Source organism: Actinosynnema sp. CS-041913 (genome assembly GCF_050942485.1).
In the GTDB taxonomy this organism is placed as follows: Bacteria; Actinomycetota; Actinomycetes; order Mycobacteriales; family Pseudonocardiaceae; genus Actinosynnema.
The window spans coordinates 2,582,220-2,639,631 of sequence record NZ_CP192037.1; the positions used below are offsets into that span (position 1 = coordinate 2,582,220).

48 protein-coding genes (2 of these 48 only partly in view) are annotated in these 57,412 nt (G+C 71.6%); 22 read left to right on the forward strand and 26 right to left on the reverse strand.

What is annotated here, in order from left to right; genetic code table 11:
• The 3 genes from ACQPZF_RS12495 to ACQPZF_RS12505 form a co-directional block, all read right to left on the reverse strand.
• On the reverse strand, positions 1-429 hold the 5' portion of the coding sequence (locus ACQPZF_RS12495; protein ID WP_433271475.1) for an MOSC domain-containing protein. 312 nt of this gene lie to the left of the window's left edge; only the first 429 of its 741 coding nucleotides appear in the window; it begins with the start codon at positions 427-429; its stop codon lies off the left edge, out of view.
• A gap of 125 nt (positions 430-554) precedes the next feature.
• Positions 555-1,646 carry a Leu/Phe/Val dehydrogenase gene (locus ACQPZF_RS12500; RefSeq protein WP_433271477.1) on the reverse strand — a complete coding sequence of 364 codons (1,092 nt, stop codon included), beginning with the start codon at positions 1,644-1,646 and terminating at the stop codon, positions 555-557.
• A complete protein-coding gene (locus ACQPZF_RS12505; RefSeq protein WP_433271480.1) occupies positions 1,643-3,166 on the reverse strand; it encodes a PHA/PHB synthase family protein in 1,524 nt (507 codons plus the stop codon). The genes ACQPZF_RS12500 and ACQPZF_RS12505 overlap by 4 nt, the downstream gene beginning before the upstream one ends.
• Before the next feature lie 450 nt (positions 3,167-3,616).
• On the opposite strand from ACQPZF_RS12505, the gene ACQPZF_RS12510 reads away from it, so the two are divergent.
• Positions 3,617-5,341, forward strand: a complete 1,725-nt coding sequence (locus ACQPZF_RS12510) for a long-chain-fatty-acid--CoA ligase (protein ID WP_433271482.1) — start codon at positions 3,617-3,619, stop codon at positions 5,339-5,341.
• 16 nt (positions 5,342-5,357) lie between these two features.
• Here the strand turns inward: ACQPZF_RS12510 and ACQPZF_RS12515 are convergent, their stop codons facing one another.
• Positions 5,358-5,702: a transposase gene (locus ACQPZF_RS12515; RefSeq protein WP_433271484.1), complete on the reverse strand. Its 345-nt coding sequence runs from the start codon at positions 5,700-5,702 to the stop codon at positions 5,358-5,360.
• Positions 5,703-6,018: 316 nt separating this feature from the next.
• Between ACQPZF_RS12515 and ACQPZF_RS12520 the strand changes: the two genes are divergently transcribed.
• Positions 6,019-7,779, forward strand: coding sequence for an alpha-keto acid decarboxylase family protein (locus ACQPZF_RS12520; RefSeq protein WP_433271486.1), 1,761 nt, complete (start codon positions 6,019-6,021; stop codon positions 7,777-7,779).
• A gap of 67 nt (positions 7,780-7,846) precedes the next feature.
• Here ACQPZF_RS12520 and ACQPZF_RS12525 read toward each other — a convergent pair whose 3' ends face one another.
• Positions 7,847-9,235, reverse strand: a complete 1,389-nt coding sequence (locus ACQPZF_RS12525; protein ID WP_433271488.1) for a hypothetical protein — start codon at positions 9,233-9,235, stop codon at positions 7,847-7,849.
• A gap of 589 nt (positions 9,236-9,824) precedes the next feature.
• Between ACQPZF_RS12525 and ACQPZF_RS12530 the strand changes: the two genes are divergently transcribed.
• Together ACQPZF_RS12530 and ACQPZF_RS12535 are read left to right on the forward strand one after the other, a co-directional pair.
• On the forward strand, positions 9,825-10,724 hold the full coding sequence (locus ACQPZF_RS12530; protein ID WP_433271490.1) for an alpha/beta fold hydrolase: 900 nt from the start codon (positions 9,825-9,827) through the stop codon (positions 10,722-10,724).
• Positions 10,721-12,382: an FAD-binding dehydrogenase gene (locus ACQPZF_RS12535; RefSeq protein WP_433271492.1), complete on the forward strand. Its 1,662-nt coding sequence runs from the start codon at positions 10,721-10,723 to the stop codon at positions 12,380-12,382. The genes ACQPZF_RS12530 and ACQPZF_RS12535 overlap by 4 nt, the downstream gene beginning before the upstream one ends.
• 178 nt (positions 12,383-12,560) lie before the next feature.
• Here the strand turns inward: ACQPZF_RS12535 and ACQPZF_RS12540 are convergent, their stop codons facing one another.
• A complete protein-coding gene (locus tag ACQPZF_RS12540) occupies positions 12,561-13,130 on the reverse strand; it encodes a DUF664 domain-containing protein (RefSeq protein ID WP_433271493.1) in 570 nt (189 codons plus the stop codon).
• 382 nt (positions 13,131-13,512) lie between these two features.
• Between ACQPZF_RS12540 and ACQPZF_RS12545 the strand changes: the two genes are divergently transcribed.
• From ACQPZF_RS12545 to ACQPZF_RS12560, 4 genes are read left to right on the forward strand one after another with little or no spacing between them, the layout of a single operon-like run.
• On the forward strand, positions 13,513-13,908 hold the full coding sequence (locus ACQPZF_RS12545; RefSeq protein WP_433271495.1) for a cupin domain-containing protein: 396 nt from the start codon (positions 13,513-13,515) through the stop codon (positions 13,906-13,908).
• Positions 13,905-14,441: a GTP cyclohydrolase I gene (gene folE, locus ACQPZF_RS12550; RefSeq protein ID WP_433271497.1), complete on the forward strand. Its 537-nt coding sequence runs from the start codon at positions 13,905-13,907 to the stop codon at positions 14,439-14,441. The genes ACQPZF_RS12545 and folE overlap by 4 nt, the downstream gene beginning before the upstream one ends.
• A 10-nt stretch (positions 14,442-14,451) precedes the next feature.
• A complete protein-coding gene (locus ACQPZF_RS12555; protein ID WP_433271499.1) occupies positions 14,452-15,063 on the forward strand; it encodes an NUDIX hydrolase in 612 nt (203 codons plus the stop codon).
• Positions 15,064-15,095: 32 nt separating this feature from the next.
• Complete coding sequence (locus tag ACQPZF_RS12560; protein WP_433271501.1) at positions 15,096-16,631, forward strand: MFS transporter; 1,536 nt, start codon at positions 15,096-15,098, stop codon at positions 16,629-16,631.
• Between the two features lie 9 nt (positions 16,632-16,640).
• On the opposite strand, the gene abc-f is transcribed toward ACQPZF_RS12560, so the two are convergent.
• The 3 genes from abc-f to ACQPZF_RS12575 all read right to left on the reverse strand — a co-directional run bounded on the left by abc-f (position 16,641) and on the right by ACQPZF_RS12575 (position 19,633).
• Positions 16,641-18,269 carry a ribosomal protection-like ABC-F family protein gene (gene abc-f, locus ACQPZF_RS12565; RefSeq protein ID WP_433271503.1) on the reverse strand — a complete coding sequence of 543 codons (1,629 nt, stop codon included), beginning with the start codon at positions 18,267-18,269 and terminating at the stop codon, positions 16,641-16,643.
• 246 nt (positions 18,270-18,515) lie between these two features.
• Positions 18,516-19,127 carry a hypothetical protein gene (locus ACQPZF_RS12570; RefSeq protein WP_433271505.1) on the reverse strand — a complete coding sequence of 204 codons (612 nt, stop codon included), beginning with the start codon at positions 19,125-19,127 and terminating at the stop codon, positions 18,516-18,518.
• 5 nt (positions 19,128-19,132) lie between these two features.
• Entirely contained in the window at positions 19,133-19,633 is a 501-nt protein-coding gene (locus tag ACQPZF_RS12575; RefSeq protein WP_433271507.1) for an RNA polymerase sigma factor, read from the reverse strand.
• Between the two features lie 178 nt (positions 19,634-19,811).
• Between ACQPZF_RS12575 and ACQPZF_RS12580 the strand changes: the two genes are divergently transcribed.
• A complete protein-coding gene (locus ACQPZF_RS12580) occupies positions 19,812-21,104 on the forward strand; it encodes an APC family permease (protein WP_433271509.1) in 1,293 nt (430 codons plus the stop codon).
• 10 nt (positions 21,105-21,114) lie between these two features.
• On the opposite strand, the gene ACQPZF_RS12585 is transcribed toward ACQPZF_RS12580, so the two are convergent.
• Positions 21,115-21,699 (reverse strand): TetR/AcrR family transcriptional regulator, encoded by a 585-nt coding sequence (locus ACQPZF_RS12585; RefSeq protein WP_433271511.1) that lies wholly within the window; start codon positions 21,697-21,699, stop codon positions 21,115-21,117.
• Positions 21,700-21,776: 77 nt separating this feature from the next.
• Here ACQPZF_RS12585 and ACQPZF_RS12590 point away from each other — a divergent pair, with 77 nt between their 5' ends.
• Complete coding sequence (locus ACQPZF_RS12590) at positions 21,777-22,190, forward strand: DUF6463 family protein (protein ID WP_433271513.1); 414 nt, start codon at positions 21,777-21,779, stop codon at positions 22,188-22,190.
• A gap of 143 nt (positions 22,191-22,333) precedes the next feature.
• On the opposite strand, the gene ACQPZF_RS12595 is transcribed toward ACQPZF_RS12590, so the two are convergent.
• From ACQPZF_RS12595 to ACQPZF_RS12605, 3 genes are all read right to left on the reverse strand, one after another.
• Entirely contained in the window at positions 22,334-24,727 is a 2,394-nt protein-coding gene (locus ACQPZF_RS12595) for an ATP-binding cassette domain-containing protein (protein WP_433271514.1), read from the reverse strand.
• Between the two features lie 134 nt (positions 24,728-24,861).
• Positions 24,862-25,293, reverse strand: coding sequence for a VOC family protein (locus ACQPZF_RS12600; protein WP_433271516.1), 432 nt, complete (start codon positions 25,291-25,293; stop codon positions 24,862-24,864).
• 88 nt (positions 25,294-25,381) lie between these two features.
• Positions 25,382-26,110 carry a TetR/AcrR family transcriptional regulator gene (locus ACQPZF_RS12605; protein WP_433271518.1) on the reverse strand — a complete coding sequence of 243 codons (729 nt, stop codon included), beginning with the start codon at positions 26,108-26,110 and terminating at the stop codon, positions 25,382-25,384.
• Between the two features lie 103 nt (positions 26,111-26,213).
• Between ACQPZF_RS12605 and ACQPZF_RS12610 the strand changes: the two genes are divergently transcribed.
• Complete coding sequence (locus ACQPZF_RS12610; protein ID WP_433271520.1) at positions 26,214-27,689, forward strand: MFS transporter; 1,476 nt, start codon at positions 26,214-26,216, stop codon at positions 27,687-27,689.
• Positions 27,690-27,866: 177 nt separating this feature from the next.
• Complete coding sequence (locus ACQPZF_RS12615) at positions 27,867-28,520, forward strand: hypothetical protein (RefSeq protein ID WP_433271521.1); 654 nt, start codon at positions 27,867-27,869, stop codon at positions 28,518-28,520.
• A 117-nt stretch (positions 28,521-28,637) separates the two neighbouring features.
• Here the strand turns inward: ACQPZF_RS12615 and ACQPZF_RS12620 are convergent, their stop codons facing one another.
• Positions 28,638-29,672, reverse strand: a complete 1,035-nt coding sequence (locus tag ACQPZF_RS12620) for a glycosyltransferase (protein ID WP_433271523.1) — start codon at positions 29,670-29,672, stop codon at positions 28,638-28,640.
• Positions 29,673-30,183: 511 nt separating this feature from the next.
• Between ACQPZF_RS12620 and ACQPZF_RS12625 the strand changes: the two genes are divergently transcribed.
• From ACQPZF_RS12625 to ACQPZF_RS12640, 4 genes are all read left to right on the forward strand, one after another.
• Positions 30,184-31,812: an amidohydrolase gene (locus ACQPZF_RS12625; RefSeq protein WP_433271525.1), complete on the forward strand. Its 1,629-nt coding sequence runs from the start codon at positions 30,184-30,186 to the stop codon at positions 31,810-31,812.
• A 606-nt stretch (positions 31,813-32,418) separates the two neighbouring features.
• Entirely contained in the window at positions 32,419-34,116 is a 1,698-nt protein-coding gene (gene ilvD / locus ACQPZF_RS12630) for a dihydroxy-acid dehydratase (RefSeq protein ID WP_433271527.1), read from the forward strand.
• 229 nt (positions 34,117-34,345) lie between these two features.
• On the forward strand, positions 34,346-35,032 hold the full coding sequence (locus tag ACQPZF_RS12635; RefSeq protein WP_433271529.1) for a hypothetical protein: 687 nt from the start codon (positions 34,346-34,348) through the stop codon (positions 35,030-35,032).
• 53 nt (positions 35,033-35,085) lie between these two features.
• Positions 35,086-35,643 (forward strand): GNAT family N-acetyltransferase, encoded by a 558-nt coding sequence (locus ACQPZF_RS12640; protein ID WP_433271531.1) that lies wholly within the window; start codon positions 35,086-35,088, stop codon positions 35,641-35,643.
• A gap of 143 nt (positions 35,644-35,786) precedes the next feature.
• Here the strand turns inward: ACQPZF_RS12640 and ACQPZF_RS12645 are convergent, their stop codons facing one another.
• The 4 genes from ACQPZF_RS12645 to ACQPZF_RS12660 all read right to left on the reverse strand — a co-directional run bounded on the left by ACQPZF_RS12645 (position 35,787) and on the right by ACQPZF_RS12660 (position 39,418).
• Positions 35,787-36,290, reverse strand: a complete 504-nt coding sequence (locus tag ACQPZF_RS12645) for a hypothetical protein (protein ID WP_433271533.1) — start codon at positions 36,288-36,290, stop codon at positions 35,787-35,789.
• 20 nt (positions 36,291-36,310) lie between these two features.
• Positions 36,311-38,347 (reverse strand): eCIS core domain-containing protein, encoded by a 2,037-nt coding sequence (locus ACQPZF_RS12650; protein WP_433271536.1) that lies wholly within the window; start codon positions 38,345-38,347, stop codon positions 36,311-36,313.
• A gap of 237 nt (positions 38,348-38,584) precedes the next feature.
• Positions 38,585-39,169, reverse strand: coding sequence for a nitroreductase family protein (locus ACQPZF_RS12655; protein WP_433271538.1), 585 nt, complete (start codon positions 39,167-39,169; stop codon positions 38,585-38,587).
• 102 nt (positions 39,170-39,271) lie between these two features.
• The gene (locus ACQPZF_RS12660) at positions 39,272-39,418 is read right to left on the reverse strand and encodes a hypothetical protein (protein WP_433271540.1); all 147 of its coding nucleotides are present in this window, start codon (positions 39,416-39,418) and stop codon (positions 39,272-39,274) included.
• 252 nt (positions 39,419-39,670) lie between these two features.
• Here ACQPZF_RS12660 and ACQPZF_RS12665 point away from each other — a divergent pair, with 252 nt between their 5' ends.
• The gene (locus ACQPZF_RS12665; RefSeq protein WP_433271542.1) at positions 39,671-40,309 is read left to right on the forward strand and encodes a TetR/AcrR family transcriptional regulator; all 639 of its coding nucleotides are present in this window, start codon (positions 39,671-39,673) and stop codon (positions 40,307-40,309) included.
• Here the strand turns inward: ACQPZF_RS12665 and ACQPZF_RS12670 are convergent.
• The gene (locus ACQPZF_RS12670) at positions 40,306-43,545 is read right to left on the reverse strand and encodes a GH92 family glycosyl hydrolase (RefSeq protein ID WP_433271544.1); all 3,240 of its coding nucleotides are present in this window, start codon (positions 43,543-43,545) and stop codon (positions 40,306-40,308) included. The genes ACQPZF_RS12665 and ACQPZF_RS12670 overlap by 4 nt on opposite strands.
• A gap of 264 nt (positions 43,546-43,809) precedes the next feature.
• Between ACQPZF_RS12670 and ACQPZF_RS12675 the strand changes: the two genes are divergently transcribed.
• The gene (locus ACQPZF_RS12675; protein WP_433271546.1) at positions 43,810-44,337 is read left to right on the forward strand and encodes a hypothetical protein; all 528 of its coding nucleotides are present in this window, start codon (positions 43,810-43,812) and stop codon (positions 44,335-44,337) included.
• Between the two features lie 115 nt (positions 44,338-44,452).
• On the opposite strand, the gene ACQPZF_RS12680 is transcribed toward ACQPZF_RS12675, so the two are convergent.
• Entirely contained in the window at positions 44,453-45,877 is a 1,425-nt protein-coding gene (locus ACQPZF_RS12680; RefSeq protein ID WP_433271549.1) for an MFS transporter, read from the reverse strand.
• Between the two features lie 159 nt (positions 45,878-46,036).
• Between ACQPZF_RS12680 and ACQPZF_RS12685 the strand changes: the two genes are divergently transcribed.
• Positions 46,037-46,492: a winged helix-turn-helix transcriptional regulator gene (locus tag ACQPZF_RS12685; RefSeq protein WP_433271551.1), complete on the forward strand. Its 456-nt coding sequence runs from the start codon at positions 46,037-46,039 to the stop codon at positions 46,490-46,492.
• Between the two features lie 329 nt (positions 46,493-46,821).
• Positions 46,822-48,159: an aminotransferase class V-fold PLP-dependent enzyme gene (locus ACQPZF_RS12690; RefSeq protein WP_433271553.1), complete on the forward strand. Its 1,338-nt coding sequence runs from the start codon at positions 46,822-46,824 to the stop codon at positions 48,157-48,159.
• Positions 48,160-48,234: 75 nt separating this feature from the next.
• Here ACQPZF_RS12690 and ACQPZF_RS12695 read toward each other — a convergent pair whose 3' ends face one another.
• From ACQPZF_RS12695 to ACQPZF_RS12720, 6 genes are all read right to left on the reverse strand, one after another.
• The gene (locus tag ACQPZF_RS12695; RefSeq protein ID WP_433271555.1) at positions 48,235-49,449 is read right to left on the reverse strand and encodes a multidrug effflux MFS transporter; all 1,215 of its coding nucleotides are present in this window, start codon (positions 49,447-49,449) and stop codon (positions 48,235-48,237) included.
• On the reverse strand, positions 49,446-50,429 hold the full coding sequence (locus ACQPZF_RS12700; protein ID WP_433271556.1) for an alpha/beta hydrolase: 984 nt from the start codon (positions 50,427-50,429) through the stop codon (positions 49,446-49,448). The genes ACQPZF_RS12695 and ACQPZF_RS12700 overlap by 4 nt, the downstream gene beginning before the upstream one ends.
• Entirely contained in the window at positions 50,426-51,403 is a 978-nt protein-coding gene (locus ACQPZF_RS12705) for an alpha/beta hydrolase (protein ID WP_433271558.1), read from the reverse strand. The genes ACQPZF_RS12700 and ACQPZF_RS12705 overlap by 4 nt, the downstream gene beginning before the upstream one ends.
• 29 nt (positions 51,404-51,432) lie before the next feature.
• Complete coding sequence (locus tag ACQPZF_RS12710; RefSeq protein WP_433271561.1) at positions 51,433-52,389, reverse strand: aldo/keto reductase; 957 nt, start codon at positions 52,387-52,389, stop codon at positions 51,433-51,435.
• Between the two features lie 44 nt (positions 52,390-52,433).
• Positions 52,434-53,543, reverse strand: a complete 1,110-nt coding sequence (locus tag ACQPZF_RS12715; protein WP_433271563.1) for a zinc-binding dehydrogenase — start codon at positions 53,541-53,543, stop codon at positions 52,434-52,436.
• 215 nt (positions 53,544-53,758) lie between these two features.
• A complete protein-coding gene (locus tag ACQPZF_RS12720) occupies positions 53,759-54,481 on the reverse strand; it encodes an SDR family NAD(P)-dependent oxidoreductase (RefSeq protein WP_433271565.1) in 723 nt (240 codons plus the stop codon).
• 342 nt (positions 54,482-54,823) lie between these two features.
• On the opposite strand from ACQPZF_RS12720, the gene ACQPZF_RS12725 reads away from it, so the two are divergent.
• Together ACQPZF_RS12725 and ACQPZF_RS12730 are read left to right on the forward strand one after the other, a co-directional pair.
• Positions 54,824-55,801 carry a methyltransferase family protein gene (locus ACQPZF_RS12725; protein ID WP_433271567.1) on the forward strand — a complete coding sequence of 326 codons (978 nt, stop codon included), beginning with the start codon at positions 54,824-54,826 and terminating at the stop codon, positions 55,799-55,801.
• 234 nt (positions 55,802-56,035) lie between these two features.
• A protein-coding gene (locus tag ACQPZF_RS12730; RefSeq protein WP_433271569.1) for an ABC transporter substrate-binding protein crosses the window boundary here: on the forward strand, positions 56,036-57,412 show its 5' portion. The gene runs 159 nt beyond the window's last position; only the first 1,377 of its 1,536 coding nucleotides appear in the window; it begins with the start codon at positions 56,036-56,038; the stop codon falls past the right edge of the window.

Below are 57,412 nucleotides of genomic sequence, written 5' to 3' on the forward strand. Positions count from 1 at the left end.
GGTCCTGCCGCTGCGCTGGGTCAGGACGGCCATGTCCGCGATGCCGTGGTGGGCGGCGAGTCGGTAGCAGGGCCGGCGCGGCTGGGTCACCTGGAGCACGGCGGTGCCGACGGCGAAGACCGATCCCAGCACGACATCGCTCTCCAGGACCCCCGAGGTGGTGAGGTTCTCGCCGAACGCCGGCGGGACGACGTCGCCGAGTCGCGGGGCCCACGCCCGGTAGTGCTCGCCCGGGTAGACGAGGACCGCTTTGTCCGGTCCGCCATGGCGTTTCCGGTCGCCCTGCTCGTCGCCCGCCAAGCCGAGCCGGGTGATCTCGACCGGCCCGTCGACGGGGGACTTCCTGATCCCTGACGCCACAACGCGCCCGTGCCACGACAGTGGTCCCACCGCGCCGACGGACACGATCAGCACTCGTCCGGCGTTCATCGGTGGACCTGCCGGTCCAGGCCGGCCGGGCCGCTGGCACCGGTCACGTGCTCGGTCATGCCACCCGCCTTGCGCGTAGGACTCCTGAACAAGTCATCCTACGTGCCGATGGGCCATCGGCTCGCTTACGACCGCCGCTCCCCGGCCGCGGCGGCGATGCGCTGTTCGGCGATCCGGTCCGCGGCCTCGCCCGGCAGGAGGCCGCCCGACTCGGCGTGCTCCAGGACCGCCCGTGTGGTGTCGAAGATCCGATCCACCTCGGCGGTGACCTGGCTCGGCGAGCGCCCTCGTAGGTCTCCGGTGGCGTGGATCGCGCCGCCCGCGTTGACGACGTAGTCCGGGACATAGAGGATCCCGCGGTCCGCGAGCTGTTGTTCCACGTCCGGATGGGACAGTTGGTTGTTGGCGGCGCCGCACACGATCTCCGCGGTGAGCACGGGCACGACGGCTTCGTCCAGCGCGCCGCCCAGCGCACACGGCGCATAGATGTCCAGGCCCGGCAACCGGATCAGGGACTCGGTGTCGTCCACCACGGCGACCTGGCGGAACTTCTCCACGACCCGGCGCACCGGCTCCTCCAGCAGATCGGTGACCACCACCCGCGCGCCTTCGTGGACGAGGCGTTCCACCAGCAGGTGGCCGACTTTGCCCACCCCGGCGACACCGACCGTGCGGCCCCGGAGCGACGGTGCGCCCCAGCGGTGCCCGGCCGCCGCCCGCATGCCGTGGACCAGGCCGAGGGCGGTGGAACTCGACGGATCCCCCGTTCCGCCGGTCTTCCGGGAACGGGTCACGATCCACCGGCACACGCGGCCTACCACGTCCATGTCCGACACGTCGGTGCCCAGGTCGCAGCCCGTGATGAACCGGCCGCCGAGAGAGGCCACGAAGCGGCCGAAGGCCAGCAGCAGTTCCTCGGACTTGAGCCGCGCGGGATCTCCGATGATGACCGACTTGCCGCCGCCGAAGTCGAGTCCGGCCATCGCGTTCTTGTACGACATGCCGCGCGACAGGTTCAGCGCGTCCGTGACGGCTTCGTCGTCGCCGGGGTACGTGCGGAAGCGGGTGCCTCCCAGGCCCGGCCCGAGCGCGGTGGAGTGGACGGCGATGACGGCCTTCAGTCCCGAAGCCGGATCCTGGCACAGCACGACCTGCTCGTGCTCGAAGGAATCCGGGCCGAATGCGGCGAGCGGCGTCCTGAAGTCGACCGAACTCATGGTGCTTCTCCTTGGGGGGAAGGGGTTTTCCGTGACCGCACGTAGTTCCCCGGCGCGCGGGCGCCGGCGGGGTGGCGGGCGCTGCCCGCCTCGCGGCAGGGGACCGGCGGACCCGAGCGGGGTGCGAGCCACCGCGACCACGCCGTCCACCAGGACTCGTGCCGCAGGTCGGAGTGGGCCGACCAGTCCAGGTGGTCGGCGGGCAGCCCGCCCGGTCCGGTCCGATAGGCCGCCTTGGGACGGGGTGGGCTGATGATGGCGCCCACGTGCCCCGAGGGCACCAGGTGGAACGCGACGTCGCCGCCGAGCAGCCGGGCGCTCCGGTACACCGTTTCCCAGGGGATGATGTGGTCTCGGGAACCGGCCACCACGAACGCGTCCTGGGTGACGGCGGAGAGGTCGATGGGTCTCCCGCCGAGCCGCAACCGACCGCGGGCCAGCGTGTTGTCCACCGCGATGTCGAGGGTCTGTCCGAAGAGGACCTTCGGCACCTGTATCCCGTCCTCGCTCCACGCCCAGATGTCGAAGGGCTTCGGCCGCTCGCCCAGCAGCCAGCCGGCGACGAGGGGATGGAAGATGGTGTCCCTGGCTCGCAGCAGGTCGAAGAGGAGGCCGATCCTCCCGCCGTCGACCAGGCCCTCCCGGTTCGACAGGCCGCGGGTCAGCAGTGCGATCTCCTTGGCCGACGGTGGTTCGCCGCTGTCCGGGGACGCGTAGTCGAGGGCGGACATCAGCAGCGTCAGCGACGCCGCCCCGCCCTCGCCGCCCGCCGCGAGCCAGGCGGCCGTGGACGCGGCGAGCATCCCGCCGGCGCACACCCCCACCAGGTGGGACCGCGGCGAGCCGGTGATCTCCCGCACGACTTCCAAGGCGCGCAGCGGAGCCTGCGCGAAGTACTCGTCCAGTCCCAGGCCGGTCTGGTGGGGTCCGGGGTCGCACAGGCTGATGGCGAACACCGTGAAGCCCTCGCGGACCGCCCATTCGGCGAGACTCCGGCCCGGCGCCAAGTCGTAGATGTAGTACTTGTTGACCCACGCGGGGATGAGCAGCAGGGGAACCTGGTGCACCTCGGCGGTCTGCGGGTCGTACTGGAGCACTTCCATCAGGTCGTTCCGGTACACGACCCGGCCCGGCGTGGCCGCCAGGTTGTCGCCCAGGCGATAGGAGCCGGGCGCCATCTTGGCGGGGCGTCCCCGGCGGTGCTCCAGGTCGTCCAGGAAGTTGGCCGCTCCGCGGACCAGGCTCCTGCCGCGGGTGGCCACGGCACGGCGCAGCGCGGCGGGGTTCCCCAGGAGGAAGTTCGTGGGGGACAGGGCTTCGGTGAGGACCTGGGCGAAGAACTGGACCTGGCGGCGGCGTCGGGCCGCGAGGAACGGCGCGTCGGCGCCGGCCAGGACCAGCCGACGCCACGTCAGGTAGCTCCGGAGCAGCAGCCGGTACCCGGCGGAATTCCAGGCGGGGTCGCCGAATCGCGGGTCGTCGGGGTCGGAGGCATGGGGTTCGTCGCCGCGCGGGCTCACCGGTCGCAACTCCTTGTCCGGCCGACCGTTCGGCCTGTGACCGAAACGTAGGAGGCGCGCGCACTGCACCGGTAGGCGCGCGTGGAGTCCGTGACGTCGTTTCGTCGCCCGGGTGTGCGGAGGGCGCGCGACAGTGGCGTGAGAAGCGTTCGGGGTCTCGGCTGTGCCACCGATCGCGCCAACACGGCGCTGTCTCACGTGGGCCGCCGAGAACCTCGTCGTGTCGGTTCCGGCCGCTACCCGAGACGTAGTTCCGGCGCTCGCGTTCGGAGCGGAAACCGAAGGCTGGCACGCTTTTTCGGGTCGGCCTCGGCGGACCGCGCGAACGCCAGGCGAGACAGCTCCGCAAGGCGACAGGCGACGTGTGCGCCGCATACCTTCGGCGGTACGGATCCGCGGGCGCCCGACGATCCGGCCACCCGGCAACGACACCCGACCCGAAGGATCGTCATGCACAGCACCATGCCGGACATCCCGCTCACCATCGCCCGCATCCTGCGCCACGGATCCACGGTCCACAGCGCCTCCACGGTGTCCACCTGGCACGGAAATGGCTACGACCGGACGAAGTACGCGGAGGTGGGCGAACGCGCCGCCCGGCTGGCGCACGCGCTGCGCACTCGGCTGGGCGTGCGCACGGGTACCCGACCGCAGAGCGGGCAGAGCGTCATCGGCACCTTCATGCGCAACAACGCGCGTCACCTGGAACTGCTCCTGGCGGTGCCCGCGATGGGAGCCGTCGTGCACACCCTCAACCCGCGCATGTCGGTCCAGCAGCTCGCCTACATCGTGCGGCACGCCGGTGACGAAGTGATCGTCGTGGACGCGGGCCTGACCGGAATCCTCGCCCCGGTGCTGCCCCGGCTACCCGACACCGTGCGGCACATCGTCGTCGCCGGTCCCGGTGGCCGTGCCGAGTTGGCTGGATTCGCCGGCGAGGTGCACGACTACGAGGAACTGCTCGCCGGCCGCCCGGCCGACTACCCCTGGGAGGAGGAGATGGACGAGCACACCGCCGCGGCGATCTGCTACACGTCCGGAACCACCGGGAACCCCAAGGGGGTCGTCTACAGCCACCGGTCGATGTACCTGCACTGCCTGCAGGTCGCGGCGCCGAACCGCTACGACCTCACCCTCCGCGAGGTCGTCTTCCCCATCGCGCCACTGTTCCACGTCAACGGCTGGAGCACCCCCTACGCCGCGTTCGCCACCGGCGCGGACCTGCTGCTGGCCGACCGGCACCTCGACCCCGCCTCCCTCGCCCGCATCATCGAGACCGGTCGGCCGACCTTCGGCGCCGCGGTGCCCACCGTCTGGATCTCGTTGCTGGAGGAACTGGACGCCCGCCCCCGGGACACGTCGAGCCTGCGCCGGGGGCTCGTGGGCGGATCCGCCTGCCCGCCCGCCCTGATGGCCGCCTACCGCGACCGGCACGCCGTGGAACTCCTGCACGCCTGGGGGATGACGGAGACCTCGTCGCTGGTGACCACGGGGTTGCCGCCGCGCGGGGTGAGCGCCGAGGAGGAGTGGGCCTACCGCCTCAGCCAGGGCCAGTTCCCGGTGTCGTCCCGGTTCCGGCTCGTGGGCCCGGACGGCGCGGTCGTGCCGAACGACGGTGTGACCACCGGCGAACTCCAGGTGTGCGGGCCCTGCGTGACGAGCGCCTACCACGGTGGCGTCGACGCGCCTCGGGAAACGCCGGCGGAGAGCTTCACCCCGGACGGCTGGCTGCGGACCGGCGATGTCGGGAAGGTGTCCCCGGACGGTTTCCTGACGCTCACCGACCGGGCCAAGGACGTCATCAGGTCCGGCGGCGAGTTCATTTCCAGCGTGGCGCTGGAGAACGCCCTGACCGAGCATCCCGCGGTGGTCGAGGCGGTCGTGGTCGCCGTGCCCGACGACCGCTGGGGTGAGCGGCCACTGGCCGCCGTGTCACTGCGCGCGGGCAGCGGCGTGGACTTGGGAGAGCTGCGCGATTTCCTGGGCCGGCACATCGACTCCTGGATGGTGCCCGAACGGTGGACGATCATGAGTTCGGTGCCGAAGAACTCGGTCGGCAAGTACGACAAGCGGCACATCCAGCACCAGTACGCGCAGGGCCGGCTCGACGTCGTCCACCTCGGCAAGCGTCCCGGCGGTGGCACCACCAGGCAGGCGCAGCCCATCGGCATCTGACGCGGCTCGGCCCGCGTCACCGTCCCGCTGAGCCGAAGTGGGCGCCCCCGCGGACGATCGCGGCGTCGACGACCGCCGCCGCCCACTCCCGGTCGTCGCCGACGTCGCGGTTCTCCGACAGCGCCTGCCGCAGCCGCGGCCACAACCCGCTCCTCGTCCACGCGGCGAAGCGGCGGTGCGCGGTCGCCGGTGAGACACCGAAGGAAGACGGCAGGTGACGCCAGGCGCAGTCACTCGTCAGCACGAACACGACGGCCGCGAAGACGTCGCGGTGGTCGAGCGGAACGCTGCCGCCACCCTGCGGCCGGGGGGTGAATCGCGGGACCAGCGGTGCGACCAGCGTCCACAGAGGATCAGGCACCAGACGTCGTGACAGGTTCCCTCCCATGACGGGAAAGCATGGCACCGGGCCCGGTCCCCGCAATGCGCTCCCGCCGGGTTTTCGGGGCGTGCCCGCCGACTCGCGCGCACCTCACCGCCACCCGGCGAGCGGGCGCGCGCAACGGGTGGCCCGCACGACCCCGACGCCACTGGCGCACGCCTGCCGCCGGCGGTCGGGCGGCGCCTACGTTGGATCAGCCGGAGATCGCGTCGGCTCCGCACAGGCACGGGGGATCCCGCGCGAGGAAGGAAGGCCCAGCATGACAACGAGCCCATCGGAAACGAGCAGCACGGTCATGGACCACGTCCTGAACCGCCTGAGCGCACTGGGGGTGCGGCACCTGTTCGGGATGGCCGCGGACTACAACCTCGCGGTGCTCGACCGCGTGGTCGCCCACCCGCGGGTGGAGTGGATCGGGATGGCGAGCGAACTCGGCGCGTCGTACGCCGCCGACGGCTACGGGCGCGCCAACGGCTTCGGCGCGCTGCTGACCACGTTCGGGGTGGGTGAGCTGAGCGCGATCAACGGAGTGGCGGGCGGCTACGCCGAGCGCGTCCCGCTGCTCCACATCGCCGTCGGTCCCACGCAGGCCACCGAGCGGGCCGGCGCCGTGGTCCACCACACGGTGGGGGACGGGGACTTCGACCGGTTCGCCCGAGCGCACCGGCAGGTGGTGTGCGCCGACGCCGTTCTGCGGTCCGGCGACGCCGTGCCGGAGATCGACCGGGTGCTGACGACCTGTCTGCGCGAGAGCCGGCCCGGCTACCTGCGGCTGCCGCGCGATGTCGCGCTGGAACCCGCCGCGCCGCGCGGGCCGCTGGACGTGCCGGACCCGAAGGCGGCCGACGAGGACAGCCTGGAGGCCTTCCGCGCGGCGGCCCGGACCCGGCTCGCCGCGGCGCGCGACATCGCGGTCCTGGTGGACTTCCTGGTGGACCGGTTCCGGGCCCGTGCGGAACTGTCCGCCCTGCTGGCCGCCGGTTCCTTCCGGCACGCCGTCCTGGCGACGGGCAAGACCGTGGTCGACGAGAGCAACCCCGGGTTCCTCGGGACGTACGCGGGGGCCATGAGCGAGGCGACGGTCCGCGCCGCCATCGACCGGGCCGATCTGCTGATCCGCGCGGGCGTGCTGCTCAGCGACATGACCACCGGCAAGTTCACGCACGAGTTCGACCCGGAGAAGGGCATCGACCTCGGACCCGCGGTCGCCAAGGTGGACGGCGCGGCCTTCCCCGGCGTGCCGCTGGCCGCGGCGCTGGACGTGCTGACGGAACTGGTCCGCGAACGCGCTCCGGACCGGGCGCCCACCACCGAGCCCGCACACCGTGAAATCCGGTTCGCGCACCGCAGGACCGAGCCCGCACCCCGGGGACTGGCCGCGCTGGTGCACCTGGCCGCGGACTCCTCGGCCAAGCTCAAGGAGTCCGCCACCGCCCTCGGCCGGAAGCTCTGCGGGTCGACGCTCCCGTTGACCCAGTCCTACCTGTGGAAGGCGGTCGGCGGCGTCATCAGGTCCGACCACACCGTGGTCGCCGACAACGGCACCGCGCTCATGGGCGTCGTGGGCCACCGCTTCCCGAGCGGAGCGCGGTTCGTCGGGCAGCCGCTGTGGGCCTCCATCGGCTACGGCATCCCCGCACTGGTCGGAGCGCAGCTCGCGCAACCGTCCCGGCGCGGACTGCTGCTCATCGGCGACGGTGCGGCCCAGCTCACCGTGCAGGAGCTGGGCATCCTCGGCCGCCATCACCTCAACCCCATCGTCGTCCTGGTCAACAACGACGGCTACACCGTCGAGCGGGCCATCCACGGCCGGCGCGCCGTGTACAACGACATCGCCCGCTGGCACTGGCCCGATCTGCCCGCCGCCCTCGGCGTGCGGAACCCGCTGGTGCTCACGGCCCGCACCCCGGCCGCGCTGGACAGCGCGCTCGCCCGCGCCGTGGCCACCACCGACCGGCTGGTCCTCGTGGAGGCGTTCACCGGCAAGGACGACGTCCCTCCGCCACTCGTGCGCCTCGCCGTCAACCGGCCCGACCGGACCCGGTGGGTGCCCTGAGAGACGAGAACGTGCGCACCGGGGCTTGGTCGGCGTGGCCGATCGAGCCCCGATCGCACTCCGCGGATCAGTTCCGGTCCGCCCCGGCCAGCAGTTCGCGGGCGTCCTCCGGTCGTCCCAGTGCTGCCAGCCGACCGCAGAAGGCCTCCAGGTCGCCGGTGCACTGCGCGGAGTACAGATCCCTGAGCACCTTCACGGCCTGGGCCGCGGTGGCGCGGCTCTGGTCGACTTCCCCCGACTCCAGTTCGACCGAGGCGACCAGCAGCAGCCTGAGCGCACGGCGTCGCGACCGGCCCGGAAGACAGCCCTGGAGGGCTTCCCGGGACCACCGGGCGGCGGACGCGGGCCGGTTCAGGTCCCTGGCGCAGCGGGCCAGCTCCTCCGCCAGGTAGGCCCGGTCGACGTGGGCGCCCCAGTCCGGTCGTCGACCGGGATCGCCGGGCTCCAGCGCCTCGATCGCCTTCCCGACGGCGTCCTCGCAGGCGCGCACGTCCCCCAGCAAGGCGTGGCCGCGGGCTTCGGCCGCGTGGCAGGCGACCTCCGCCGTCGGGGTGCTCCGCCCCCGCGATCCGTCCCGCGCCACGCGGGCGAGCTGGACGGCTTCGCGCGGGCTGCCCAGCAGGAGCGCCACGCGGCTCATCCCGGACGCCAGGACGTAGCCGCCCAACGCACGGTCGTCCGCCGCCTGGGCGAGCCGCAGGGCCTGGATGTAGTAGCGCTGAGCGAGGCCGGGCCGGCCGGTGTCGACCGCCATGTACCCGGCGAGTTCCGTGAGCCGCGCGGCCACGCCGAAGAGCTGCCGCCCGGTGGACTCGCCGCAGGAGTCCCCGAGCAGCCGGGAGACCACGCTGTCGAGGTAGTGGACGACGACGGGGCGGATGCGGCCACTCCCGAAGCGGTGGTCGAGGTCGACGAACGCGGCGGTCGTCGCCCGCACCGCCGCGACGTCCGCCATCCCGACCGCGGCCGGTCCGTGGCCGGGCACGGCGGGGTCCGGACCGGCGATCAGCCAGTCGCGGCTGGGCTGGACGAGCACGGACGTGGACAGCTTGTCCCCGGTCAGCGCGCCCACGCGGGTGGCGTCGCCGTGCCACAGCGCGCGTGCCTGCCGGAGCGCGCCCGGCACGGTCGGCTCGAACCGCAGTCCTGCGGTGGGCGCCGCGCCCGGACTCGCCGCCATGCCGATCTCGTCGGCGGTCACCGCGCGGCCCAGCTTGTTCCCCAGCGCCTGGGCGATGATCGCGGGCGCCCGGCCGCGCGGCTGCTGCCCGCGCAGCCAGCGGGCCACCGACGTCTTGTCGTAACGCAGGTCGACCCCGTGCTCCGCGCCGCAGACGTTGACCCGGCGCGCCAGCCCGGTGTTGGAGCACCCCGCTTCCTCCATCACGGCCCGCAGTCGTTCGTTCGCCTCCCGGCCGGCAGGCGGTCCCGCGCCCATAGCCTCGGTTCTCCTCATCTCGGGAATGGCAGGAATTCGCACTCACTCGTCGTCCGGTGTCCTCCGGGACCGTTTCGGCCGGCGATCCCGGTCTTCATCCCTACTTGGTGTGCCACCCTTCTCCGTCCATTGTCTACGTTGTTGTGAGACTGCGGTTCCGGGCAGGGTAAAAGTTATGCTAGGGGCAGCGGAGAGGGGGTTGGATATCAGCCGATGGGGTGAACATGGGTCTTTCTCGTGATCCAGGCGACGGACAACCCGTTCGGACTCCCGGCAGGCCACAAATGGAGTAGGCCGTCGGGATGACCGGTCGGGCTGCCCTTCACCTGCCCGGACGCCGGCCGCCGACGCCGACGCCCGGATGTCTTCCCGGCCCAGAATTCCAGGCCGGCAGCGTGCCGGCAAATAGGGAATTGGTCCTGGGTTCCAACGCCCGGTAGTTCGCTACCGAGCCTTTGTCCCACCGCGTGAGCGGGCGCGCGCACCACCGGTCGGACAAGCTTCCAATGCCGCTCGGCGCGCCTGCCGGCACCACCCGGCCGGTACTTACCGTCCCGACTGTCGGAAACCGTCCGCAGCTTCCGCAGAGCAATGACGGGAGACCTTGATGAACACATCCACCGCAGGACGGGCGCAAGCCGTGAAGGAGCACTGGACCCGGGTCGACGGCACGGAGACCCGCTACCTGGAAGCCGGCGACGGGCCGCCCGTCCTGCTGATCCACGGCGAGGGAAGCGTCGCCGAGGAGTGGTACGACGTGCTCAAGGGCCTCGCCGACGGGCACCGGGCCGTCGCCGTGGACCTGCCCGGCTACGGCTACACCGAACCGATCCCCGACAACTCCGCCGCGGCGCTCGCCGCGTTCGTGTGGGCGTTCGCCCGCACCGTCGGCCTGGAGCGGCCTTCGCTCGTCGGGCACTCGCTGGGCGGCGGGGTGGCCGTCACCGCGGCCCTGCAGCGGCCGGGCCAGGTGCCGGCCCTGGTGTTGGTCAGCCCCTCCGGCATGGGCCGCGCCATCAACCCGGCCATGGTGGTGCAGTCCGTGACCCCGCTGGGTGACCTGACGCAGTGGCTGATCCCGCTGCTCCCGTTCGGCCCGGAGCTGCTCGTCGCCGCGACGGTGTTGATCGGGGCCCACCGGCCTTGGCGCGTCACCGAGCCCTGGTGGTCCAGCCAGGTCCAGGCGGTCGCCACGCCGGGGACGCTGGCCACCGCCCTGCGCTCCCAGCGCACCGCGATCGGGCTCCTGGGACAGCGGAACCTGGCCCTCGGCCGGCTGCCGGAACTGCCGATGCCGACCTTGGTCGTGTGGGGGCTCAAGGACGTGATGGTCCCCTTCTGGCAGGGCATCGCCGCCCGTCGCAGGCTGCGCCGCGGCCGACTGAAGCTGCTCGTGTGGTGCGGCCACCTGGTGCCGCTGGAGGGGGCCGACGAACTGCTCGGAGAGGTCCGCCCCTTCCTCGCCGGCGTCGACGACCGCACGACCGGAGGGGGGAACCTGCCATGAGCGACAACGCGGACGTCATCGTCGTGGGAGCCGGTCTCGCCGGCCTGGTGGCGACGTACGAGCTGACCCGAGCCGGCCGGCGGGTGGTCGTCGTGGAACAGGAGAACGAAGCCAACCTCGGCGGCCAGGCGCACTGGTCGGAGGGCGGGCTGTTCCTGGTCGGGACGCCCGAGCAGCGGCGGCTGGGCATCAAGGACTCGCCGGAGCTGGCGCTGTCCGACTGGCTGGCCTCGGCGGGGTTCGACCGCGACCGCGAGGACCGGTGGGGCCGTGCGTGGGCGGAGGCGTACGTGGCCTTCGCCGCCGGTGACAAGCGCAGCTACCTGTACGGGCGCGGGCTGCGTTTCGTGCCCATCGTCGGGTGGCCGGAACGGGGGGTCGGCACCGCGACCGGCCACGGCAACTCCGTGCCCCGGTTCCACTACGCCTGGGGCTCCGGCCCGGAGATCGTGCGGATCTTCCGCGATCCGGTGCTCGCCGCCGCCGAGAACGGGATGGTGACGTTCGAACACCGTCGCCGGGTCGACGAGATCGTCGTCGAGGGCGGTGTCGCGGTCGGCGTGCGCGGCGCGGTGCTGGCGCCCTCGGACGAGCCACGCGGCGTGCCGTCCTCGCGGGAGGAGGTCGGCGCGTTCGAGCTGCGCGCGCAGGCGGTCCTCGTCACGTCCGGCGGCATGGGCGGCAACCACGACATGGTGCGCGAGCACTGGCCGACCGACCGCCTCGGCCCGGCCCCGGCGGCGCTGCTCAGCGGGGTGCCCGCGCACGTCGACGGGCGGATGCTGGGTATCGCCGGCCGCGCCGGCGGCTCGGTGGTCAACCTGGACCGCATCTGGCCCTACACCGAGGGCCTGGTGAACCACGCCCCGGTCTGGCCCCGCCACGGGGTGCGGCTGCTGTCCGGCCCGTCGCCGCTGTGGCTGGACGCCACCGGCCGGCGCCTGCCGCCGCCGCTGTTCCCGGGCCACGCCAACCTGCCGACGATGCGGCACATCGCGCTGACCGGCCACTCCCATTCGTGGCTCATCATGACCCAGTCGATGGTGGACAAGGAGTTCGCCCTGTCCGGATCGGAGCAGAACCCCGCCCTGACCGACAAGAACTGCGCGTTGATGCTGCTGGAGCTGAAGAAGAGCGCGATGGGGCCGGTGCGCGCGTTCCTCGAACGCGGTGTGGACATCGTCATCCGCCGACGCCTGCCCGAGTTGGTGGAGGCGATGAACGCGCTCACCCCCGAAGCTCCGTTGTCCTACGCGGAGGTGGAACAGGAGATCGTGGCACGCGACCGCCAGGTCCTCCACGACTACTCCAAGGACATGCAGATGAAGTCCGTCCACAATGCACGGGCGTATGTTCCGGAAAGGATCACGCGCATCGCCCGGCCACACCGCGTGCTCGACCCCGCCCACGGCCCGCTGTTCGCGATCCGCCTGCACCCGATGACCCGCAAGACGTTGGGCGGCTTGCAGACCACCCTCGACTCACAGGTGGTGCGGCCGGACGGGACGGTCTTCGAAGGTCTGTACGCGGCCGGTGAAGCGGCCGGGTTCGGCGGCGGAGGGGTGCACGGGTACAACTCGCTGGAAGGCACCTTCCTCGGTGGCTGCGTCTTCTCCGGCCGCACCGCCGGCCGCGCACTCGCCCGCGACCTTCGCTGAACCGCACCACGTACGCCCGGTGCCGACCGCGGGAGCCGATACGGCGCTTGGGCGTGCGTAGCTGTTCTCCTCGTGGCGCTAGCCCACGCTAGCCCGTGTGTGCCGGTCGGCCGGGGCCCTCGTGGCGCTAGCCAGCGGTCGCCTGTGTGTCCCAGCCCGCCGGCGGGTCCTCGTGGCGTTAGCCCGCGGTCGCCCGTGTGTGCCAGCCGGCCGGCGGGTCCTCGCCGACGAGCCCGTCCACGGCTTCGCGGAGGAGGTCGGCGTGGCCGGTGTGCCGGCCGTACTCCTCGATCAGGTCGCACACGAGGCGCCGCAGGCCGGCGCGGCGGCCATCGGGCGACGACAGGTGGACGAGCTGGTCGAACCCGCCGTCGGCCAGGGCGGCGTCGAGCGTGGCCCTGGACCGCTCGACGGCGCCGTCCCAGAGCGCGTAGAGCTGTTCGGGGGTGTCGTCGGCGGCCGAGTTGAAGTCCCAGTCGGGATCGGCGTCCCAGTCCGCGGCGTCCCACGGGGCGCCGAGCGGTGTTCCGCCGAGCTTGACGCCGAACATCTCGTCCTCGGCGCGCGCGAGGTGCTTCAGCAGGCCGCCGAGGGTCAGCGAGGACGCGCCGACCCGGGTCCGCAGCCCTGCCGAGTCGAGGTCGTCGGCCTTCCAGCGGAAGGTCGTGCGCAGGCGTTCGAGGGCGCCCACGAGGTGCTCGGCCTCGGTGCCGGCGAGTGGTGGTTCCCACGGGTTGTTGTCGGCCATGGCACCACCATAGGGCCGCTGACGAGTCCGGATTCCGGCGGCCCGGGATGATATGTGCCCCGGCTGATTGCCGCTCCTCTTCCCGGATATCCCCTTCGGCAAGCCGAAATCGTTCACAGTGCACCAATGCCTCGTAACTTGGAATAGCCATGGGTTACGCCGTGGTAACGGCGAGTCGTTACCGGCGTCACTCGACTGGCCTATGGACGCTCGGATTCACGCCTTGGCACGCTGACACTGTCCATGAGACGAAACCGTGGCCTGGGGGGCTACAGATAGGTTTCCCGCGATTTCCGGGACGATCAATCCATTCTCCCCGAGCCGTCGTACGCGCAGGCAACGGACGGCGGGTCTACCCGTGGATTCGAACAGGGGGAGTTTCATGTCAGAAGCCTTGACGGATATTGAAGCCCGCGGCGCACCCGGCACGAGGGTCTTGTTCGAGGACGAGCACACCCGGGTCTGGCTCCTGGAACTGGCGGCGGGCGAATCGACGGAGTGGCACACCCACCCGTGGGACTACGTTTTCGTCGTGGACCGTCCGGGATTGGTGCGCCTGGAGTACGAAGACGGCGTCTACGAGGACCAGGACGACTTCCTGGGCCAGGTGGTGCACCGCCGGCGCGGCCATGCGCACCGGCTGGTGAACCTCAGCGGCGGCCCCTACCGCAACGTCGTCATAGAGTTTTTGTCCCAAGCTCCGCCGGACAAGTGGGAATACCTGCCGCCCCGCTACTCGTACGGCAATGTCGCCGACCAAGCAGAGGGAGAGTCATGACCACGATCGCCGAGTGGTTAGAGCAGAACGTCACCACGGACAAACGCGCACTCGACTGGTACAAAGAACCGGAGTGCGAACCCCGCATCGTCCGCGCGTACCAAGAGCTGCTCAGCGGGTACGAAATCGACACGTCCACCATCCTCAAGACGACGGTGGAGGTGCAGAACCCGCACGACGGCATCGTCCGGGTGCACGACATCAATTACTACTCGATCTGCGCGCACCACTTCCTGCCGTTCTTCGGCAAGGTGGACGTCGCGTACGTCCCGGGTGACCGGATTCTCGGCCTGGGCAAGTTCCCGCGCCTGGTGCAGGCGTTCAGCCGCCGGTTCCAGATCCAGGAGCACCTGGTGAAGGACATCGCGGAGGAGATCATGACCTCCGGCGGGGCCCGCGCGGTGCGGGTGATGTCGACCGGCCGCCACATGTGCATGTGCAGCCGCGGTCCGTCGGACGACTCGGCGACCACGGACACCACTTTCTACATGGGTGACGTGGAACTGCTCGAACGCCTCGACGTGAAGAGCTGACCACCCGGCGATGAGGATCGACTTCTTGCCGCGCCACGCGCTGGAAGACGGGGCACCGCACCAGTTCTGCCTGCACTGCCACGCCGAGTCGGTGGAGTGGTTCACCGAGGGCGGCCGGAAGCGCTGCGCCTGCGCCGCCTGCGGGCGCGTCGCGGACCGCGCGCTCGTGCTCGATCCCGCCGTCTCGTGGTGGGTCGAGCCGGACGGCGAGTACTGGCACGAGACCGCGGGCGTGTTCCTCCGCGACCCGGAGGGCCGCTTCCTCTTCTTCCAGCGCACGGCGTACCCGTTCGCCCTGACGGTGCCGGCGGGGCACGTCGAGCGCGGCGAGGAGCCGGCCGCCGCGGCGGCCCGGGAACTGTTCGAGGAGACGGGGGTTCCGCCACCCGTGATGCGGCCCCTCGAACGGCTCCCGATCCCCGGTGACGGGTGCCGCCGCGGCGCGGACGCGCACGTGTGGCACCCGTTCCTGGCGGAGTTCGACGGTCGCGCGCCGCTGCGGCTGAACTCGGAGGGCGAATCCGCGCGGTGGCTCGGCGCGCGCGAGGCACTGTCCCACGACCTGACCCATGCCGTTCGCACCCTCCTGGAACGGCTCGCCACTACCCTGGACGACGGCTGAGGCCGCACCCGGAACGCAAGGAAGGCGGCACTGTGCGCGAGGCCCCACTGACCAGGGCGGGTCGACGGGAGTGGGCGGGGCTCGCGGTCCTGGCGTTGCCGACCATGCTCATCGGCCTGGACATGACGGTCCTGCACCTGGCCGCGCCCGCGCTCGCCGAGAGCCTGCGGCCGGGCAGCTCGGAGTTGCTGTGGATCGTCGACTCCTACGGCTTCCTGGTCGCCGGGTTCCTGATCACGATGGGCACCGTCGGCGACCGGATCGGCGCGCGCAAGCTGCTGCTGATCGGCGCGGCGGCGTTCGGCCTGGCGTCGCTGCTGGCCGCGTACGCGCCGAGCACCGCGCTGCTGATCGCCGCGCGGGCGCTGCTCGGCGTGGCGGGCGCGACGCTGATGCCCTCCACGCTGGCGTTGATCCGCAACATGTTCCACGACCGCGACCAGCGGCGGTTCGCCATCGCGGTGTGGATGACCAACTTCCTGGTCGGCGGCGCGATCGGGCCGCTGGTCGGCGGCGTGCTGCTGGAGCACTTCTGGTGGGGCTCGGTGTTCCTGGTCGGCGTGCCGCTGCCGCTGGTGCTGCTGATCGCCGGCCCGCTGCTGCTGCCGGAGCACCGCTCGTCCGCGCCGGGCCGGGTGGCCCCGGCCGGCGTCCTCCTGTCGACGTCGGCGATCATCCTGATCGTCTACGGCCTCAAGGAGTTCGCGCGCGACGGGTTGGGCCTGGCGCCGGTGGCGACCGTGGTGCTCGGCGTGGTGCTGGGGACGGTGTTCGCACGCAGCCAGTTGCGCAGCCCCGCCCCGCTGCTGGACCTGGCGCTGTTCCGGCGGCCGGCGTTCGGCGTGGCGCTGAGCGGCCAGACCCTCGGCCTGTACGTGCAGACCGGCATCCAGTTCCTGGTGCTCCAGTACGCGCAGCTCGTGCTGGGCATGTCGCCGCTCCAGGCGGGCGTGGCGGTGCTGCCGGCGATGGTCGCCGGCGTGGTGGGCACTCTGCTCGCACCCGCGGCGGTGCGCTGGACGCACCCGGTGTGGGTGATGACCGGCGGCTTCGGCCTGGCCGCCGTGGGCTCGGTGGTCATCGCGCTGGCCGGGGCCGGTTCGCCGATGGCCTTCGCGGGGACCGGGTTCGCCCTGGTGTCGTTCGGCGTCTCGGCGGCGCTCGCGCTGACCAACGACTTCATCATCGGCAGCGCGTCGCGGGAACGGGCGGGCAGCGCGGCGAGCATCGGCGAGACCGGCGCCGAACTGGGCAACGCCCTGGGCGTGGCGATGGCGGGCACCATCACCACCGCGGTGTACCGGGCGCAGGTGACGCCGGAGACGCTGCCGGCCGGGCTGCCCCCGGACGCGGTGCGGGCGGCCCGGGACACGCTGGGCGGCGCGGCGTCGGTCGCGGGCGACCAGCCGGGGTCGGTGGGCGCCGAGCTGATGGACGTCGCCAGGGCGGCGTTCACGCATGGCATGTGGGTCGCGTCGTGGGCGAACGTCGCCGTGCTGATCGTCCTGTGCATCGCGACGGCGGCCCTGCTGCGAAGCGTCCAGGTGCCCGTGGACGTGGACGACTAGGACTGCGGCTCAGCGGGGCGCGGCCGTCTCCAGCAGCCGCCCGTTGTCGAGCCGGAGCCCGCGGTCGACCCTGATCTCTGCGAGGAAGCGTTCGTCGTGGCTGACGACGACGAACGCGCCCTGGAAAGCGTTGAGCGCGCTCTCCAGTTGCCCGACGCTGACCAGGTCGAGGTTGTTCGTGGGCTCGTCCAGCAACAGCAGTTGCGGCGCCGGTTCGGCGAACAGGACGCAGGCCAGCGTGGCGCGCAGCCGTTCCCCGCCGGAGAGGATGCCGACCGGCAGGTGCGCCCGGGAGCCGCGGAACAGGAAGCGCGCGAGCAGGTTCATCCGCTCCGCAGGCGGCATGGCCGGCGCGGACGCCGCCAGGTTCTCGGCGACGGTGCGGTCGCCGTCCAGCAGGTCCAGGCGCTGCGAGAGGTAGGCGATCCGGCCGTCGGCGCGTGTGACGTCGCCGCCGGTGGGCTCCAGGTCGCCGTGGATGATCCGCAGCAGGGTGGACTTCCCGACGCCGTTGGGACCGGTGAGCGCGATCCGCTCGGGACCGCGGATCGCGAGGTCCGCACCGTCACCCGCGAACAGCTCCCGCTCGCCGTAGCCTGCCCGCAAACGTTCGCCCGAGAAGAGCGTCCGCCCGGCGGGGACGGCGGTCCGCGGCAGCTCGACGCTGATCTTCCGGTCGTCCCGCAGCGCCCGCTCGGCCTGGTCGAGCCTGGCCTTGGCCGCGCCGACCCGCGCCGCGTGCGTGCCGTCCGCCTTGGCGGCCGACTCCTGCGCGTTGCGCTTCATGGTCCCGGCGAAGATTTTCGGCAGGCCCGCGTCACCGAGGTTGCGCGCGGCGTTGCTCGCCCTGCGCGCGGCCCGCTCGCGAGCCTGCTGCATCTCCCGCTTCTCGCGCTTGACCTCCTGCTCGGCATTGCGGATGTTCTTCTCGGCAACCTCCCGAGCCGCCGTGACCGCCCGTTCGTACTCGGTGAAATTGCCGCCGTAGTACCGGATCTCGCCGTTGTCGAGTTCGGCGATGCGGTCCATGCGGTCGAGCAGGGCGCGGTCGTGGCTGACCACGAGGAGACAGCCGTGCCAGTCGTCCAGCACGTCGTAGAGCCTGTGGCGGGCGTCGGCGTCCAGGTTGTTGGTGGGTTCGTCCAGCAGCAGCACGTCCGGCCGCTTGAGCAGTTGCGCGGCCAGGCCCAGGGAGACGACCTGACCGCCGCTGAGGGTGTGCAGGGGACGTTCCAGGCCGATGTCCAGGCCCAGCTTGTTGAGCTGGGCGCGAGTGCGTTCTTCGACGTCCCAGTCGTTGCCGATCGTGGTGAAGTGCTTTTCGTCGGCATCGCCGGATTCGACGGCCGCCAGGGCGCGCAGGGTTTCGGCGACGCCGAGGATCTCGGCGACGGTCGGGTCACCGGTGAGCGGGAGGTCCTGCGGGAGGTAGCCGAGCACGCCGTCGACGGTGACGCTGCCCGCCGACGGGCGCAGTTCGCCTGCGATGAGCTTGAGCAGGGTGGTCTTGCCGGCTCCGTTGGGTGCGACGAGACCGGTGCGGCCGTTCGGGACGGTCGCGGACAGGCCGTCGAAGACCGGGGTGTCGTCGGGCCAGGAAAAGGACAGGCCGGAAACGACGACGCGGGTTTCGGACATGGGTGAGACCTCGGGTGTGGGTGGGCGGTGCCCGGTGGGAAAAGTGGACGACGAAAAGGCCACAGCGGCAGCGCCGATGGCCTCTCAGCTCCGGGTCTCACCCGGAGATGTCGTCTTCACCCGCCACGTCGAGTCTCCTTCGCACGGCTCTCCGCATCGACGATAGCAGGGCACGCGCGACCCGTGACGTGCGCCGGAGGCGATGCCCGGCCCGCACGTGACCTCGCCATCACCCTGGTGGGCCGCTCATCGGCCGAGGTCGGCGACGGGCAGGCCGAGGCCGGCGCACGTGTCGGGGGTACCGGGGAACACCGCGATGGCGCCTTCCACCGTGTCGACGGCCCGGTCGTCCAGCACGCAGGCCACCAGCTCGGGCACGGGGTGGGCCGTCCCGTCGGTGCGCGGCGTCCCGTTCCATCCGGAGTAGTTGTTCCGCCAGGCGTCGTCACAGATCGACATGATGTGGGCGGTGATGTCGCCGCGCCCGTCCGGACCCGCGCCCGCGATGCCGAACAGCAGGTGCTGGTTGACCTCGCGGCTGGTGATGTCGGCCGTGCGATAGCAGTAGCCCGCCTCGCGGTTGCCCGGTACCGCCGTTTCGCGCGTCGGCTTCGAGGCAGCGGACGGTGCGGCCGTCGCGCCCGAGGACCCCGGCCCGCCGGAGGAAGCCCCGATCCCTCCGGTGAGCGCGGCGCCACCGCCGATCAGCACGACCGCCACCGTCGCCGCGGCCAACGGAACCCCGATCCGACGACGCCGCGCACGAAGCGCCTCCGCCCGCTCGATGGCCGCCACGTCCAACCCGAGTGGTGGTTCGTCGCCCAGCGCACGCTCGAACAGCTCCCGGTCGACGCTCATGCCCGTCACTCCCTCCCCTGCCGCAGGCCGACCGGAGCCGAGCCGAGCCGCATCCTCAACGCCTCCAGGCCCCGGGCGCACTGCGACTTCACCGTGCCCGGCCCGATCCCCAGCACCGCGGCCGTCTCCGCCACCGACAGGTCCAGGTAGAACCGCAGCACCAGCACCGCTCGCTGACCCGCGGGCACCCCACTCAGAGCTGCCCGCACATCCATCACGTCCTCCCGCGACGCACCCTCGGCGGAAGCCTCCTCCGGCACCACCGCGCGCACCTCGCCGAACCGCGCCCGCTTCCTCGCCGCGTCGATCGCCAGCCTGGAGATCACCCGCCGCGCGTAGGCCTCCACACCTTCGGCGTCCAACCGGTGCCACTGCCGGTAGAGCCGCATCACCGTCGTCTGCACCAGGTCCTCGGCGCCCTGCCAGTCGCCGCAGATCAGGAAGGCCACCCTTCGCCACGCCATGGCGCGATCAACCACCACCCGCGTGAAATCGAGCCGATCCACCCGCGCCGCCCCCTCTCGATCGGTTCCCCAGATACAGCCCGCGGCGGCGATCGGTTGCACCAGTCGGCACATGATGCGCGTCACACGCTCCGTGGGCTCCGGCGATGAACGTCACCACAGCCGGCGGCGAACAGGCCGGAGAAGTTCGGAAGTTCCGGCAGGCGGGTAAGGGACCGGCATGGTGCTCTCGTTGAAACGGGCCGTGAGTGGGCGGTTGCTGTACTTCTTCATCCTGGGCGACATCCTCGGCGCGGGCGTGTACGTGCTTGTCGGGGCGGTCGCCGGCAAGGTCGGGGGTGCCGTCTGGCTGCCGTTGCTGTGCGCGCTGGGGCTGGCGACGCTCACCGGGGCCTCGTACGCCGAACTGGCGACGAAGTACCCGCGTGCGGGCGGGTCGGCGCACTACGCGACGCGGGCCTTCGGGAGCGCGGTCGGGTCGGTGGTCGGGTTCTGCATGCTCGCGGGCGGGATCGTGTCGGTGGGGGCGTTGGCTCGGGCGTTCGCGGGGGACTACCTCGGGTCGTTGGTGTCCGTGCCGGTGGCGGTGGTGGTCGTGGTGTTGTTGGCCGGGTTGGCGGCGTTGAACATCCGCGGGGTCAAAGAGTCGTTGCGTGCCAACGCGGTTGCCACCGCTGTCGAACTCGGCGGGCTGGTGCTGGTGATCGGGCTCGGCGCCTGGGTGGTGTTGCGCGGTGACGGGGAGCCTGCCCGGCTCGCGCAGGTCGACACCGGGCAGGGGGTGTTCGGCGCGGTGCTCGCCGGGACGGTGCTCGCCTACTACTCGTTCGCCGGCTTCGAGACGTCGGTCAACCTCGCCGAGGAGGTGCGCGACCCCCGGCGGTCGTACCCGCGGGCGTTGTTGGGCGCGCTGGCCACGGTCGGCGTCGTCTACCTCCTCATCGGACTGGTGACGAGCGCGTCCGTGCCGACCGACCGGCTCGCCGAGTCGAGCGGGCCGTTGTTGGAGGTGGTCCGGGTCGCCGGTGGTGTGCCGGAGTGGTTGTTCAGCCTGGTCGCGTTGGTCGCGGTCGCCAACGGCGCGCTGTTGACCGGCATCATGTCCTCCCGCCTGGCCTACGGCATGTCGCGCGACGGCCTGCTGCCGGCCGTGCTGGGACGTGTCCTGCCCGGCCGCCGCACGCCCTGGGTGGCGGCGCTCGCCACGTCCGGCGCGTCACTGGTCCTGGCGTTGACCGGGGACGTCGAGGCGCTCGCCACCACGCTGGTGCTGCTGCTCCTCATCGTCTTCACCGCCGTCAACGCCGCCGTGCTCGTGTTGCGCCGCGACCCCGGCGACACCGAGCACTTCCGTGTCCCGGTCATCGTGCCGGTGCTCGGCGTCGGGTCGTGCCTGCTGCTGTTCACGCAACTGGAGACCGGTGTGTGGGTGCGCGGACTGGTGCTGGTCGGGCTGGGTGTCGTGCTCGCCGTGGTGAACACGGTGTGGCGCAGGCGTGCGGTCCCGGTGTGAAAGACCGCGCTCACGTCCTAGGCATGAGTCCTGCCACCAACGCGCGCAACGCGGCCAACGACTGTCCGATGTGGACTCGGTCGGGCGCCACCAGCCATTGCGCGTGGATGCCGATCCCCGCCCCGACGATCGCGACCGCCAACGCCTCGGTGGACACGCCGGGTAGCGGTGGGAGTCCGTCCAGCCAGCGCTTGCAGTGGTCGCGCAAGGTGTCGTGGATCGCGACGTAACGGCCGTGGATGGGCGAGTCCGGTTCCAGTGCCTCCACCAGCAGCGTGACGAACAGCTTGGTGGTGGGCTGGGCGAACAGGGCGTCGAGGTGCGCCGTCATCCGGTCCAGCCCCGCCTCCGTACTCGGCCCCGACCCGTCGCCGAGGCCCGCGCGGACCAGGTCCAGCGAGCTTTCGAGCACCGCCAGCAGCAGGCCCTCCTTGCTGCCGAAGTGCCACGGGATGGAACCCCGGCTGATCCCGGACCGCTCGGCCACGTCGGCGAACGTCGTCTGCCGGTAGCCCTTGGCGGCGAACAACTCCGCCGCCGCCGTGAGGATCAGCTCGCGGCTCTCCCCGCTGGTCTGCTCTCGCCGCGTCGCCACGACACCTCCTTCTATGTTCGCCACGATAGCCTATGCTGGCTGACATAGAAGATCGTCTTGCGGCAACGGGGGTCACGATGAACACCGGGAAGCGGCTGCTCCGCTGGGCGAGCGGCATCATGCTCGTCCTGGGCGCAGGGCACCTGTCCTTGCTCACGCTGTTCGCCCCGGAGGACATCGCCGGCTGGGCGGAACGGGGACTCTGGGCCGCCGTCCCGCTCGGGCTCACGGACGACGCCGGTCCGACCGTGGAACGCCTCCAGAACGCGGTCACGTTCTGGGCCGGCCCGGGAAGCTTCTCCGTCCCCCTGATCCTCCTGGCGTGCCTGGTCTGGCACCTCGCCGGACGCGGGGTGGCGGTGCCCGCCTGGGTCGGCTGGGGCCTCGCGGCGTGGTGCGTGGTCGGCGGTGTCCTGCTGGTGCCGTCACCGTTCTTCGCCGGGGCCGTCGCCGGGGCGTTCATCGTTGTGGCGGCGCGGAAAAAGCCGTGACGGAGTAGTCGGAGGCCGGGACTGCCGGAGGCGGTCTTCTGCTGAACACCGACGGCGCGACCCCGCTCGGTTCGAGGTGGGTCGCGCCGCCGGTGTCCGCTGCGGCTCCGGCCTCGACGTAGGCCGCCGGTGTCCGCCGGGACTCAGGCCCCGACATAGGCTGCCAGGTGCTCGCCGGTGAGGGTGGAGCGGGCGGCCACGAGGTCGGCGGGCGTGCCTTCGAAGACGATCCGGCCGCCGTCGTGGCCGGCGCCGGGGCCGAGGTCGATGATCCAGTCCGCGTGCGCCATGACCGCCTGGTGGTGCTCGACGACGATGACCGACTTGCCGGCGTCGACGAGCCGGTCGAGCAGGCCGAGCAGGTGCTCGACGTCGGCGAGGTGCAGGCCGGCGGTCGGCTCGTCCAGCACGTAGACGCCGCCCTTCGCGGCCATGTGGGTGGCCAGCTTGAGCCGCTGCCGCTCGCCGCCGGACAGCGTGGTGAGCGGCTGGCCGAGGCTGAGGTAGCCGAGCCCGACGTCGGCGAGCCTGCCGAGGATCGCGTGCGCGGCCGGCGTGCGCGCCTCGCCGTCGCCGAAGAACTCCTCGGCCTCGGTCACCGACATGGCGAGCACCTCGCTGATGTCCCGGCCGCCCAGGTGGTACTCCAGCACCGCGGCCTGGAACCGCTTCCCGTCGCACTCCTCGCAGGTGGTGGCGACGCCGGCCATCATCGCCAGGTCGGTGTAGATGACGCCCGCGCCGTTGCAGTTGGGGCACGCGCCCTCGGAGTTGGCGCTGAACAGCGCCGGCTTCACGTCGTTGGCCTTGGCGAACGCCTTGCGGATCGGGTCGAGCAGCCCGGTGTACGTCGCCGGGTTGCTCCGCCGCGAGCCGCGGATCGGGCTCTGGTCGACCGACACCACGTTCTCGCCGGCCGGAATCGACCCGTGCACGAGCGAACTCTTGCCGGAGCCCGCGACGCCCGTGACGACGACCAGCACCCCGAGCGGGATGTCCACGTCGACATCGCGGAGGTTGTGCGCCGACGCCCCGCGGATCGCCAGCTTGCCGGTGGGCTCGCGCACGGTCTCCTTGAGGGAAGCCCGGTCGTCGAAGTGGCGGCCGGTGACGGTGCCGCTGGCCCGCAGCCCTTCGACGGTGCCCTCGAAGCACACCGTGCCGCCCGCCGTGCCGGCGCCGGGGCCGAGGTCCACGACGTGGTCGGCGATCACGATCGTCTCCGGCTTGTGCTCCACGACGAGCACCGTGTTGCCCTTGTTCCGCAGCCGCAGCAGCAGTTCGTTCATCCGCTGGATGTCGTGCGGGTGCAGGCCGATGGTGGGCTCGTCGAAGACGTAGGTGACGTCGGTGAGCGACGAGCCGAGGTGGCGGATCATCTTGGTGCGCTGCGCCTCGCCGCCCGACAGCGTGCCCGCCGGCCGGTCGAGCGAGAGGTAGCCCAGCCCGATCTCCACGAACGAGTCGAGGGTCCGTTGCAGCGTCGCGAGCAGCGGCGCCACCGACGGCTCGTCCAGGCCGCGGACCCAGTCGGCCAGGTCGCTGATCTGCATCGCGCACGCGTCCGCGATGTTGATCCCGCCGATCTTCGAGGACCGGGCCGCCTCGCTGAGCCGGGTGCCGCCGCAGTCGGGGCACGAGGTGAAGGTGACCGCCCGGTCCACGAACGCCCGGATGTGCGGCTGGAGCGACTCCTTGTCCTTGGACAGGAACGACTTCTGGATCTTGGGCAGCAGACCTTCGTAGGTCAGGTTCACGCCCTCGACCTTCACCTTGGTCGGCTCCCGGTGGAGGAAGTCGTTCATCTCCTTCTTGGTGAACTTGCGGATCGGCTTGTTCGGGTCGAGGAAGCCCGACTCGGCGTAGAGCCGCACCGTCCAGAAGCTGTCCGACTTCCAGCCGGGGATGGTGAACGCGCCCTCGGCGATCGACTTGGAGTCGTCGTAGAGCTGGGTGAGGTCGATGTCGGAGACCGTGCCGCGGCCTTCGCAGCGCGGGCACATGCCGCCGGTGATGCTGAAGCTGCGGCGTTCCTTCGTGGTCTGCCCGGCGCGCTCGATGGTGACCGCGCCCGCTCCGCTGATCGAGGCGACGTTGAAGGAGAACGCCTGGGGCGAGCCGATGTGCGGCTGCCCGAGCCGGCTGAAGAGGATGCGCAGCATGGCGTTGGCGTCGGTGGCGGTGCCGACCGTGGAGCGGAGGTCGCCGCCCATCCGCTGCTGGTCGACGATGATCGCGGTGGTCAGCCCTTCGAGCACGTCGACCTCGGGCCGCGCCAGCGTCGGCATGAAGCCCTGCACGAAGGCGCTGTAGGTCTCGTTGATCATCCGCTGCGACTCGGCGGCGATCGTGCCGAACACCAGCGAGCTCTTGCCCGAGCCGGAGACGCCGGTGAACACCGTCAGCCGGCGCTTCGGGATCTCGACGCTGACGTCCTTGAGGTTGTTCACCCGCGCGCCGTGCACGCGGATCAGGTCGTGGTTGTCGGCGACGTGCGGCGCAGGCGACTTCGTGTCCGTCTTCTTGGCCTTGCTCAATCGAGTCTCCATCTTCTCGGACGGGGCCGCTCGCGCGGCCTCCGTCGTCGCCTGGCTGGTTCCGCTGCCCATTGTCTACCCGATCGGCGGTGCCGACCGGTATGTCGCCGTGCTAACTGAGGTGTCAGGGCAGGTCAGGTCGTCGCGGAACGCTCTCGGCGGAGTTCCTGGATGCGGACCATGTTGCCCGCGGGATCGCGGACGGCGCAGTCGCGGATCCCGTACGCCTGCTCGGTCGGCTCCTGGACGATCTCGGTGCCGGCCGCCTCGACCCGTTCGAAGGCGGCGTCGAGGTCGGGGGTAGCCAGGATGATGCCGCCGTAGGTGCCCTTGGCCATCATCTCGACGATGGTCTTGCGCTCGTCCTCGGTGATGCCGGGGTCGACGGCGGGCGGGTGCAGGACGATGGACGTGCCGGGCTGGTCCTCGGGGCCGACCGTGATCCAGCGCATCCCGTCGTACCCGACGTCGTTGCGGACCTCGAAACCGAGGACGTCGCGGTAGAACGCCAGGGCGGCGTCCGGGTCGTCGTGCGGGAGGAAGCTCGCGTGAATGGTGATGACCATGGCGGTCACGCTAACCGCGGCTCCGCGACCCCCGCTTCTCGATTCCTGACCGGTTTGGCGACCTGTTCCGCGACGCAGTCGAGCGAGATCACGCGGGTGCTGCGCTCCGGCGGCGGGGTTCCAGGCCGTCCAGGACGCGGGCGAGGCCGTAGGCGAAACTCTCCTCGCGGAGGCGCGTGGGGTCCTGGTCGGAGGTCCCTTCGAACTGCGCGCGCAGGTTCGGGTAGTCCTCGACGGCGCGGGCGAGGGTCGGGGTCAGCCGGCGCTGCCAGTCCTGTTCGCTCTCGCCGCTGCGCGCGAGCATGGTCAGCCACGCGGCCTCGTTGATGCCGGTGCCGATCACGTACGCGATGACCGTGCTGAGCGCGTCACCCGCCTCGTCGGGTGGGAAGCCCGCCGCGCCGAGCATCGCCAACATCCGCTCGTTGAGCAGCATCACGTTGGGGCCCAGGTAGGACAGCCCGACCTGGCCGAGCACCGACGCGATCCACGGGTGCCGCAGGATCATCTCCCGGACGCTCCGCGCGCAGGCCGTGACCGCCGCGCGCCAGTCGCCGCCGGCGTCCGGGATGCGGATCTCGCCGTACACCTCGTCCACCACCAGCTCGATCAGCTCGTCGCGGTTGGCCACGTGCCGGTAGAGGGACGTCGCGCCCGCGTCCAGGCGGGTGCCGAGGCGGCGCATGGTCAGCGCGTCGATGCCGTCGGCGTCCAGCAGCGCCACCGCCTCGGCGACGATCTGCGCCCGGTTCAGCGAGGGCTGCTCACGGGACCGGCGCTGCCGGGTCCACACCGAGGGGAGTTCGTCGGTCGTCATGTCCCGACTGTAGCGCACGCCATGCGCATTTGCGTACAGCGTTCCAGTGTGCGTACGGTGTGCGCATCAACGGAACGCTGTACGCAAGAACTGGGGAGAGATCATGACGGACAACCGTCACCCGCGCCGGTGGCTGATCCTGGTCGTGCTGTGCCTGAGCACGTTGGTGCTGGTCATCGACAACATGGTGCTGACGGTCGCGGTCCCGCCGCTGACCGCGGACCTCGGGGCGAGCGCCCAGGACATCCAGTGGGTGCTGGACAGCTACCTGCTGGTGTTCGCCGGCCTCCTGCTCACCTCGGGCAGCCTCGCCGACCGCTTCGGCCGGCGAAAAGTCATGATCATCGGCTTGGCCCTGTTCGGGGCCGCGTCGCTGTTCGCCACCTTCGTGTCCGACCCGGGCGAGCTGATCGCCGCCCGCGTGGTCATGGGTGTCGGCGGGGCGCTGGTCATGCCCAGCACGCTGTCCATCCTGATCACCGTGTTCGACGAGCAGGAGCGCCGCAAGGCGATGGCCGCGTGGAGCGCGGTCGCGGTGGTGGGCATGATCGGCGGCCCGGTGCTCGGCGGCGCGCTGATCGCGTGGTTCTCGTGGGGCGCGGTGTTCCTGATCAACGTCCCGATCGCCGTGGTCGCCATCGTCGCCGCCGCGGTGCTGATGCCCGAGTCGCGCGGCCCGTGGCAGCGGCCCGACCCGCTGGGCGCGGTGCTGTCGGCGGTCGGCATGACCTCGTTGGTGTGGATGATCATCGAGCTGCCCAAGCACGGCTTCTTCCACCCGAACACGCTCGCCGCGCTCGGCGTGGCCGTGGTGGCGCTGGTCGGTTTCGGGTGGTGGGAACTGCGCACCGACGCCCCGATGGTCCCGCTGAAGCTGTTCCGGAACCGCGACTTCAGCGGTGGCAGCCTGTCGCTGACGCTGGTGCAGATCGGCAACGGCGGCCTGCTGCTGGTGCTGACCCAGTACCTCCAGTTCGTCCTCGGCTACACGCCCACCGAAGCCGGCCTGGCGTTCATCCCGATGGCGCTGGCGTCCCTGGTGTTCAACTCGCTGGGCGCGGCCCTCGGCACCCGCGTCGGCAACCGGACGCTGACCGTGGTCGGCATGGTCGCGATGGCGGCCGGCTTCGTGCTGCTGTCCGGCCTCACCACGATCGACAGCCTGTCGACGCTGGTCACCGCTCTGGTCCTGCTCGGCGCGGGCGGCGGTCTGGCGATGCCGGCGGCCATCGCCGCGCTGATGGGCGCGGTCCCGCCGGAGCAGGCGGGCGTCGGCTCGGCGCTCAACGACACCATCCAGCAGCTTGGCGCGGCGCTCGGCGTGGCCGTGCTGGGCAGCGTGGTGGCCGCGAACTACACCGGCGCGATGCCCGCCACCTCGCCCGAGCAGGCACGGAAGTCCATCGGCGACGCGCTGTCGCTCGGCACGCCGACCCTGACCGACGCCGCCCGCACCGCGTTCACCGACGCCATGTCCACCGCGTTCCTGGCCGGCGCGGCCGGGGTGCTGGCCGCCGCGGTGCTGGCGCTGTTCGTGATGAAAGGCCGCAAGCCCGCGCCGGAGCCGGTCGCCGTCTGAGGCCGTCCTGGGACGACCACGCCGCAACCACCGGGACATCGGTGGTGGCGACGGGCGTACTGCCCGTTCGAGCGACCGGTGCTGCCCGCAGGTCTGCCCGGACGGCGTCGCGGCGGGCGGCTGAGGCGCTCACCGTAGTGGGCAGCACCGCAGCCACGTCGGCACCTTGGAGCAGCCATGTTCGACTACGAACAGGCCCGCGCAGCCGCTGTTCCCCGGGCTCGTGGCCCGGTGCCCGGCGGCGGACGGGGAGCGCTCCTGCAGCTTCAGGCGTTGGCCGGGAACCGTGCGGTCGCCGCGGCCGTGCAGCGGTGTGCGCCCGAGAACCCGGGATGTGGTTGTGCGAAGGAGCAGGCGCCCGAGCACGAGGAGCCGGCCGTGGCGCGGCTGGTGAGCCCGGACGGTCTCGCGGTCCAGCGGATGGCGCCGTGTCCGCCGAGGCATCCCGGATCGGCGCCGCCGGGCTGGAAGGCGTACTTCGGCGACTCCAGTTGGTTCCACTGCGGCTACCGCGGCATCCTGGAGGACCGCAAACCCACTACCGGCGACCCGCAGAACGAGTGCTTCTACGACCACGGCGGGATACTGGTCGACGAGAACCACCCGCACGCCGGCTGTCGGGGAACACCCAACCAGTACGACTCGTCCACCTCCACGCTGGGGCACATCTTCCTGGATCGCGGCGGCATCCTGCGCAGTGGGTGGGGCGCGTTCTGGGCGTCGCGGGGCCACGACCTGAGCACCGCCGCGAACCCGGTCAGATGCGCCGCGGCATGCCAGGGAGTCCCCGACCCCCGCTGCATGGGGACCTGTATGAACCAGCGGCGCTGACGGCCGTAGGGCATTCACCCCGCTCGTCGGGTGGTCGGGTCCGCAGGGTTTCGTCTTGATCTCGTACTCCGCGTAGGGGCTGGTGTGCCCGAAGGGGTCCGCCCGGAGGAAATGCTTTCAGGAATCCCTCGGCACTTTCCGCACTTGGTCGTAGAAGGCGATCAGGTGCGTGCTGGCGGCGTCCCACGTCGGCAGGGACCTCGGCGGCGCCGGCGGCCGGGGCAGGCGCGCAATGTCCATCCAGCGCTCGATCGCCGTCACGTCGTCCCAGGGCTCCACCGTGGACAGGTTCGCGCCGAGTGCGTAGGCGTCGGCGCCGGTGGGCCGGGGGGACAGCACCGGCCGTCCTGCCTGGATCGCGGCCACCAGCACACCGCTGGAGAACACCCGCCGGTAGGGCAACGCGACCCAGTCTACCTCGCTGACCAGGGCCGAGAAGTCCTCGTCACACTGGAACCCCGGAAGGTAGGTGAGCTGCGGATGGCGCTCCGCCAGGTGTCGCAGCGCCTGGTGCAGTTCGGCCGAGTGGGGCTCGCCGGCGATCAGCAGCCGGAAGCCGGTCCGTGCCGTCCGGCCGAACGCGCCGGCGAACTCCGCGAACCTCTTGTAGGGCCGGATCCTGCCGAAGCAGCCCAGCACGACCTCGTCACCCGGCGTGGTGGCCCGCCGCTCGGGCCGGTTCGACGCGGGGAACGCCGGGTGCGGCAGCAGGGTGCGCAGTCCCGGCAGCTTCGGCCGGTGGAGGCGGGCCTGCTGCTCGTGCTCGGCCGAGAAGAAGTGCGATCCGCTGGTGAGCGCGTCGACCTCGTGGAGGTAGGCCACCAGCTCGGGGCTCGACTCGTGGGGCTGGAGGTCGTGCACCGTCTGCACGATGCGCGCTCCGCGTGCGGTCAGGTCGCGCAGTGTCGTCAGCGCCCGGTCGATGCCGTATCGGGTGGCCAGCATCTCCGGCCAGTGCACGTGCACGATGTCCGGCCGCGGATCGATCTCGACGGCCGGTGCGGGCGGCGGGACGTCCGGCTGGTCCAGGCACAGCGCGGGCCGCACCACTTGGACGCCGCGAGCCTGGAGGTGCCGCTCCGCGAGCGCGATGTACGGGTTCCAGTGGCAGACCTCCGGGATCTGCAGCACAACCGGGCTGTGCCGGCCCATGGTTCCCCCTCCCGTCGTCGGTCCGCCCGGGAACGGCTGCCGGTGGCGCTTCGGTTCATGTCCACGAAGGACTTTCCACGGTTGTCGCCCGAGGGCCGCATGCCGATGGCAACCCGGCTGGTCAGGACGGTAGCCATGTCGACGGGGGAAGCGGATCGCCGAACTCGCACCGGTGTCCGATCATGCGGTGTTGTGTGCGCGAACATCCCCGTGGGCGGTGCCGCGAGCCGCCGGCCGGGGCCGATGGTTCCCGGCCCGTACTTGGCTGTCAGCGCATCCTTCTTGTCCGGCGCCGCACCGGGTGGGCGAGTCGGTTCCGCCGGAGCCGGGTGCACGCCGAGACTGCCTGGGTCCTAGGGAGCAGAGGAGTCGCATGTCCGGTCCGGGTGCCTCGGGGTCGCCCGCCGGGCGGGTCCGAACTCCGCCATTCCGCCTTCGGCGCGCACTTCACGGCTGCCCGGTGCCGCCGCGCGGGGCGCCGCCCGCGGCCTGACCGGGGAGTGACCGCACCTTGGCAGCCGATCTGATCCTCACCAACGCGACCGTCTACACGGTCGACCGCGCGCGACCCTGGGCCACCTCGCTGGCCGTCAAGGACGGCAGGCTCGTCTCATCGGACGACGTCGGGCCGGACACCGAGGTCCGCGACCTGGGCGGCGCGTTCGTCATGCCCGGCCTGGTGGACGTGCACAACCACCACGCGCTGGCCGGGCGGGCCGCGCTGTTCGAGCTGACGTTCGGCGGTGACCTGGGCTTCGAGGCGATCCTGGACGCGGTCCGGGCGAGGTCGCGCGACCTCGGCCCGGACGAGTGGGTGGTGGGCGGCGCGTGGGCGTCAACGCTGGTGGAGACGCTGTCGCAGGAGTCCGCCCGGCGTGCGCTCGACGAGGCGGCGGGCGGTCGGGCGGTCATGCTGTCCGACGACAGCAGGCACAACCGGTGGGTGAGCAGCCGGGCGCTGGAGCTGGCCGGCGTGACCGCGTCGACCCCGGACCCGGCGGGCGGCGTGATCGTGCGCGACCCGGTCACCGGCGACCCGACCGGGGTGCTGCTGGAGGCCGCGGGCGTGCAGGTCGAGCGGGCCGTGCGGGAGACCGGCACGCTGACCGAGGAGCAGCACGCACGCGCTTCGCGGCACGCGATCGGCATCCTGCACTCCTACGGCATCACCTCGTTCCAGGACGCCGGGGTGTCCGTCGACATCCTCAACGCCCTCAAAACGCTCGACGAAGCGGGCCAACTGGACGCCTGGGTGGTGACGTCGCTGCTCATCAACGACCCGATCTTCGGCTACGACCCGATCGGGTCGGCGCTGCTGGAACTGGGGGAGCGCTACCGCAGCGAGCACCACCGACCGGACTTCGTGAAGATCTTCCTCGACGGCGTCCCGCCGACCCGCACGGCGGCGTTCCTGGAGCCCTACCTGCCGGACGAGGTGCACGGCGCCTGCTTCCACGGCGCGCCGACCATGCCGCCCGCCGAGCTGGCGGACTGGCTGCGCGCCGCCGCCGGCGCCGGGCTGTCCGCCAAGATCCACTGCACCGGCGACGCGTCGGTGCGCGCCACGCTGGACGCGGTGGAGAAGCTGCGCGGAGAGGGCTTCACCGACGTCAAGTTCCAGGTGGCACACGGACAGTTCGTGCACCCCGATGACCTCGCGCGGTTCGGCGCACTGGGCGTCGCGGCGGACATCTCGCCGTTCCTGTGGGTTCCCGGCGTCATCCCCACGGCCATCGCGAACGTGCTCCCCGCCGAGCGCGCGACCCGCATGCAGCCCAACCGCGCACTGCTGGACAGCGGCGCCCTGGTCGCGGGCGGGTCGGACTGGCCGGTCAGCGAGTCGCCGAACGCGTGGGAAGGCATCCAGGGCCTCGTCACCCGGCAGGACCCGGCAGGCGCCCACCCCGGCGCCCTGTGGCCGGAGCAGGCCATCACACTCGCCGAGGCAGTCGAGGCGTTCACCCTCTCGGGGGCCCGTGCGATGGGCGTGGACGATGTGACCGGGTCACTGACGCCGGGCAAGTCCGCCGACTTCGTGGTGCTCGACCGAAACCCTTTCGAGAGTGCCACCGAGGAGCTGTACACCACGGAGATCACCGAAACCTGGTTCGCCGGGCGAAAGGTGTTCGAGCGCGACTGAACCCAGGCTGGCTTCCCGATCGGCTGGTGAACTTCCCCGTGACACGCTTCGTGCTTTAGCAGTTGCGCGCGCAGCGCGCACTCCGGTCGGTGGGCTGCGTGTCATCCCCGTATGGCCTGCCCGCAGGGAACCGCGCTTGTCAGGAATGCGCAAGCACGCTTTTCGCTTGCGCATTCCTGACAAGGGTGGTTGTCTTTTGACCAGGTCATGCGGTGATGGCACGACGCCCGAGTCTTGCTTTTGTGTACATCCTTGGCGGCCTGCCTGTCCGGCGAGGACTCTTTTAGCTTTTCGTCTAAGAGATTAAAAGCGACGCTCGCCGCTGGGCAGGCCTCCGGGGAGGAAGGGCAAGGCGTCGTGTTCTCCCCGTATGACCTGTCAAAGACCACCACCCTTGTCCAGGGAGCGCAAGCGAAAAGCGTGCTTGCGCTCCCTGGACAAGCGCGGTAGCCCTGCGGGCAGGCCATACGGGGAGAACACGAGGCCCCTTTGTGTGCTCGCGCAAGCCTTGAGTCGGTGTGCTCGTGCAGGGTTCGAGTCGGTGTGTCGGTCGGTCGCGTCCGCCCGGTTCGGCGGTCTGGCCCTCTGGGGCGTTAGGTTTCGTCCATGGACGAGACCCCGGACATCAAGCCGCGTAGTCGTGACGTCACCGATGGCCTGGAGCGTGCCGCCGCGCGTGGGATGCTTCGGGCGGTGGGTATGGGGGACGGTGACTGGGAGAAGCCTCAGATCGGTGTCGCCTCGTCGTGGAACGAGATCACGCCGTGCAACCTGTCGTTGGATCGGCTGGCGAAGGCCGGCAAGGACGGTGTGCACGCGGCCGGTGGCTATCCGTTGGAGTTCGGCACGATCTCCGTGTCGGACGGTATCTCGATGGGCCACGTGGGCATGCACTTCTCGTTGGTGTCGCGTGAGGTGATCGCGGACAGCGTGGAGACCGTCATGCAGGCCGAGCGGCTGGACGGCTCGGTGCTGTTGGCGGGTTGTGACAAGTCGCTGCCCGGGATGTTGATGGCGGCTGCCCGGCTCGACCTGGCGAGCGTGTTCCTCTACGCGGGCTCGATCCTGCCCGGTCGGGTGACGTTGTCCGACGGCATCGACCGCGAGGTCACGATCATCGACGCCTTCGAGGCGGTCGGCGCGTGTGCCAGGGGGCTGCTGAGCCGTGCTGACGTCGACCTGATCGAGCGCGCCATCTGTCCCGGCGAAGGCGCCTGCGGCGGGATGTACACGGCGAACACGATGGCCGGCGCGGCCGAGGCGCTGGGCATGTCGCTGCCCGGCAGCGCGTCTCCGCCCGCGACGGACCGGCGGCGTGACGGGTTCGCCCGGCGGTCCGGCCAGGCCGTGGTCGACATGCTGCGCAAGGGGATCACCGCCCGGCGGATCATGACGCGGGAGGCGTTCGAGAACGCGATCGCCGTCGTGATGGCGCTCGGCGGCTCCACGAACGCGGTGCTGCACCTGCTCGCCATCGCGCACGAGGCGGAGGTGGAGCTGAGCCTGGACGATTTCACGCGGATCGGCGCGAAGGTGCCGCACCTGGCCGACGTGAAGCCGTTCGGGCGGCACGTGATGACCGACGTCGACCGCATCGGCGGGGTGCCGGTGGTGATGAAGGCGCTGCTGGACGCGGACCTGCTGCACGGCGACTGCCTGACCGTCACCGGGCGCACGGTCGCCGAGAACCTGGCCGACATCGCGCCACCTGACCCCGACGGCACGGTGCTGCGCGCGGTGGCCTCGCCGATCCACCGCACCGGTGGCATCACGATCCTGCGTGGTTCCCTGGCGCCGGACGGTGCCGTCGTGAAGTCGGCCGGGTTCGATTCGGAGGTGTTCACCGGCACCGCCCGGGTCTTCGACCGCGAGCGCGCCGCGATGGACGCCCTGGAGGACGGCACGATCACCGCGGGCGACGTCGTGGTCATCCGCTACGAGGGCCCCAAGGGTGGGCCGGGGATGCGCGAGATGCTCGCCATCACCGCGGCGATCAAGGGCGCGGGGCTGGGCAAGGACGTCCTGCTGCTCACCGACGGCCGGTTCTCCGGTGGCACGACCGGCCTGTGCGTCGGCCACGTCGCGCCGGAAGCGGCGGACGGCGGGCCGATCGCCTTCGTGCGCGACGGCGACCCGATCACGCTCGACGTGGTGGCCGGCACGCTGGACGTCGACGTGCCCGCCGCCGAACTGGCCGCGCGCCGCGAGGGCTGGTCGCCGCTGCCCACCCGGTTCCCGCGCGGGGTGCTGGCCAAGTACGCCAAGCTCGTCGGCTCGGCCTCGAACGGTGCGGTCTGCGGATAGCGCCGAGGGGATCGGCCGAGGGGCGGTGTCGGTTCGAGAGGCGACCGGGCGGTGAGTCTGGACCGGCTTGGCGCGGGAAGGGATTCGGCGCGGGGAAGGGCGCGGGGAAGGGCGCGGGGCGGGCTCGGGGCGGGGCGGGATCGGGAAGGGGCGGGAAGGGGCGGGCTCGGGAAGGGGCGGGGTCGGGGGTGGCGGAGAGCGTTCGACGGGTTCCGGCTTGGATGTCCGGGTGACCGCATACGATGTCGCCCTTCGCCTACCGGCAATTCCGGAGCTGCGCGGCTTGTGCCGCTCACTCGCGGTCCTGGACGTCGTGCTCGACCCCGACAGCGAGGACCGGCACCACCTCTACGATGCCGAGTGGGCGCACGATGAGCAGTTGGCGTCCAAGCGGGACGGTGCGGGCAACGAGTACTCGATCGTCTTCACCGCCGCCGGCGCGTACGTGCGCGGCTTCGACCACGAGTCGCCGATGAGTCCGTACGCCACCGACGACGGCGAGCCGTGGCCCGGTGTGCTCGACTCCGTGCCCGACGCGTTCCGGGCGTGCGTGGAGGAGCCTGCGTTCTCCGACGAGTTCGGCACTCCCTACGCCACGGTGTGCCTGTGGCGGGAGCACGCGGACGACGCGTGGCGGCATGGGGACATCGTCTTCCCCGGCGGTGACCAGGACGGCGCCGACTGGTTGTTCGGGCTGCTGACGGACGGCACGCCGGAGGCGTTCCAGGAGTGGGCGCAGGACTACTACGAGAAGCCCGTCGACCTCGACGCCGTGCGCCACGTCTATGCCGGACACCCGTTGACGGCCGACGTCGTGACGACGCTCAACGCCGCCACCACCTTGACCGCTGTCGCCGACGACATCGTCCGGATCGGCTACCCGATCCGCCGGCATCCGGTGCCGTCGTCGGCGTGACGGCACCGGAATCCCCGCTGGTCCGCCCTAGTCCTCTACCCCGGAAGGTCGCAATGTTCTCGATCCCCCTTGGCGACGGTGCGGAACTGCGCCCGCTCGAACCGTGGCTGGCCGAAGAGTTCCTGGCGCACATGGACCGGGGACGGGAGTTCGTCGGGCGGTACGTCGGGTTGGCGGACGTGGTCACGGATCTGGCGTCGAGCCGCGCGTACCTCCAGGGGTACGCGGAGAAGGCCGCGGCGGACACCGGGCGGATCTTCGGGACCTGGGTGGACGGTGTGCTGTCCGGCGGCGTGCTGTTCCGGACCATGGACGTGCGGCTGGGCACCGCCGAGGCGGGCTGCTGGCTGGAGCCCGCGGCGGCGGGCCGCGGGCTGGCGACGCGGGCCGCGCGGGTGATCATCGACTGGGCTGTCGAGGAGCGCGGTATCCACCGGGTGGAGTGGTTGGTCGCCACGGGGAACCAGGCCAGCATCGCCGTGGCGCGGCGGCTCGGGATGACCCGGGAAGGCGTGCTGCGGGAGTCCTTCCCGCACCGGGGCGAGCGGTACGACATGGAGGTCTGGTCGGTGCTCGCGCCGGAGTGGCGGGCCGGCGGGAAGCCCGCGTAGTCACCGGCCGGCGGAAAGCCCGCGTAGTCACCGGCCGGCGAACAGCCCGCGTAGTCACCGGCCGGCGGGCAGTCGGCGTAGTTGACCGGCTGGCGTGGTCACCGGCCGGCGGGCAGCCCTGGTGGTCACTCCGTGCACGCCGGCTACCACTCCTGCTCGATCAGCCGGCTCTCGTGGTGTCGGGTGCGCAGGTAGCTGTCGAGCTCGCAAGGCGTGAAGAGGGACAGCCGGAGCACCTGCCCCTCCGGCCCGATGCACACCGTGATTCCCCGGTCCGGGTAGACGTGCGCTCCTTCCGGGACTGTGAGGACGTCCCAGTGGTAGTTCAGCCGCGTCGCCGGCTCGCCCAGCGCCGCGGTCAGGTCGGCCGGCGACGTCGCCAGGTTCGGCAGCGTCGCCTCCACCAGCACGAGCCGGGTGTCCTGGCGCCACGCCTTCAGGTGCTGCGGGTAGCGCTGCGCCACGTGCACGGTGTAGTAGGCCAGTTCGAAGGAGCTGCCGAGCATGCCCCTGGCCTCGCCGTCGACCAGCCGGGGGAAGCGGGCGTCGAACTCCGCGTAGTCGGCGTCGGCGGGCAGCCCCGGCCAGCCGGTGAAGTCCCCGGTGTCGACGTGCTGCCAGATCCCCGGTTCCGCTGTGCTTGTCACCATGTCACCTCGCGTTCTGGTCAGGTCGTTTCGGGCATTTGGATGAGGTGGGTCTGGCCGAGGAAGAAGGCCGCCATGGCATTGCGCACCCCGATGATCCCGATCGCCCGTGCGGCGTTCTCCCACTCGACGTAGCGAATGGGCTTCGGTATCTCGTAGTCGGCCGCACCGGGGGAGTCGAAGAGGTCGTCGCCCTCGATCCTCCGGCGCAGGGCCTCGGTGAAGTCCAGTCCGTCCCACACCATCTTCGCGAAGAAGTCCGTCATGCCCTCGCGGAGCACGACTCCGCCGCGCTGTTCCGGTTGCCGGTTGCGGAACTCCGCGTGGTCGGGGTGTTCGAGGGTGTGGATGTACTCGTGGATCATCATGGCGAACAGCCGGTAGAGGATCTTCCGGTTGGCTTCGTCGTCCGGTCCCCGGTACCGCTGGAGGTTGATCTCCCCGCCGGACGCCGAGCCGGGCCAGTTGCGATGGATGTCCAGCAGCTCGTCCCGCCGTTCCCTGACGACCTCCTGCCGGATCGGGCGGATCAGCCCTTGCTCGGTTTCACGCCACTGCACCGCTCCGTGCTCGGCGTCGATCTGTTTCACGCGTGCACCGGTGTGCAGCAGTTTCTGGACTCGCGACAGGACCGCGACGGCCGCGCCCCGGTTCGACGCCGCGATCTTCGCGGAGCGCACCTCGAACTGGTCCTTGATGTTGAGCCCGTACCTCATCACCGGACCGGTCCGGTACCGGCCGAAGACGTTGTCCGTGGCTTGGGTGGCCGCGTCCGCCACTCGGTCGATCTCGGGCGCGCCCATGAGGTTGGCCTCGGTGCGCTCCGGTCGCTGGGCGACGGCCTTGTCGTACTCGAAGTCGATGTCCCGGTGGAGTGCGTCGCGAATGCGTTCCTCGTACGGGCGCGGGTCCGAGTCGACGTACCGGCTGAACGAAGGGGGCTCCCCGCTCTCCTGAACCTGCTCGGTGCTCAGGGCGCCGCGCAGCGCACCCTGTTCGTCGTCATCGAGGGTCCGGGTGCCCTGGGCGAGACCCCGGTTCGGATCGGTCGCGATCGCCCGTTCCGGACCGTGGGTGAGGAAGTGCTGGTCGAGGGACCGCATGGTGACCCCGTCCAGTTCACCGGTGGCGAACAAGTGCACTTCGTCCTGGAACCGCTCCACGGCCTCTCCCGTCGCCGGCCCGTAATAGCCGTCGACCGTGACGGGGAGCCCCAGGTCGGCGAGTGCCTGCTGGAGGATCGTGACCGGGATGCCGAAATCGTCCCGTTCCAGGAAGCGTTGGCCGGCGTGGACGGCCGCCAGCACCGGGTCGCCGCTGAACCGGTGACTCTGCGGACCGTTGCCGTCGCCGTCGGCCCGCTGCACCGGCACGCCGCCCGCCGGGCCGCTTGCCACGCGCTGCACGGCGTGACCCGGCCCGACGGCCCGCTGGACGTCGGGGGAGTGCCCGTGCCCGGCCGTCGTCGGCCCGGCCAGTGCCCTGGTCGCGGTCTCCTCGGCCGCGCGCTCGAACCGGTCGCCGGGGTCGGACAGGCTCAACCCCGTCCCGGTGTCGGCGCCCGCCACCGGCCCGTGCCGTTGCTGGATCACGTGGACCAGCTCGTGGGCGAGCGTGTGCTGGTCCCCGCCGCCCTCGCCGAGCACCACGTGGTTGCCCGAGGTGTAGGCCCTCGCGCCGATCTCGGCGGCCGACCGCTGCGCCACCGGGCCGGTGTGCAGCCGCACGTCGGAGAAGTCCGCGCCCAGCCGCGACTCCATGTCGCCCCGGACCGGCTCGTCCAGGGGCCGTCCCGTCGAGCGCAACACCTCGTGCACCGCCGACCGCTGGACGGGGTGCCCGTGGGCGCCGGCCGCTTCGCTCCGGGAGGCCAGCAGTCCGGTCACCGCGGCGTTGCCGACACTGCGTTGCAGCGCCAACAGCACGGCGGGTGACAGGTGCTCAGGACGTGCGGTCCCCGGTCCGGCCGCGTGGGCGTCGCCGTCCGACCCCGCCGTGTGACGCGGTCGGGGTGGAGGGCGGTGGTGTTCCGGCTTCTCCTGGCAGTGCATCCTCATCCTGTGCTCGACGGGACCGCGCTCGACGGGACCGGGTGGGCGGACAGCAGCAGTGTCATGTCTATCCACACCGGATTCCAGTGCACAGGAGCTGGAGGGCATCGTTCGGGTACCTCGATTGCCCTTGCGTCCCCTGCTGCACGGGAGTTTTCCGACCGACGGCGTTCGGGCCGAACTCCACAGCGGCCCTCCGGGGCGGCGGAACCGCATCGTGCGAAGGCGTTCCCGCGGCCGGGCTCACCACCGCCCGAAGCGGACCACCTCGTCGAACGGGCGGCGCTTGCGCGTGCGGGGTGACGCCTCCGCCGAGATGGGTGCGTCGGCGTCGTGCCCGATCGCGATCGCGCCGATCGGCTCGTGGTCGGCGGGCACGCCGAACTCGGCGCGGACCTTGTCGAAGTCGGCGGCGGCGAGGCCGAAGTACACCGCGCCGAGCCCTTCGTCCACCGCGGTCTGCAGCGCGAGCAGAACGGCCATGCCGGTGTCGACGTACCAGAACGGGACCGGCCAGTGGTCTTCCGAGCGGTCGGTCCACCCCTTGTCGTCCTCGGCGTACCGGTCGAGGTAGGCGTCCTTCACCGCGAACGGGATCACCACCACCGGCGCGGACCGCACCGTCGGCAACGTCAACAGCGTGATCAGCTCGTGGAACCGCGCCACTTCCTCCCCGCGCAGCACGAGGAACGCCTGACCCTGCGAGTATCCGGCGGACGGACCGCGCATCGCGTTGCGCATGATCCGCCGCACGCTCTCGTCGGACACCGGCTCGTCGGTGAACCGGCGCACCATCCGCCGGCGCCGCACCACGTCCTGGAACTCCACGACTTCCCCATTCCATCGCCATCGGCAACTGTTCGGGTCGCGTTCCATGGTGGGCGGGTGCGGTGGTGTCGGCACCCGCCCACCATGGAACGCGACCCGGGCTCACAACCGGGCCCACTCGACCAACTGGACGACGACGCCGTTCGGGGCGGTCACCTGGAACAGGCGCTCACCCCACGGTTCCTCGGAAGAAGTCGCTGGACCCCGCGACGTCGTCACGGTCAGCGACAGCGTGGACTTCGTGATCAAGCGGTTCTCCTCGGTGTGGGGGTGTGGGTCAGTACGAGCGGCGGCGCGGCACGTTGGTGGCCCGCGTCGGCCTGGTGGTCTGCTGCCTGCCGGTGAACGGCTGGTGGTTGATCCGGATCGGCCGGCGGCCTCGGTGCTCTCGTCGCAAGGTGTCTCCTTGGGTTGCTTGCTACGAGGGTAATTATATATTCGTAGTATCTAACGTCAAGCAGAAGTTTGCCCCCGACGTAAGAATCTGTCAGGCTTGGGGTCATGACCAGCGCAAACCTTGGCCTGCGGGAACAGAAGAAGCAGGAGACCCGTCAGGTGATCTCCGACCACGCCACCCGGCTGTTCATCGAGCGGGGCTTCGAGGAGACGACGATCACCGACATCGCGGAGGCGGCGCGGGTGGCGAAGAAGACCGTCACCAACTACTTCGCGCGCAAGGAGGACCTGGCCCTCGACCAGCACGAGGAGTTCACCGCCGGGCTCGCGCGCACGGTCGCCGCACGCGCCGCCGGCGAGTCTGCGCTGGCCGCGCTGCGCACGGCGTTCCTGGCGGCGGCGGCCCGGCACGACCCGGTGATCGGCTTCTCCGGCCGGCCGTTCGCCCGGATGATCGTCGAGAGCCCCACCCTCACGTCCCGCCTGAGGGAACTGCACGAGGTCCGCGAGGAAGCCCTCGCCGCCACCCTCGCCGCCGAGACCGCCGCCGAGCCCGACGACATCACGCCCCGGGCGGTCGCCACCCAACTGGGAGGCGCGCACCGGTTGCTGTTCGGGGAGGTGCTGCGGCTGACCGTCGACGGGCACGACAACGCCGACATCGCCACCGCCGTCACCCGGGCCGCACACCGCGTCTTCGACCTGCTCGAACCGGCGCTGGGCGACTACGCGACCCGAACCTAGACCAGCGTGATCGCGTACACCTCCACCCGCGGGTCGTCGGGCAGCGTCACCGAGTGCACGACCTTCGCCGGGTCGAGCGGAAGAGAAGGGCCGAACAGGCGCACCGGCGGGCCGTCCACGCCCTGCCCCGCCTTGATCCGGTGCGGCATGTCCAGGACCACCGCGCCGCCGGAGCCCGCCCAGTCGCCGACCGTCATCGGCGCCTCGGCGGTGCTGCCGTCGGCGTACCGGACGGTCACCCCCGCGGTCACGGGGCCGTTGTGCGACGCCGCCACCAGCCGCAGGGCGCGGTACTGCCCGGCGGGCAGCAGCATCGCCTGGCCGCGTGCTTCCACGAAGTTCGCGGACGTCCCGGTCGCGTCCGGGGCCTGGTAGGTCACGCCGCCCCACGACACCGGGCCCGCGGCGGGCAGCAAGGCGGCGTCGTAGCTCCAGCCCTGGCCGTCGAAGTCGCCTTGACCGGACGCCCCGACCGTCGCCGTGCCGTCGTGGTTCAGTTCCCGCGTCAGGTCCACCGCGCACTGCCCGTCCACCACCGCGCACGTCGCCGCCTGCCGCACCTCCACGACCGCCTCCCGGGCGACGGTGTTCGGCCCGTCCACGGTGACCCGGACCGGATAGCGGCCGATCGGCGTGCCGGCGGGCACCGTCACCACGACCTGGGCCGAGCGTTGGGTCGGCAGCTTGCCCGACTCGACCACCAGCAGCCGCGGAGTCCGGACCGACCAGCCGGCCGGCCCGCTCGCCGACACGTGGACCGGCACCGCGCCCGGCGCCTGCGCGAGCACGTCCAGCGTCAGCGCCACGGTCTGCGGGGCGTCGGCCGTCGGCACGACCGCCGCGGACGGCCGCAGCGACGCGTCGACGTGCCGCCGCCCGTCGGCCTGCGCGCGGTTGACCGACGGCGGCTGCGCGCCGGGCTCGGTGCCCCAGGACGAGGGCGTCGTGCCGAGCCGGTGCGCCAGCGTGCCGCCGCGGACGACGGTGTCCCAGTCCAGCCACGTCTTCCGCACGTCCCGGCCGTTGAGCGACACCTGCCGCACGTACCGGTTGGTGTCACTGGCGCCCGGCGCGGAGATGGTCAGCGTGCGCTGTCCGGTCCGGACGGTCGCGGTCGGGAACTGGGGGCTGGACAGCGCCAGGAAGTCGCCGCCGCTCATCGTCGGGTACAGGCCCAGCGACGAGAACACGTACCAGGCCGACATCGTGCCCAGGTCGTCGTTGCCGGTCATGCCGTCCGGGCCGGTGGTGAACAGCGTCATCGCCGCCCGCACCACGGTCGCGGTCTTCGCGGGCGTGCCCGTGGACAGGTAGAAGTACGGCGCGAGCAGGTCGGGTTCGTTGTTCGGGTTGTACGTCGGCTTGCCGTAGTAGTCGTAAGGCTGGGTGATCCAGTCTTCGCGCACGGTGCCGGCGGGGTCGGCGAGCAGCTTGTCGTAGGCGAAGAACGCGTCGAGCCGCTGCTCGGTCGCCCGCCGCCCGCCCATCAGCCGGACGAGCCCGTCCGGGTCCTGCGGCACCAGCCACTGGTACTGGAACGCGCCGCCCTCGTGGAACTGGTGGCCCGCGTCGAGGGGGTTGTACGGCGTCACCCAGGTGCCCTCGGCCGTGCGGGGGCGGAAGTGGCCGGTCGAGGCGTCCCACAGGTTGAGGTACCACTGCCCGCGGTCGGCGAACACGCGGGCGTCCTCGTGCCGGCCCAGGCCGCGGGCCATGATCGCGAGCGCCGCGTCCGCCGCCGCGTACTCCAGCGTGGCCGACGCCGGGTGGACGCAGTCGTTGTCGCCGCCCTTGTGCGCGCAGTCGACGCCGAGCTTCAGGCCGGACGGGAGGTACCCGCGGTCGCGGTAGAACTCCACGCCGGAACGGCCGTTGTACGGCGAGTCGGCGGGCGGGAGCGTGGTGGCGTTGCGCTTGAGCAGTTCGTACGCCTCCCGCTCGTACCCGGCGAGCAGGCCCTTCGACCACGCTTCGACCAGGAACGGCGTCACCGGGTCACCGGTCATGATGTTGGTCTCGCTGTTGGCCAGCGCCCAGCGCGGCAGCCACCCGCCGTCCCGGCCGCTCGCGACGACCGACAGCGCGACGTCCCGGGCCACCTTCGGCTCCAGCAGCTCCAACAGTTGGTTCTGCGGGCGGTAGGTGTCCCACAGCGACAGGTTCTGGTACGGCGTGAAGTCTTGCGCGGTATGGGTTTTCCCGTCGAACCCGGGGTAGCGGCCGTCCACGTCGCCGGCCAGGTTCGGGTGCAGCAGCGAGTGGTAGAGCGCGGTGTAGAACGCGGTCCGCCGCTCCGGCGCGCCGCCGTCGATCCGGATCGAGTTCAGCCGGTCCACCCACGCCTGGTGGGCTTTCGCCCTCGTGGCGTCGAAGTCGTGGGAGTCGCCGGTCTCCGCGGCGAGGTTCTTCCGCGCGCCTTCGAGCCCGGTGTACGACAGGCCGACCTTGAGCACCACGTCCCGGTCGGTGGTCGCGTCGAAGCTCACCCACGCGCCGTTGCCGCCGTGGCCCGCCGCGTCCGGCACGCCCGGCGCGGGAGTCGTGCCGCGCCACGTGCCGAAGCTCGCGAACGGCCGGTCGAACGTGGCCGTGAAGTACACCGTGTGCTCGTCGCGGCCGGCGCAGAACCGCCCGGCCCGCACCCGCCCTTCGACGGTCCGGTCGCCGACGACGTGCACCTCGGAGTCGAGCACCTGCTGGTTCGCCCGGCCGGTGTTGAGCAGGACGTTCGCCCGCGCGCCCGCCGGGAAGGTGTGGCGCTGCCAGCCGGTCCTGGGCGTGGCGGTCAGCTCCGCGTCCACGCCGTACCGGGACAGCCCGACGCGGTAGTAGCCCGGCCGCGCCTCCTCGTCGTCGTGCGAGTACTTCGACCGGTAGCCGGTGATGTCAACGTTGTCCACCGGCCCGGTGGTCGGCATCACCGGCAGTTCGCCCGCGACGCCGCAGCCCACGCCGGACAGGTGGGTCTGGCTGAAGCCGTGGATCTCCTGTTGCTTGTAGTCGTAGCCGCCCTGGCCGCCGGTGTCCGGGCTGACCTGCACCATGCCGAACGGCATACTTGCGCCGGGGAACGTGTTGCCGAAGTTCTGCGTGCCCACGAACGGGTTCACCAGGGTGGTCGGGTCCACGTCGGCGGCCTCCGCGGTGGGCGCGGGGGCGGGCGCGGCGTTCGCCGGCGCTCCGAAGAGGAGCAGCGCGGCGGTCAGCAGGAGTGTGTTGCCTCGTCGGAGCGGCATCGGCAGGGCCCTCTCAGGTGACAACGTTGTCAGGCGATCCGCGTGCCCGATCACCGCCTCGACTCTCGCGCACCCCGGCCCCGTCGTCCAGCCCTGACAACGACCTTGACCGGTCAAAATCCGCCCGCGGGCCGGTCGCCGCCCGCGATCTTCCCGGCGCGGGGAAGCGTCCCAGATTCGTTCGAGCTTCTCCCTACACCGCTCGGTCAACCTCTCCCCGTGGCGCGATCAAGGCCACGTTCGTCCACGAGGGGATCAAGGGATATGTCAGTGTTGCGAAACATCGTCATGATCATGGGGGTCATCGCGGCTCTCATGGTGGGGGGCGTCGGCGCGGCATCCGCTCAGACCCAGGTCGAGCCGGCGGCCGGGGCGCAGGCCGTGGTCGAGGAGGACGCGGTGGACGCCGCGGCGGCGTGCCCGGCCCGCCTGACGGCGAAGATGTGCAAGCTGTACAAGGCGATGCTGTCCAAGTCGACCAGCGGCAAGTACAAGTGGGACTCGATCGGCTGTTACCGACAGGACAGCCTCCCGTACCACCCGGAGGGCCGGGCGTGCGACCTGGTCTACGGGAAGATCGGCAAGAAGGCCACCGGCGACAACCTCGCCGACGGCAACAAGATGAAGAACTGGCTGGTGAAGAACCACGCGAAGTACAAGCTGGACCACGTGATCTGGCAGGGTCGGATCTACTCCGCGCGCACCAACTGGAGTACTTCGGGGCGGCCCCAGAGCTGCAGCGGTGTGACCGACTGCCACCGGGACCACGTCCACGTCGCGGTGCAGCGGTAGTCACCGGAGGCTGATCGCGTCGGTGCGGCGGGGAAGCCGCCGCACCGACGGGTCGGCACACCGGGCCCGACTCGACCGGACCGCGAGCCCTCGGCGCGCGGTCCGGTTCCGGTCGTCAGGCGCTCCGGACACCGTGCCGGGGTTCAGCGGAGCCCGGTCGGGTGCCGGCCGGGTCGCGTGCGGCCAGCCCGGCGATCGCGCCGGCCAGTGACAGCACCGCGCAGGCGGCCATCGCGGCGGCGAATCCGGTCGCGAACGTGTGCGGGGACTCGTAGCCGCCGATCCCCGCGAACGCGGCCACCACGACGGCGACGCCGAACACCCCGCCGAGCTGGCGCATCGTGCTGTACGCCCCCGACGCCTTGCCCAGGTAGTGCGCGGCGAGCGAGCTGAGGGCGGCGCTCTGGGTGGCGGGCGAGGCCATCGCGACACCCGTGCCGGACAGCACGAGCGGCGCGATCATCTCCCAGTAGGCCAGGCCGGGGTCGGCGACCAGGGCGAGCCAGGCCATCGCGACCGCGTGCAGCCCCGCGCCGGCCACGATGAAGACCCGCTCGCCGAAGCGGCCGATCAGCGCGCCGGCGATCTGCGGCACGATGAACGTGGTCGCTCCCCAGGGCATCAGCCCCAGGCCGGCCGCGAGCGGGCCGAAGTCCAGCGCGGTCTGCAGGAACTGGGCCATGAAGAACAACGCGCCCAAGGCCGATCCCCAGAGGAAGAAGGTTCCGGCGTTGCCGGCCGCGAACCCGCGCGAGGCGAACAGCCCCATGGGCAGCATCGGCTCCGGCGCCCGGCGTTCCCACCGGACGAACGCGACGGCCAGCAGCACACCGGCCGTCGACGCCGCCACGATCTCGACGGCGGCCCACCCGACGGTGTTGCCGCGCACCAGCGCCCAGACGATGCCGAGCGCGGCGCCGGTCACCAGCAGCAGGCCTACGACGTCGATGGTGGTCCTGGAGCCGAAGCTCTCGCCGATCCGGGTGCGGGCGAGGATGATCAGCACCGCGGCGGCGGGCAGGTTGATCCAGAAGACCCACGGCCACGAGATGCCGGTGACGATCGCGCCGCCGAGCAGCGGGCCCACGGCGACCGCCAGGCCGGTGACGCCGGTGAAGACGCCCAGTGCCCTGGCCCGCTGCGGCGGTGGGTACGCGGCGCTGAGGAGCGCCAGCGCCAAGGGCATCACCAGCGCGGCCCCGGCGCCTTGGACGGCGCGGGCGGCGATCAGCCAGCCGACGTCCGGCGCCAGCGCGCAGGCCGCCGACGCCGCCGCGAACAAGGCCAGCCCCGCGATGAAGACGCGCCGCCGCCCGAACCGGTCGCCCAGGGCGGCGGCGGTCATCAGCAGCACCGCGAACGTGAGCACGTAGGCGGTGACCGTCCACTCCAGTTCCTCGATCGAGGTGTCCAGGGCGGTGCGGATCGCGCTCAGCGCGGTCGTGATGACCAGCGCTTCAAGGGTGACCATCAATCCCGCCAAGGCGGTCACCGCAAGCACCCAGCGCGGTGCGCCGGCCGGCTCGTGCTCTTCATCCACTGTGGACTCCCCCGGGTGGGCGGCCCGCGCCGCCGTCGGACGTGCTCCGGTGACTCCGGAGCGTTACTTGCATGACGCTAGCAGTGGCCACTTGCGTGATGCAAGTAACGTTGGTTCGGGCGTAGCATGACGCAAGCGAGGTGACGGAGGGAGTGTTCGGTGCTCGGCAAGACCTACGAGAACCAGAACTGCTCGGTCGCGCGGGCGCTGGAGATCGTCGGCGAGCGCTGGAGCCTGCTGATCATGCGGAACGCGATGTTCCGGGGGACCACGAAGTTCACCGACTTCCAGCGGGACCTCGGGATCGCGCCCAACGTCCTGACCAGTCGTCTGGAGACCTTCGTCGCCGCCGGCCTGATGTACACCGACCACCGCGAGTACCGGCTCACCGAGAAGGGGCTCGGGTTGCAGCCCGCGCTCATCGCGCTCACCGAGTGGGGCGACCGCTGGGCCGCGCCGGACGGCCCGCCGATCGTCTACGAGCACGAGGATTGCGGCGGGCGGGTCCACCAGCGGATCGGCTGCACCACCTGCGACGCCGTTCCCGCGCCCGAGAGCGTCAAAGCCCGTCCGGGGCCCGGCAAGCGCCGGACCCCGCCCCCACCGCCGGCCTGATCAGCGCGGGGCCACCCAGAACAACAACAGGTGCGGTTCCAGCGGCCGTGCGACGCGCCGCCGACATGATCAGCGCCAGCCTGCCCAGGAGTTCCGCCGCCGACCAGGCCGTGCTCCGGTGCGGCGACAGCGGCTGAACTGCTTCCGAACGGGCGCGAACCCGTTGGCCCACAACGAAGGTTCCGGCGGCGGGGCGAGTTGGCGCAGCCGCGGCCGTGCCACGTCGCGGGGACTTGCCCGAGGCGGTGCCCTTTCGGGCCGTTGTCCGCCCGATCCCTTGTCGCGCAACGATGTTGCTTGCTGGACTGGACCACCAGAGGAGGCGCAACATGCCTATGCTGAACCGACGCCGATTCCTGGTCAACGCCGGCCGCGTCACCGGTGTGTCGGCTGTGCCGCTGGTCGGCGCCGCGGCCGAAACCCGTCCCGAACCGCCACTCGACACCCGTCCCGAACCGTCCCTGGTGGACGGCGCGGGCAAGGTCGACTGGGCCGCGGTGCGGGCCCAGTTCCGGCTCTCCCCGGACTGGGTGCACCTCAACATGTTCCTGCTGTCGTCCCACCCCAAACCCGTGCGCGACGAGATCGAGCGGCTGCGTCGCAGGCTGGACGCGGAGCCGAGCTACGTCCAGGAGGCGTACTGGGGCGAGGCGTCGGTCAACCAGTGGGCCCGGGTCCGGGCCTCGCTGGCCGGCTACCTCGGCGGCCGGCCGGAGGAGATCGCGGCGGTGCCGAACACCACGATCGGCCTGGCGCTGGTCTACCAGGGGATGCGCGTGCAGCCCGGCCAGGAGATGTGGGTCTCGGAGCACGACCACTTCGCGCACTCGAACTCGGTGCGGCTGGCGGCGGCCCGGCACGGCGCGGTGGTCAAGGTCGGCCGGCTCTACGACAACGCCGCGACGGTCTCGGTGGACGAGATGGCGAGCCGGTTGCGCGCGGCGATCGGGCCGCGGACCCGCGCGGTCGGCGTGACGTGGGTGCAGTCCAGCACCGGCGTGAAGCTGCCGATCCCCTTGCTGGCCGAGGTGGTCGCGAGCGCCAACGCCGGGCGGGCCGAGCAGGACCGGTGCCTGCTCGTGGTGGACGGCGTGCACGGGCTCGGCGTGGAGGACGCCGACGTGGCCGCCCTGGGCGCGGACTTCTTCGTGGCCGGCACCCACAAGTGGATGTTCGGGCCGCGGGGCACCGGTCTGGTGTGGGCCAAGGAGGACGCCTGGGCGCAGTTGCGGCCGGTCGTGCCCAGCTTCCTGCGCCGCGACCCCCTCGAACCGACGATCGCCAACGACCTGGTGCCCGGCGGGTTCCTGGCCTTCGAGCACGTGTTCGCGATGCCCGCCGCGGTGGAGTTCCACCAGCGGATCGGCCGGGCGAGGGTGGCGGCACGCGTCCACGAACTCGGCAGGCGGGTGCGGCGGGGCCTGGCGGACATGCCCGGCGTCGTCCTGCACACCCCGCTGTCCGAGAAGCTGTCGTCCGGGCTCACGTGCTTCGAGGTGCTCGGCATGGACCACCACGAGGTCACCCGCAAGCTGGCGGAGCGGAAGGTCCGGATCACCAACGCGCAGTACCAGGTGCCCTACCCCCGGCTGGGCACCGGGATCGTGAACCAGCCGGAGGAGATCGACCGGGCGCTCGCCGAGATCCGGCGGCTCACCAAGACCTGACCCGACCGGTCCGCCCGGGGCCTGGCGAAGAGGCGCAGGGGACGCCAGGCCCCGGCCCACTGTGGCGGGCGACCGTCACAGTGGGCCGGGCGGAACGACGTCGACCTTGTCCAGCCGCACCGCACGGCGGCGCAGCCGGGGCCGCACCGCCAGCCACACGAGCCCGGCCGCGCAGCCGTACGCCACCGCCATCGTGAGGCTCATCGACAGCGGACTGGTCCCGCCCAGCGACACCAGCGGGGCCACCACCGGGCCGAGGGCGAACGACGACGTCCCGAGCAGCGCGGCGGCCGTACCCGCGCGTGCCCGGTGGTCGGCCAGGGCGAGGGCCGACCCGTTGGCCTGCGTGCAGCCACCCGCGAGCATCAGCAGCGCCAACGGGACGAGCAGCGCCCACAACCCGGCGTCGAACAGCACCGAGACGACCATCGCGAGCGCGGCCACCGCCGTGATGGTGGTGCCGACGGCGTACATCCGCGCCGGTCCCGCGCGGCGCACCACGACCCGGTTGATCTGCGCGCCGACCACGGACATGACCGCGTTGGCCGCGAAGCACACGCTGAACCACTGCGGGGTCAGCGAGAAGCTGTCCTGCAACACGAAACTGATCGAGGCCAGGTACGTGAAGAAGGCCGCGCCGCCGCACGCGCCGACGAGCAGGAAGCAGAGGAACAACCGGTCCCGCAGCACCGCGCCGAAGTGGTGCGCGGGGCCCCGGGCGTGCCGGGCCGGGGGCGGCAGGCTCTCCGGCAAGGACGTCAGGGCCAGCACGAACAACGCGACGCCGATCCCGGCCAGCACGGCGAAGATGCCGCGCCAGTCCATCACCAGGGCAAGCTGCCCGCCGACGACCGGTGCCACGATCGGCGCGAGTGCGCCGACCGTGGTCAGCATCGCGAGCAGCCGCACCAGCTCGACGCCGTCCGTCAGGTCACGCGCGACCGCCAGGGCGATCACGATCCCGGCGGAACCGCACAGCCCCTGGAAGAACCGCGCGGCCAGCAGCAGCTCGATGGACGGCGTCACCGCGCACACCAGGGACAGCACCGCGAACAGCCCCACCCCGACCAGCAGCGGCCGACGCCGGCCGAACCGGTCGCTGAGCGGGCCGACGACTAGCTGGCCGAGCGCCAACCCCAGCATGCACGCCGACATCGTGGCCTGCGCCAGGCTTTCGCTGGTGTCGAGATCGGCGGCGAGCCGCGGCAGGGTGGGCAGGTAGAGGTCCATCGAGATCGGCCCGAAGGTCTCCAGCAGCCCCAGGACGACGGCGACCCGGCGCAGGCTCACGAGGGTCGCAGGATCCGCCGCAGCCACGACAACCGGGCCTCCGCCGCCGCGCGGGACACCTCGGCGTCGGGGGAGAACCCCGCGAAACCGTGGTACCCGCCCGCCCACACGTGGAGTTCCGCCGGTCCGCCGGTGGCCCAGATCCGCAGCGCGTACTCGGTCGCCTCGTCCCGGAAGATCTCGGCGGCGCCGACGTCGATGTACGCGGGCGGCAGGCCGGACAGGTCCGCCATCCGGGCCGGCACCTGGTACGGCGACGCCTCGTCGGTGCCGCGCAACGGGCCGAGGATGGCGTTCCAGGCCGTGTCGTTGTTGTTGCGGTCCCAAGCGCCCAGCCCGTCGTACTGCCGGGTGGACACGGACTCGTTGCGGTCGTCCAGCATCGGGCACATCAGCATCTGCCCGGCGATCGCCGGGCCGCCCCGGTCCCGCGCCAGCAACGCCACCCCGGCGGTGAGCCCGCCGCCGGCGCTCGCCCCGGTCACCACGATCCGGGTCGGGTCGACACCGAGTTCGGCGGCGTGCTCGGCGAGCCACACCAGGCCCGCGTAGCAGTCCTCGACCGCGGCGGGCGCGGGGTGCTCCGGGGCCAGCCGGTACTCCACCGACACGCCGACCGCGTGGTACCGCAGCACGTCCTCGATCAGCCCGTTGACGCCGAAGTACCGGTTGCCGAGGACCATCCCGCCGCCGTGGATGCCGTAGAACGCGGGCGCGTCGGAGACCCCGCCACGCGGGCGGATGATCGTCAGCACGATGTCCGGCGCGCCCGGCGGGCCGGGCACCGTGCGGTCCTCCAGGTCGACCGGCAGGTCGCCCACCATCTCCTCGACCGGCGGGATGATGGTCGCGAAGTGGGCGCGGTTGGCCAGGATCGTGTCCGCCCGCAACGGGATCCGCTCCACGAGGTCCAGGAACGCCGCCAGCCCCGGTGCCAGCTCGGGGTCGTACGGGACGGGGCGGTGCTGTCCGGCGCTCATGCCCCGGCCAGCCCGAGGACCCGGCGCAGCCACGAGTTCCGTGTCGCGAGCGCGGCCTGGCTGATGTGCCACTCGGGCACGTACATGTCGAAACCGTGGAAGGCGCCGCTCCACACGTGGAGTTCGGCCTGCCCGCCGGTGGCCCAGATCCGCAGCGCGTACTCGGTGTCCTCGTCCCGGAACGGCTCCGCGCTGCCCACCTCGATGAACGCGGGCGGCAGTCCGGAGAGGTCGGTGGCGCGGGTGGGCGCGGCGTACGGCGACACCGCGTCGGTCCCGACGGCGTCGCCGAGCAGCGACCGCCAGCCCGCCAGGTTCGACTCGCGGGTCCAGGTGCCCAGGCCGCTGTACTGCCGGCTGGCGACCGTGGTGTTGGTGTCGTCGATCATCGGGCAGAGCAGTAGCTGCCCGGCGAGCGCGGGGCCGCCCCGGTCGCGGGCCAGCAGCGCCACCCCGGCGGACAGCCCGCCGCCCGCGCTGCCGCCCATGACGACGATCCGGTCCGGGTCGACGCCGAGTTCGGCCGCGTGCTCGGCCATCCACACCAGCCCGGCGTAGCAGTCCTCCACCGGCGCCGGGTGCGGGTGCTCGGGGGCCAGCCGGTACTCGACGTTGACCGCGACGACGCCCAGCTCCAGCACCAGGGCGAGCAGCCGGGAGACGTCCATGTTGCGGTGGCCGACCATCATGCCGCCACCGTGGATGTTGTACAGGCCGGGCACGGGCCGCTCGACCTCGCGCGGGGAGATGACCGTGATCTCCAGGTCCGGCGCGCCGTCGGGACCGGGGATCGTCCGCTCCACGACGCGCACCGGCGCGTCCCCGACCACCTCGGCGGCCGGCGGGAACATCGCCGCCATGGCCTGCCGCATCGCGGGGATCGTCTCGGGCGTGAACGGCGGGGCGTCCGGCGGCACGATCTGCGCCAGCGCGGGCTCGATCTCGGGATCGAACGGGACCGGGGGATGGGTCACGGCGGGCTCCTCGCTCAACGGTCGGTGGTTCACGGCCCCTCCGGGTCGACCACGCCGCGGTCCGCCCAGAACGGCTCGACCAGCGCGCGCAGCACGCCCGCGCCGACCTGCTCGACCAGGTCGACGGCGGCGAGGTTGTCCTCCAACTGGGCCGACTTGCTCGCGCCGAACAGCGTGGTGACGTTGGCCGGGTGGGTCAGGGTGAAGGCGACAGCGAGCCGCGCCGCGCTCGTGCCGAGTTCCCGCGCGACCCCGACCACGGCGTCGGCGTTCCGCGTGATCGCCTCCCGGACACCGCCCGGGTCGCGGCCGATCTCGCGGGTCGGGTTGGTGTTCCCGGCGAGGATGCCGCCTTCCAGCACGTCCGACGCCTGCATGGTGAAGCCCTCGGCGAACAGCTTGCCGAACGGCTCGCCGTCCGGGATGGAGCGCCGGCCGATGCTGTACTTGAGCTGCGCGATCTGCGGTCCGTCGACACCGCGCGCGGCGGCGATCTCCCGGAGCCGGCGGATGTTCCCGGCGGACCAGTTGTTCACGCCCCACGCCCGGATGAGCCCGGCGCGGGTCAGCCCGGCGAGGTCGTCGACCAGGTCCTCCAGCGTGACGTCGTCGCGTCGGAGGTCGCCGAGGATGACGAGGTCGGCGACGTCGAACCCGCCGCGCAGGAAGGCGTTCTCTAGCTGCGGGCGGAAACCCCGGTCGCCGAAGCCCTCGATCCACAGCTTCGCCGACACCAGGTACTCGTCGCGCGGGATGCCCGCGGCGCGCATGATCGCGCCCCAGATCACGTCGGTGAACACCGGCGGCCTGCCGGGCATGCCGTAGACGGCGACGTCGAACAGGTTGACGCCGGCGGACACGGCCTTGCGGACCATCGCGACGGCGTCGGCGAAGTCCATTCGGTCGTAGGTGTGCCACGAGCCGAGGGACAGCAGTGAGACGTCCAGCTCGGACGTGCCGACGCGGCGGCGGGGCAACTGGGACACGGTGGCTCCTACTGGTTCAGGGGAGACGGGGTCGATGACCTGGTTCAGGGGAGACGGGGGTCGATGACGGCCTTGACCTCGTCGAGCCGGTGCATCGCCTCGATCCGGTCGGACGCGGCCGACAGGCCGACCGGTGCGCCGAACAGGTCGCCCCACGGCATCCGGTCGGCGAACGCGCCGAAGAACTCGATCGCCCGGTGGTAGTCGGCGATGTCGCCGTTGAGCGAGCCGACGACGGTCAGCTCCTTGCCCATCACCGTGCCGAGCGGCACCTGCGCGGGCTCCGGGCCGGTGGTGCCGACGATCACCACCCGGCCGCGCTGCGCGGCCATCGCGACGGCTTCCGGGCCGACCGACGGCGCGCCGGCGAAGTCCATCACCAGGTCTCCGCCGTGCCCGCCGGTCAGTTCGCGGACCCGTTCGACGATGCCGTCCGAGCCCCCGGCCACGTCGACGGTCGCGTCGGCGCCGAACTCGCCGGCCAGGGCCAGCCGGGACGCCGGGGCGCCGACGGTGATCACCTTGCCCGCTCCGGACAGGTGGGCGACGGCGGTGGCGAACAGGCCGAGCGCGCCGGAACCCTGGACCACGACCCGTGACCCCGGCGTCACCCCGCCCACCCGGTCGAACGCCCGGAGCACGGTCTTGGCCGCGCAGCCCGCCATGGCCGCCCAGGTGTCCGGCAGCTCGTCGGGCAGCAGCAGCTTCGCCGCGCGCGGCACGACGTAGGCGTACTCGCACAGGCCGGCGGTCGCGAAGGGGTGGACGTCGGACCGCTGGAGGAAGCCGTAGCCGCGCCGGGAGCACGCGACGGGCTCGCGCAGGACGGTGCAGCCGTAGCACTCGCCGCAGGTCGACTCGGACCAGCCGATCCGCGCGCCGACCGGGATGTCGCGGCCGAGCGCGTCCCGGGTGTCCGGTCCGACGGCGACGACCTCGCCGACCATCTCGTGGCCCAGCACCATCGGCAGCATGCCGGGGAAGCTCATCTTGCCGGACCAGATTTCCACGTCCGTGCCGCACAGCGTGGCGCAGGAGACGCGCACCAGCGCCGCGCCGGCCTCGACCTCGGCGGGCAGCGGGAGTTCGGTGAGGTGCAGCGGCTTGCCGTGCTCGGTCAGCACCGCCGCACGGGTGGAGGTCGGGACGGTCATCGGGCTCCTTCCGGTGGCGGGAGGCGCGATCCGGCCGCCCGGTGGGTTAGTCTACGGATGTCGACTAAAATGTCGAGACCTCGCCCGCAACTGCCCGCCGCGGTCGTTCCGGGCGCATCGGGAAGTCGGCGGCGGGTGGCCACCCGACCGTCCCGAGTGGACGGTGCCGGTCGGGCGACCCGTTGGCGCGAGGGTGGAGCGGGCGGTCCGGCTCGTCAGGTGAGGAGCTGGCCGCCGTCGACCGGCAGGCTCGTGCCGGTGATATGGGACGCGGTGTCGCCGGCGAGGAACACCACCGCCGCGGCCACGTCCTCGACCGCCGCGAGCTGCCGCAGCGGGATGCGGTCCACCCACGCCTGGCGCGCGGGCGAGCCCTCCGGCAGGCCGGCGGCCAGCATCGGGGTGAGCACCGGGCCGGGCGCCACCGCGTTCACGCGGATGCCGTGCTCCGCCAGCTCGACGGCCGCCCACCGGGTCAGCGCGTCGACCGCCGCCTTGCTGCTCTCGTAGCCGCCCATGCCGGGGGTCGGCTGGCGACCGCCGATCGAGGACAGGTTGACCACCGCGCCGCGCGTTCCGCGCTCGACCATCCGGCGGGCGACCTGTTGCGTCATCAGGAAGGTGCCGTGGACGTTGGTGGTGAGGATCCGCTGCATGTCCGCGGCCGGCAGGTCGAGCAGGCGGCCGTGGATGGCCAGCAGGCCCGCGTTGTTGACCAGGACGTCCACCGGGCCGACCTCGTCGAGCGCCCGGGTGATCGACTCCTGGTCGGTGATGTCCACCGTCACCCCGCGCACGCCGAGCGCCGAGGCCGCCTCCTCGACGCCGTGGACGTCCGCGAGGACGACGTTGTCACCGATCTTGTGGAAAGCGGTGGCGATCGCGCGGCCGATGCCGCCCGCTCCTCCGGTGACCAACACGGTGCGGGCAGAGGTCATCGTCGGTTCCTCTCGGGGGACCGGGGCTCCGGTCGGGTTTGTAGTATACGAGCGTAGAAAATAAACGCCTTGGAACACAAGGGGAACAGCGCGGTCGGACGCTCCGGCGCGGCGTCGGTCAGGCTCGGTCGCAAGTCCGCCGCCAGTGGAATCCGATGGCGCTGGATCCCGGTCGGGAGTCCATTGCCGGTGGAATCCGGCGGCGGGTGGGTCCGGTCGCCATTCCGTTGCCGATGGAATCCGTCGAAGGGGCTGGTGCTTTTAGTCGACGTGCGTAGACTAACACTCCACTCGTCCCGGGCCCGCCGCGAGGTGGCCCGCATCCCCCTTCGAGGAGCCGTCATGACCGGACCCGTCCCGGACCGCATCGTCGACATCGCCATCGGCTACATGGGCGCCAAGCAGCTCTTCTCCGCGTCCCGGATCGGGCTCTTCCCCGCCCTCGCCGACGGCCCCCGCACGGCGGCCGAACTCGCCGCGACCACCGGCGTGACCGAGCAGATCGCCCGCATCCTGGCCGACGCGATGAACGCCCAGGGCCTGCTCGACCGGCAGGACGGCCGGTACTCCCTGGCGCCGGACGCCGCCGAATACCTCGGTGGCAGCGGCCCGACCGACCTCGCGCCGTTCCTGACCTTCCTCAACGAGATCAGCTACGGCCACTGGCTCCAGTTCGACACCACGGTCGACACCACCAAGCCGGGCGACCTGCAGATGGACGACGCCCGGTGGGGCACGTTCATGGCCGGCGTGATGCGGTACAACTCGCTGCACGCCGCGATGCTGGCCCGCGGCTTCGACTTCACCCCGTACCGGTCGATGCTGGACCTGGGCGGGCTGTCGCCGGACTTCGCGATCAACGCGCTCAAGGCCAACCCCGACCTCGCGGTCCGGTTCGTCTTCGCGCCCATGTCGACGCAGGGGATCACCGACGCGCTCGCCGCCGCCGGCTTCACCGACCGGGCGACCGTCGAGCCCGCCGACACCGAGACCGCCGCGCCGGGCGGCGACCACGACCTCGTCATGGTCAACCACGTCATCCACCGGTTCACGGCCGAGCAGAACCGGGCGATCCTGGCCAACGCCCGCGCGGCGGCCCGGGACGGCGCGACCCTGCTGCTGCTCGACTTCTTCCTCGACGACGACGAGCGCCAGCGCCCGATCGACGCGCTGCACGCGGGGGAGTACTTCGTCATCGACGGCACGGTGGTCTACCCCGAGGCGGAGGTGCGGTCGTGGCTGGAGGGCGCCGGCTGGCGGGCCCGCGAGGTCCTCGCGCTGCCGGGCAGCCCGCGCGTCCTGGTCGCCGAAGCGGTCTGAAACCGCAGGTCAACGGGGTATTCGAGGACGCCGACCGGAAACGGTGGGTAGTCGTTTACTTCCGGGACGAATACTGGTCGGTCAACCGTTGATTTTTTAGCCGACAACCGTAGACTATCCCGCATCGCGGTGAGCCAGGTCTCACCCCATGATCTACATGCTCCAGGCGAGGACCAGCCCGCGGCAGCGGCGCGTGACCCCCGCCGGCAGTCCATCACCCGAGAGAAGGACCCGATGACGAGGACACGGATCGCGGCACTGGTCGCGATAGCCGCCACGGCGGCCTCCGCACTCGCCGGATGCACCAGTTCAGGCGGCGGCGGTGGTAGCACCGCCGGCACGGATACAGGCGAGCTCAAGGCCGGGGTGTTCCTCGACGTGACTTCCTGGGATCCGGCCGCCGCCGACATCGGCTTCGACGGCCCGTATCTGTCGGCCGTCTACGACCCGCTCGTGGCCCTGGACAAGGACGGCAAGCCGGTGCCCGCGCTGGCCAAGTCCTGGGAGTGGTCCGCCGACCGGCTGACCCTGACCGCGGAGCTGCGCACCGACGTCACGTTCGACGACGGGCAGAAGTTCGACTCCGCCGCGGCGGTCGCGAACCTCCAGCACCTGAAGGCCGGCGTCCGCTCCGGCCAGGCGTACCTCAACGTGGCCGGCGTCGAGGCCAAGGACGCCGACACCATCCAGATCACACTGTCCAAGCGGGACGACTCGCTGCTCTACTTCATGGGCCTGGGCCGAAGCTGGATGGCCTCGCCGGCGGCCATCCAGGCCGGTTCGCTGGCCAACGGCCCGGTCGGCTCGGGCCCGTACACCTACGACAAGGCCGGCTCCGCGCCGCAGTCGCAGTACGTGTTCACCAAGAAGCAGAACCACTGGGACAGCGGCACCTACCCGTTCCCGTCGGTGAAGCTGTTCCCGATCACCGACCAGACGGCGAGCTTCAACGCGATGCTGTCCGGCCAGCTCAACGTCCAGTTCGCCAACGCCGCGAACCTGCCGAGGGCCAAGGAGAACGGCTGGAACATCGCCTCCAAGCCCTCGTCGTGGGTCGGCGTGCAGTTCGCCGACCGGACCGGCAGCCAGGTCAAGGCGCTCGGCGACCAGCGCGTCCGGCAGGCGATCAGCTACGCCTTCGACGCGGCCGGCATCCTGAAGGCGGTCGGCAACGACTCCGGCACCGTCACCAACCAGCTCTTCCCCTCGGACAACAGCGCCGTCTACGACAAGTCGATGAACGACAAGTACAAGACGGACATGGCCAAGGCCAAGCAGCTCCTCACCGAGGCCGGCTACCCGGACGGCTTCACCGTGAAGATGCCGATGTCGCCGATCTTCGCGGCGTGGCAGCCGGCCGCCAACCAGACGTTCGGCGAGCTGGGCGTCAAGGTGGAGTGGCAGGACATGGCCATGCCGGACTACCAGAAGAACGCGCCGACGTACCCGATGTTCCTCGCCGTGATCGCCATGAGCGGCAACGACATGGCGACCCTGTCGGACCAGGTCACCACGGCCCAGTGGTACAACCCGAACCCGTCGGTCGACGCCTTCCCGGACGTGAAGGCGCTGGTCGAGCAGGTCGAGAAGGCCGAGCCCGGCGCGCCGCAG

Bases quoted from the DNA above. Each gene is read 5' to 3' on its own strand.
- ACQPZF_RS12520 (WP_433271486.1), top strand. From the start codon at position 6,019: ATGGACCACGTCCTGAACCGCCTGAGCGCACTGGGGGTGCGGCACCTG.
- ACQPZF_RS12605 (WP_433271518.1), bottom strand. From the start codon at position 26,110: ATGACGACCGACGAACTCCCCTCGGTGTGGACCCGGCAGCGCCGGTCC.
- ACQPZF_RS12570 (WP_433271505.1), bottom strand. From the start codon at position 19,127: ATGAGCGTCGACCGGGAGCTGTTCGAGCGTGCGCTGGGCGACGAACCA.
- ACQPZF_RS12690 (WP_433271553.1), top strand. From the start codon at position 46,822: ATGCCTATGCTGAACCGACGCCGATTCCTGGTCAACGCCGGCCGCGTC.
- ACQPZF_RS12510 (WP_433271482.1), top strand. From the start codon at position 3,617: ATGCACAGCACCATGCCGGACATCCCGCTCACCATCGCCCGCATCCTG.
- ACQPZF_RS12540 (WP_433271493.1), bottom strand. From the start codon at position 13,130: ATGGCCGACAACAACCCGTGGGAACCACCACTCGCCGGCACCGAGGCC.
- ACQPZF_RS12725 (WP_433271567.1), top strand. From the start codon at position 54,824: ATGACCGGACCCGTCCCGGACCGCATCGTCGACATCGCCATCGGCTAC.
- ACQPZF_RS12650 (WP_433271536.1), bottom strand. From the start codon at position 38,347: ATGAGGATGCACTGCCAGGAGAAGCCGGAACACCACCGCCCTCCACCC.
- ACQPZF_RS12545 (WP_433271495.1), top strand. From the start codon at position 13,513: ATGTCAGAAGCCTTGACGGATATTGAAGCCCGCGGCGCACCCGGCACG.
- abc-f (WP_433271503.1), bottom strand. From the start codon at position 18,269: ATGTCCGAAACCCGCGTCGTCGTTTCCGGCCTGTCCTTTTCCTGGCCC.
- ACQPZF_RS12500 (WP_433271477.1), bottom strand. From the start codon at position 1,646: ATGAGTTCGGTCGACTTCAGGACGCCGCTCGCCGCATTCGGCCCGGAT.
- ACQPZF_RS12700 (WP_433271556.1), bottom strand. From the start codon at position 50,429: ATGAGCGCCGGACAGCACCGCCCCGTCCCGTACGACCCCGAGCTGGCA.
- ACQPZF_RS12580 (WP_433271509.1), top strand. From the start codon at position 19,812: ATGGTGCTCTCGTTGAAACGGGCCGTGAGTGGGCGGTTGCTGTACTTC.
- ACQPZF_RS12535 (WP_433271492.1), top strand. From the start codon at position 10,721: ATGAGCGACAACGCGGACGTCATCGTCGTGGGAGCCGGTCTCGCCGGC.
- folE (WP_433271497.1), top strand. From the start codon at position 13,905: ATGACCACGATCGCCGAGTGGTTAGAGCAGAACGTCACCACGGACAAA.
- ACQPZF_RS12530 (WP_433271490.1), top strand. From the start codon at position 9,825: ATGAACACATCCACCGCAGGACGGGCGCAAGCCGTGAAGGAGCACTGG.
- ilvD (WP_433271527.1), top strand. From the start codon at position 32,419: ATGGACGAGACCCCGGACATCAAGCCGCGTAGTCGTGACGTCACCGAT.
- ACQPZF_RS12715 (WP_433271563.1), bottom strand. From the start codon at position 53,543: ATGACCGTCCCGACCTCCACCCGTGCGGCGGTGCTGACCGAGCACGGC.
- ACQPZF_RS12670 (WP_433271544.1), bottom strand. From the start codon at position 43,545: ATGCCGCTCCGACGAGGCAACACACTCCTGCTGACCGCCGCGCTGCTC.
- ACQPZF_RS12620 (WP_433271523.1), bottom strand. From the start codon at position 29,672: ATGGGCCGGCACAGCCCGGTTGTGCTGCAGATCCCGGAGGTCTGCCAC.
- ACQPZF_RS12610 (WP_433271520.1), top strand. From the start codon at position 26,214: ATGACGGACAACCGTCACCCGCGCCGGTGGCTGATCCTGGTCGTGCTG.
- ACQPZF_RS12640 (WP_433271531.1), top strand. From the start codon at position 35,086: ATGTTCTCGATCCCCCTTGGCGACGGTGCGGAACTGCGCCCGCTCGAA.
- ACQPZF_RS12525 (WP_433271488.1), bottom strand. From the start codon at position 9,235: ATGAGGAGAACCGAGGCTATGGGCGCGGGACCGCCTGCCGGCCGGGAG.
- ACQPZF_RS12590 (WP_433271513.1), top strand. From the start codon at position 21,777: ATGAACACCGGGAAGCGGCTGCTCCGCTGGGCGAGCGGCATCATGCTC.
- ACQPZF_RS12600 (WP_433271516.1), bottom strand. From the start codon at position 25,293: ATGGTCATCACCATTCACGCGAGCTTCCTCCCGCACGACGACCCGGAC.
- ACQPZF_RS12675 (WP_433271546.1), top strand. From the start codon at position 43,810: ATGTCAGTGTTGCGAAACATCGTCATGATCATGGGGGTCATCGCGGCT.
- ACQPZF_RS12665 (WP_433271542.1), top strand. From the start codon at position 39,671: ATGACCAGCGCAAACCTTGGCCTGCGGGAACAGAAGAAGCAGGAGACC.
- ACQPZF_RS12615 (WP_433271521.1), top strand. From the start codon at position 27,867: ATGTTCGACTACGAACAGGCCCGCGCAGCCGCTGTTCCCCGGGCTCGT.
- ACQPZF_RS12555 (WP_433271499.1), top strand. From the start codon at position 14,452: ATGAGGATCGACTTCTTGCCGCGCCACGCGCTGGAAGACGGGGCACCG.
- ACQPZF_RS12720 (WP_433271565.1), bottom strand. From the start codon at position 54,481: ATGACCTCTGCCCGCACCGTGTTGGTCACCGGAGGAGCGGGCGGCATC.